Below are 47,288 nucleotides of genomic sequence, written 5' to 3'. Positions count from 1 at the left end.
GCGGACATGGCGATGAAGCTGGAGGCGGCGCGGCAGTTGACGTATGCGGCGGCGGCGAAGTCGCAGCGTGGGGACGGGGATCTGACGTTCTTCGGTGCGGCGGCGAAGTGCTATGCGTCGGATGCGGCGATGGAGATCACGACGGATGCGGTGCAGTTGCTGGGTGGGTACGGGTACACGCGGGACTATCCGGTGGAGCGGATGATGCGGGACGCGAAGATCACCCAGATCTACGAGGGGACCAACCAGGTCCAGCGCATCGTCATGGCCCGCAACCTGCCGTAACACCGCCTGTGAGGCGCACCGACGGCCGGGCCGAGCACCCGGTCCGGCCGTTCGGGGCCGATGCTATGTTCCGGGAATGAGCGAGAAGGAAGAGCAGGACCTGCCCATGAACGACGGGCCCGCCAAGCCGGCGATGCGCGAGGCGCTCGTCGCCGCGGCCTTCGAGCTCTTCCTGGAACGCGGCTTCGAACAGACCACCATCGACGACATCGTCTCGCTGGCCGGGGTCGGCCGACGCTCCTTCTTCCGCTACTTCCCGGCCAAGGAGGACGTGGTCTTCCCGGACCACGAGCGCAGCCTCGCCGAGATGACGGAGTTCCTGGAGTCCGGCACCGGCGAGGAGGACCCGGTCAAGCACGCCTGCGACGCGGCCCGGCTCGTCCTGCGGATGTACGCCGAACAGCCCTCCTTCTCCGTCCAGCGCTACCGCCTCACCCGTAAGGTCCCCGGCCTGCGGGCGTACGAGCTCTCCGTGGTCTGGCGCTACGAGCACACGCTCGCGGCCTACCTGCGCGGCCGGTTCGCCGACCGCCCGGACGGACCGCTGCGCGCCGACGTGACCGCCGCCGCCGTCGTCGCCGCGCACAACCACGCCCTGCGCACCTGGCTGCGCTCGGGCGGCGAGAGCGACTGGGTGGCCGAGGTCGACGCGGCGATGGCCTTCGTCACCGGCACCTGGAACGACCGCCCGGGCGGCGAGAACGGGGAGGCCGCAGAGTCCGGGGCGGACGATGTGGTGGTGCTGGTCGCCAGCCGCCGGGCGCCGCTGTGGAAGATGGTCCAGGGCATCGAGAGCGCGCTCGGCGACGCCCACCGGCTCTGACCGCCGGCTCCGATCAACCGGCTGCCGGCTGCCGGCTGCCGGCTCCGGCCGACGCCGACGCCGACCCGCTCCGGTCGGCACCCGCCGCGGAGGGTGCTCCCACCCGAACGGCGCAACTCCGCTCGTCCGGCGCCCGGCTGACGGGCCGCACGCCGTGCGGGCCGCCCGGCCCCGGGCGAGACTCGGTCGCAGGACGGGGGCCGCGCGCCCCGGGAGCGCGAAGGAGCGGCGATGCCGGGGACGCCCCAGCAGGAGAACGGTGGCCCCACCCTGCGCCAGGTGCTGCTCGGCAAGGGCTACCTCGGCCTGCTGCTGGTCGCCGTCCTGATCGGCGCCCCGGTCTCGCTGGTCGCCTTCGGCTTCGTCGGCCTGGAGCACCAACTCCAGCACTGGGTCTGGGAGAGCCTGCCGGTCACCGCCGGCTTCGACCGCGCCCCCTGGTGGTGGCCGCTGCCCGCGCTGCTGCTGGCCGGCCTGCTGCTCGCCCCCGTGGTCACCCGGCTGCCCGGGCACGGCGGCCACGTGCCGGTGGACGGGCTGGGCGGCCCGCCCACCCCGCCGGGCGCCGTGCCCGGCGTGGTGCTGGCCGCACTCGCCTGCCTGCCGCTCGGCGCGGTGCTCGGCCCGGAGGCGCCGCTGATGGCGATCGGCGGCGGCCTCGCGCTGCTCGCCGTCCGGTCCGCCAGGAGGTCCCAACTCCCCGAGCTGGTTCCGGTGTTGGGAGCGGCCGGGGCGGCGGCCGCGATCTCCACCATCTTCGGCAGCCCGCTGGTGGCGGGCGTGATGATGATCGAGGCGGCCGGGCTGGGCGGCCCGCAGCTGATCGCCCTGATCCTGCCCTGCCTGCTGGCCAGCGGGGTCGGTGCGCTGGTCTTCACCGGCTTCGGCCACTGGACCGGGCTGTCGATCGGCGCGCTCTCGCTGCCGCGGGTGCCCGCGAGCGGCGTCCCGGACCCGGGCGACTTCCTCTGGGGCGTCCCGCTGGCGGTGGTGATCGCCGTGGTCTGCGTGGCCGGGCAGACCCTCGGTCGGCGGGTCAAGGGCTTCACCACGGGCGATCCGGCGGGCCCCCGGCCGGTGCCGACCGCTCGTCAGGCCGCCGTCCGGACGGTGCTGTGCGCGATCGCCGTCGGAGCCTGCCTCGCGGCGTACGCCCTGCTGACCGGTCGCTCACCGGAGGAGGCCGCGCTCTCCGGGCAGGCCACCCTGGGCGCGCTGGCGGCCGACCCGGCGGCCTGGCCGATCGGCGCGCTGCTCGCCCTGGTGCTGTGCAAGACGGTCGGCTGGGGGATCGCCCTGGGCAGCCTGCGCGGCGGCCCGATCTTCCCGGCGATCCTGATCGGTGCCGCGCTCGGGGCGGCCTGCGCGCCGCTGCCCGGCTTCGGCACCGCGCCCGCGCTGGCCGTCGGACTGGCCGCCTCCGGCGCGGCCGTCACCCGGCTTCCGGTCACCAGCACGGTGCTGGCGACGGCGCTGCTGGGCGGCCAGGCCGCCGACGCCATGCCGCTGCTGATCGTCGCCGCGGTGACGGCCTTCGTCACCGGCGAGCTGGTCCGGGGGCGGTCGAGACGCGTCCACGCCGTGCCCGGCCGGGGCAGGTCGGCACCGGCAGACTGACCGGCCCGCCCTCGTCGAGCCCGTGCCCGGTCCCCGTCCAGCCCTTGCCCGCCCTCGTCGAGCCCGTGCCCGGTCCCCGTCCAGCCCTTGCCCGCCCTCGTCCAGCCCGTGCCCGGTCCCCGGACGCAGGCGCCCCGACGTCAACGTTCTGCGGCGCGAAAATCCCTTCGGGGGACGGCAGATGAACAACTGCGGATTCCACGGCCCCCGGTCGGCGGTGTGCGCGATAACGGAGGGACCCCGGCCGACCGGCCGACCGGCAGGCGGGGCACCAGGACCAGCAGCCAGCGAACCGAGGAACCACACCCATGCCGATCAGCGACTACGGCGTGCTCGCCGCCACCGCCGTCGACCGGCGCCGCGAGGGCGCCACCGACACCCCGCACTACCAGATCCACCTGCGCGACGCCGGGGGCACCGACTACCGCGCGGCGGTCAACGTCCTCTCCCAGCAGGCCCCCGCCGACCTGCGCTACCTCGCGGTCGAGGACTTCCGGCACCCCGTCACCGGCCTCCTCCCGCCGGCCGGCAGCGGCTGGAACCCGCTGCCGTCCCGGCCGGGCACGGCGAGCCTGGACTTCGTCCGCGGGCACCTGTTCGACCCCGCGGCGATGCGCGTCCTGCCGCCCGACCTCCCGGGCCCGGACAACGACCTCGCCGACGTGCTCGACCAGCACGTCCAGCGGGCGATCGCCGACCCGGCGGCCGCGGTGTACGTCTTCGGGCAGCGCTTCGGGCCCGAACCCGGCGTCCCGGACAAGGTGTTCGGCTTCCTGCCCGGCAACGGCGTGCACGACGTGCACATGAACCAGGGCAACAGCGGGCGGTTCCGGACGGACGACGGCGTCTACCAGGACGGCGCGCTGCTCATCCACCTGCCGGCGGAGAGCCGGTGGGCGGCGGTGTTCCTGGCCTTCCAGTCGCAGTCCTGGCACACCGACGACCACACCGGGCACACCCTGCCCGCGTCCGTCCCGCACCCCACCCGCCCCCGGACCGGCTCCCGTCAGGCGACCGGCCCCCAGCAGTAGCGTCCGCCGGGCCCGTCGGCGTCCTCAGCCCGCGCTGCGGGACCGGCGGGACTGGGCGAGCAACCAGGTGTAGACCTCGGGGTCGTCGTACGTCCGCGTCCAGGAGTCGTGGCCGACCCCCGGGTAGCGCGTGAACCGCACCGGACCGCCCGCCTCCCGCAGTGCCTCGACCACCCGCTCGGTGTGGGCGACCGGGACGACGTCGTCCTCCCCGCCGTGGAAGGCCCACACCGGGAGGTCGACGAGGCGCGGCGCCGCCTCGCTCAGCCCGGACCCGCAGATCGGCACGGCGGCGGCGAACCGGCGCGGGTACCGGGCGGCGAGCGCCCACGTGCCGGTGCCGCCCATGCTCAGCCCGGTCACGTACCGCCGGTCCGGGTCGATCCGGTACGTCCGCGCCACGTCCTCGACCAGGGCCGCCAGCGCGCTCACCTCCGCGACCCACGAGCTGTGCGCCGGGCACTGCGGGGCCACCACCACGAACGGCAGCTTCGCCCCGTCGGCGATCTGCCGCACCGGCCCGTGCACGGCGAGCGCCGCCAGGTCCTCGCCGCGCTCCATGGCGCCGTGCAGGAACAGCAGCAGCGGCCACGGCCCGGGGCCCTCGTCGTACCCGTCCGGCAGCGACAGGGCGTACCCCAGGTCGTTGCCGTCCTCGTCGACGGCGAACCGGTGGTGCTGGACAGGTGCGGACATCGGTCTCCTCCAAAAACGCCAGGGGTTCCACGGGGCGGACCCACCGCCACCACCCTTGCCGAGCAGCCTCTCCGATTGATGACGCCGCCGTCACGGTTCATGTCGCAAAGACGCCGGGCGGGGCCCGAGCGAGGGCGGTGCGGCGATGCCGAACTCCCGGCGGAGCGCGGAGACGGCGGCGAGGTGGCCGCTCATGCCGTGGACGCCCGGACCGGGCGGGGTGGACGCGGAGCACAGGTAGACGCCGGGCAGCGGGGTCGCGTACGGGTTCCACCGGAGGGTCGGGCGCATGAGCAGTTGGCCGAGGGTCAGGGCCCCGGCCCCGATGTCCCCGCCGACGTAGTTCGGGTTGTACGCCTCGTACTGGACGCCGTTGGTGCTCCGGGCGGCGAGGACCGTGTCGGCGAACCCGGGCGCGTACTTCTCGATCTGTGCCGTGACGGAGCCGGTGGGGTCCGCCGCGTACCCGTTGGGCACGTGCGCGTAGGCCCAGACGGGCCGCTTCCCGGCGCGGACCCGGTCGGGATCGGCGACGCCGGGATCCACCAGCAGCACGAAGGGGTCGCCCGCGTCGACACCGCGGGCGACCCCGGACTCCCGGCGGTAGATCTGCGCCTGCGACCCTCCGAGGTGCACGGTGGCGGCCCGGGCCACGTCGGTGTTCCGCCACGGGATCGCCTCGGACACCAGGAAGTCGACCTTGGCCGCCGCGGGCCCGTACCGGAACCTGCGGAGCCGTCGCCGGTAGGCGGCGGGCAGCCGGTCGCCCGCCACGGCCGAGAACTCCTTCGGCCCGGTGTCGAACATGACGACGCGCGAACCGCGCACCTGCGCCAGGTCGGTGATGCGCGCACCGGTGTGGATCCGCCCGCCGTGGCGCCGGATGTCCTCGGCCAGGCAGTCCGCGATCGCCGAGCTCCCGCCGCGCGGCACCGGCCACCCCGAACTGTGCGCCAGGTGGCCGAGGAAGACCGACACGGCTCCGCCGACGATGCTGGGGAGCCTGCCGACGGCGTGCGCGGCCACCCCGGCGAGGAGGGCGGCCGCCTCGTCGGTCGCGAACCGGCGCGGGGCGAGCGCCGTCCCGTGGGCCAGGGAGCGCCACGCGAGCATCGCCGGAGTCCGCAGGGACGTGGGGACGGAGCGGAAGTCGGAGAGGAAGAGCTCCCCGATCTCGGTGCTGCGGCCGATGAGCGGCGCCATCAGCCGCCGCCAGCCGGCGCCGTCGCGGCCCAGCGCGTCGCAGGTCCGGTCGAGGTCCTGGTACGCCACGGCGGCCCGCCCGTCCGCCAGCGGATGGGCGTAGGACGCTTCCGCCTGGAGCAGGTCGACGCCGCGGGCCGACAGGTCGAACCGGCGGAAGAACGGCGAGACGGCGGCCATCGGATGGACGGCGGAGCAGATGTCGTGCCGTACGTCGCTGTCGAACAGGGCGTGCGTGCGCAGGCCGCCGCCGATCTCGTCCTGGCTCTCGTAGACGTCCACGTGCAGCCCGGCGCGGGCGAGGGTGACGGCCGCCGCCAGGCCGTTCGGCCCGCTGCCCACGACCGCGACGTCGCTGTTCCGTTTCATGGTCGGCCCGCCTCGTTCATGGTCGGTCCGCCGCGCGGGATTCCACGGGCGGAGTGGCTGCCGGGAGCGGGCGCTACCGGCGGCCCTCCGCGTCGAACATTCCTTCCAGCTCCTTCAGGACCGACGGCAGGTAGAAGCCGGTCTCGCCCTCCCATTTTCGCTTCCCGACGCTGTACGCCGCGACGGTCCGGCTGACCGAGACGTTCGGGCGCCGCAGCAGGAGCTCCATGTGGTGTTCGACGACGGCGTTTCCGGCCGGAAAGGCGGTGGCGAGCACGATCGGCTTTTCGGTGATCTGCAAGGCCATGGTGGCGGGGGTGTTGCAGTTTCCCGCGGCGAGCCGCATCGCGAAATCGAGCGTCGCGGGGAAGACGGCGAAGGCGTCGACGCGTTCGCCGATCTCCACGTGCGCGGATTCCGGGAGGGAGGGGTCGGCGTAGTCGTCGGTCCACACGTCGCCGTCCACCAGCCGGCGCAGGGCGTCCAGCGTCACGAAACGCTGTGCGGACCTGGTCACCAGGAGATCGCTCGTGATCCGGGGAAACGACTGGCGCAGCCAGTGCAGCCAGTACGGTGTGAGCGAGGCGTTGATGGATCCGGTCACGACGAACAGGATCCGCTTCTCGCCCAGATCGGGGATCTCCTGATTTCCGGCGCCCGCGGTGTTTCCGGTGTTTTCGGTTTTTCCGGTGTTTGCAGCGCTTCCGGTGTTTTCGGTGTTTTCGGGCATCTCGGCATTCCCCCGGTTCACAGGGCGAGTTCGGGCGAGATCATGATGGGCTTGATCCCGTCGGCACCCTCGGTCGGGACGGACGCCACGATCATGAACTGGTAGTCCCCGGACCCGCTGCTCCTCCTGCACGCGTCCCGTACGGCCCCGGCCATCAGGTTGTACCCGTCGCTGTTCAGCATCCACTCGAACATGGCCCCGTTCGAGGCGAGCGTGCGCACCTGCGACGCCATGTCGAACAGCGCCTTGGGGACCCGGCTCCCCGGGTTCCACAGCACGGCGAGCGGCTTCGCCTCGTTCCGCATGGCCAGGTCGGCCCACGTGGTCCACCCGTCCGCGGGCGTCGCGCGCGTGCGGTAGAAGACGTACAGGTCCTCGATGCCGGGGTTCGGGGCGAAGAAGCGCCACTGCGGCAGGTCGGGGAAGAACGGCAGGCGCATCTTGATCGGCAGCTTGTCGTCGGGCAGGTTCTCGAAGACCGTCAGCACGACGTGCGTCACCAGGGCGGCCTTGACCAGGGACGTGACGGTCCGGCGCCACGCGCTCATGAGTTCTCCAGGATGATCGCCGCCGTCTGCTGCGCCAGGGCGGGCTTGGCGATGATGGACCGGTGGCTGCTCGCCGGGACGACGTGGAAGTCCGCGGCGACCCGCTCGCTGAGCCTGCGCTGCTGCTCGGTGTTGTTGGCGGCCGAGATGACGACGCGCCGCAACGGCCCGGCGGCCACGAAGTCCTGGCCGGCGAGGGGTTCGTGGAGGTACTCCTGGCGCGCCGCCAGCAGCACCTGGGGGCTGGAGATCGAGGCCAGGTACGCCCGTTGGATGTCCGGGCGGTACTCGAGTTCCCGCTCGGTGGGGCTCGTCAGCCAGCGGGTGGTGCCCAGGGCCGAGCCGAGCAGCCGTCGCGCGGTGTCCTGGTTGTAGCGCGCCACCCGCCGCTTCGACCCGCGGTCCTCACCGAGGAGCACGGCGTCGGTCCCGTCGACGATGTGCAGGGCGGTGGCGCGCTCGCGCACGTAGGCGGACTCCGCCGCGACGTTCATGGCGGTGAGGGCGCCGATCGAGTGGCCGCACAGGACGACGTCGCCCTCCGGCGCGAGCTGTTGCAGGAGGAACTCGACCATCTGGGCCGGCCGCAGCCTGCTCTTCGAGCGCCAGTACCCGCTGCGGTGGTAGCGCAGGACCCGGAAGCGCCGGCCGAGCAGCCCGGCCACCCAGTCCCAGGACTCCAACGGCGCGCCCAGGCCGCTTTCGAGGACCGCGACGGGGGCGGTGGGGCCGAGCCCCCCGGCATCGAGCGCGTACTCGATCGCGAGGCCGTCCGGGCCCTGGATCAGGGAGGTCCCCTTGAGTCCGTTGCGCCGGGTGTACTCCTCCTCCAGGCGGATGTACGAGAGGTAGGCGCTGACCACGGCGGCGGCGCCGAAGGTGGCGACCACCTGGCGTTCGAACCTCATCCCCGGCCCCCGTTCCTGGGCAGGCGGTCCACGGCGTAGAGGACCGCCGCGTGGGCCGAGCTGAATCCCCAGAAGAACCGCGGCAGGCCCATCGTCACGGCGATGCCCAGGTGGAAGAGCTTGACGCCGGCCAGGGCCCTGCGGGCGTTCGCCGGCGCCAGCAGGTAGACGACCGGGAACCCGGTCTCCCAGACGATGGTGAACCACGTCATCGAACTGCACAGCAGCGGGCTCTTCTTCAGCCACTTGGCGACCGTGCTGTCCCCGTACTGCTGGGTCTGCAGGACCTGTTCCAGCGCCTCGCCCGACCGCCAGGTGCTGGAGATCGCCTTCGCCGCGCCGGCGGTCACATAGGCGATGAAGGTCTGGGCGTTGACCGCGCGCAGGAAGAGGTCGTCCGACTTCTCGGCCTCGGGGACCAGGGCGGTGAGCACGCGGTAGCCGCAGATCAGGGCGGCCATGTGGTCCGCCCCGTCCCTGCCGAACGAGGTGCGGTACTTGCTCAGGCCGCTGGAGGCCAGCATCAGGCCGGCTCCGGCGATCTGCTGCGCCCGGCTCCTGCGGCCGGTCAGGGTCAGCGCCCCGCCGACGACGCCCATGGCCTTGATGGCGACGGCACCGCCGCGGCTGTCGATCGCCTTGCGGAGGGCCTGCGGGACCACGCTGCGCTCGCGTTTCGAACTCAGGCCCTGCAAAAGGCCGTTGGGCCCGTAGGCGGCCGTCCTGGTCAAGGCTTCGAGGCCGCTGATGATCTCGCCCACCGCGGCCGGGGCCAGCGTCCAGTAATGCGCGTCCTCGCGCGATATGGGGTGGGAAGGCTCGTTGACGATCTTAGTGAATGGCATTCACGCGTCCTCGTGCTCCAGTCGAGCGGGGCCGGAAAGGGGAACCGCGCGTCCCCCTTTCCGGCCCGTCTGCTCACATGGGTGGTGTCACCGGTGGGTCAGTGGTTCAGCAGCCGAGGCAGATCGTGCTGCCCGTCACGACGACCTCGCACACGGCGACGATGGTGGGGGTGGTCATCGCGGGAGCGTTGTGTGCGTTCACGAAACCCTCCTGCGCCTCCGCGAACGAGGCGTTGACGGCATCGGTCACGAACTCGACACGCGATTCGGTGGCGTTCACTCTTTCTCCTTTTGATGGTGGAGACAGCGGCCAACCCACAGAGGACCGACGTCCGCTGCCGGCCGCTGCCGTTCGACCATATGTCGTTCCGGTAACCATCGGAAGACCCTTGATGTGCTCATGGTGTGCACAATGCGAATCGGCGGCGGATAATTTCGAAGAAATTGACCAATTCCATTGTAGGCGGACATTCTTCGAATTCTGTGCAATGCCCCTTTTGTTGCGGAGTCCCCGGATGTTCCTGTATTCGATCACCGATATCGCAGGTCAGGCCTTGATCGGGAATCCGGGCGGGCGGCGGATTCCGCCGAACAGTCCGTATGGCCTCGAATCGCCCCATTTGACTTGACGGCCCCGGGGTCGGTCGGAGGATGCCGGTCGGGCGGCCCGGAGGGTGTATTTGGGTCGGCTTTGCAGGATTGGGACGCCTTGCTATGATCGGCCCAATGTTCAGAAAAGTGTGAAAATGAACGTTTCGATCATCCGAGAGAAGACGGCTCGTCGATTGAAAAAGAAAACCGGCAAGGCGGCGGACGCACCGCTGCTGCAACTCGTCGACGTCACACACGCGTACGGTGACAGCACCGTGCTCGACCGGGTCTCCCTCCGCATTCACCGTGGTGAGTGCGTTTCCCTGGTCGGGGACAACGGATCCGGCAAGAGCACCCTGCTCCGCGTGGCGGCCGGCCGGGAGAGACCCTCCGCAGGATCGGTCGTCTTCGACGGGGAGGAGATCCACGAGGATTCCCTGGACGTGCGCAAGCGGGTCGCGTCGGTGATGGATCCCGGTGCGTTCTATCCGGACCTCACCGTGCGGGAGCACCTGCGGCTCGTGGCGCTGTCGCACGGCATGGGCGGCGGAGCCGATGCCGCGGTCGACGGGGCGCTGGAGTCGCACCGCCTCACGGCGCAGTCCGAACAGTTCCCCTCGGCCCTGTCCTCCGGGCAGACCCAGGCGCTGCTCCTCGCCGCCGCCTTCATCCGGCCGCACGACCTCCTCATCCTGGACGAGCCCGAACAGCGGCTCGACTCCCAGGCCCGTACCGCCCTCGCCCGCCTGATCGCGGAGCACCGCGACCGCGGAACGGCCGTCCTCATGGCCACCCACCACCGGGCCCTGAACGAGGTCGCGGACCAGATCGTCGAAGTCGGCTCGCGTGCGGGGCACTCGGGCCCGTCCGGGGCGGTGCAGGGGGAAGGATGAGCGGTTTGAGCGACAGCGTGGCACCCGCGACCGGGGCGAGGACGCGGGTGCCCGACAGGTCGGGGGACTGCACCGCGGACACCCTGCGGTTCCTGCGCGAAGCCCGGAGCGGCACGCGCCAGGAGAAGCGCAGGAGCGCGTGGTTCATCGCCTACACGGTCCTCCTGGTGGGCGGCTGCTGGGGCATCCCCGCCCTGCTCCAGTGGACGAGTTCGACCCGGGCGGCCGACCGGCCACCCGTGCAGATCGGGGAACAGGCGTCCGCGACGCTCCTGGCGCTGGTCCCGGCGGTGCTGGTCCTCGCCCTGCTGCTCACCGCCCGGGGCGCGATGTGGCGCGGCCCGGTCCTGCTGGACCGGGCCACGACCGGCTTCCTGCTGCCCTCGGCCGTCGACCGGCGGGCCCTGCTCGCGCCGGGGCTGCGGTCCTCGGTGGCGCTGGCCACCGTGGTGAGCGGCGTCGCCGGCGCGGTCGCGGGCTTCCTGCTGCAGGGCCTGGTCCCGCAGTCGTGGATCCTGCTGACCCTCGCGGGCTCCTGGACGGGCGTCTCGGTGGCGCTCACCACGAGCGCGGTCGGCGTCCTGGTCGAGCGCAACGACCGGTGGATGTCCCGCTACGGCCGCGGGGTCTTCGCCGCGGGGTGGCTCCTCGCCGCGGTCGCCGCCGCCGGCGTGTGGACGGCATGGACGCAGGGGCGGACGGGCTGGCTGCAGGACCTCCTGCTCTGGTCGGGCCCGTGGGGGTGGGCGTCCCAACCGCTCCTGTGGGCGCTCGGCCTCGTGGGTACGGCGGGCGCCGTCGGCACGGTGCTGTCGGTCGGCACCCCGGTGGTCGCCCTCGTCCTCGCCTGGCGGGAACTGCCCGCGATCCCGCAGGCCGCCCTCAGGCTGCGCGCGACGGTCGCCGCCCAGATCAGCACGTCCGTCCTCATGCTCGACCTCCGCCAGGCCCGCTCCGGAGTACCGCGGCTCAAGGAGCGGAGCAGCACCCCCCGGCTCCGCCTCCCCATGCCGCGGCACCCGCTGCTGCTGGTCCCGTGGCGCGACCTCACCTGCCTGCTGCGCAACCCCCGCCGCCTGGGGTGGGCCGTCGTCTGGAGCGGGCTCGCCGTCGGACTGACCGCGGCCGCCCCCTCCTTCACCTCGACCGCACAGCAGATCGTCGTCGTGCTGTCCCTGGCCGCCGAATACCTGGCGGCCGCTCAACTCACCGAGCCGGCCCGGCTGGAGAGCGACGACCAGCGGCGCTCCACCAACCTGCCCTGGACGTTCAAGTCGCTCGCCCTCCAGCACTCGGCGGTGCCCGGCGGCCTCCTCCTCGCGCTCACCGGAGCCGGCGCACTGGCGTGCGCGCTCGCCGGCCGGGACACCGCGGGACTCCTCCCGCTCCTCGCCGCCGTACCCGCACTCACCGCGGCCGCGCTGGTCAGCTCCTACCGGGGCGTCGTGCCCATGCACCTGACGATCGGTGTCAACACCCCCATGGGCAACACCGGCCCCGGCCAGGTGGCGGTCTGGTACCTGCGCGGCCCGCTGGCGGTCGGCACCCTCCTGTTCCCGCTCGCCCGCTCCGCGGCCCAGGGCCACCCGTACGCGGTGACACAACTCGCCTGGACCCTGGCCGTCACCGCAGCCGCCCTCTGGTGGGCCCGGCGCACCGCCCACCGCCTCCACACCCGATAGCCCCGACCCCACCAAGGGCCGGCCGACCCGCCGTCACGTCGGATCGACCGGCCCTACGAGGTCGGCCGCCGGTCCTGCGCTTGGTCACGCGCCGGCCCCGCGGTTGGTCACACGACGGCCGGGAAAAGCAAAAGACCCCTGTATCAACAGGGGTCTTGCTGGTGTCCGAGGGGGGACTTGAACCCCCACGCCCGATAAAGGGCACTAGCACCTCAAGCTAGCGCGTCTGCCATTCCGCCACCCGGACCGGGTGTTGTCCTTGCGGCTTCCGTTCTCTCGTCGGCCGCGCTGACAGATGTAACTGTAGCAAAGATCGGCTTGGGGTCCCAAAACGGTTCGGGGCGGGGGAGCGGGGGCGGTGGCGGGGGCAAGAGGGAGTGTGTGGCGGGGGCGTGACCAGGGGGTTTCGGGGGCGCGCAGGGGGTGGATCCGGGTCGGGGGCTGGGGGAGGATGGGCGTACGTGCTCGTACGGCCCGGGTGCAGGTCCTGGGGGTGGCGCGCTGGTGCGTCGGTGCGGGCCAAAGACGAGGAGTGACCGTGAGCGAGCGGAGCGAGTCGGCGGGGCCGAGGGCGACGGCTGAGTCGGAGGTCGCCGGGATCTGTCGCGATCTGATCCGGATCGACACCAGCAACTACGGGGACGGCTCCGGCCCGGGCGAGCGCAAGGCGGCGGAGTACGTCGCCGAGCAACTCGCGGAGTTCGGGGTGGAGCCGCAGATCTTCGAGTCGGCCAAGGGCCGGGCCTCGACGGTGGTGCGGATCGAGGGCGAGGACCGTTCCCGCCCGGGCCTGCTGATCCACGGCCACACCGACGTGGTGCCGGCCAACGCCGCGGACTGGACGTACGACCCGTTCGGGGGCGAGATCGCGGACGGCTGCGTGTGGGGGCGCGGCGCGGTCGACATGAAGGACATGGACGCGATGACCCTCGCGGTGGTCCGCGACCGGCTGCGCACCGGCCGCAAGCCCCCGCGCGACCTGGTGCTGGCGTTCGTCGCGGACGAGGAGGCCGGCGGCACGTACGGGGCGCGGTTCCTGGTGGACAAGCACCCGGAGCTGTTCGAGGGCGTGACCGAGGGCATCGGCGAGGTCGGCGGCTTCTCCTTCACGGTCAACGACCAGGTGCGGCTGTACCTGGTGGAGACGGCCGAGAAGGGCATGCACTGGATGCGCCTCACGGTCGAGGGCCGCGCCGGGCACGGCTCGATGGAGAACGACGACAACGCGATCACCGAGCTGTGCGAGGCGGTCGCCCGGCTCGGCCGGCACAAGTTCCCGCTGCGGATCACCAAGACCGTACGGGCGTTCCTGAACGAGCTGTCGGACGCGCTCGGGGTCGAGCTCGACCCGGAGAACATGGACGAGACCCTGCGGGTGCTCGGCGGCATCGCCAAGATGATCGGCACCACGCTGCGCAACACCGCCCAGCCGACCATGCTCGGTGCCGGCTACAAGGTCAACGTGATCCCCGGCCAGGCCACCGCACACGTGGACGGGCGCTTCCTGCCCGGCTACGAGGAGGAGTTCCTGGCGGAGCTGGACAGCGTGCTGGGCCCGCGCGTGAAGCGGGAGAGCCTGCACTCGGACAAGGCGATCGAGACCACCTTCGACGGCGCGCTGGTCGAGGCGATGCAGACGGCGCTGCGGGCGGAGGACCCGATCGCCCGCGCGGTGCCGTACTGCCTGTCGGGCGGGACGGACGCCAAGTCGTTCCAGGACCTCGGGATCCGCTGCTTCGGCTTCGCGCCGCTGCAGCTGCCGCCGGAGCTGGACTTCGCCGGGATGTTCCACGGCGTGGACGAGCGGGTGCCGGTGGACGGGCTGAAGTTCGGCGTCCGGGTGCTGGACCGGTTCCTCGACGCCTGCTGAGCACCTCGGGTGGACGGCCCGTTCCCGGAGCGCCGGGGGCGGGCCGTCAGCATTGTCCGAGCTAATGATTTGGGACAGGGCGAAGGAGATCAACAGAAACGATCCTGCAAGGAAATGCGGATCGACCGTGTGTGCGGACCATCACCGTTGCGAGTGAATGGCAAATCTGTTCCGTACCCCGTTTGCCACACCCTCGTTCATCCCTGTGCAACCCGCCGAACGGGTTGCGTTGTCCATACAGGAGGAATGATGAAGGTCAAGAAGATCGCCGCTGTTGCCGCCGCCACCGGTGGCCTGGTGATCGCCGCCGCCGGTGTCGCGTCCGCTCACGGCGGTGCCGGCGCCGAGGGTGCGGCCGTTGGCTCCCCGGGTGTCGTCTCCGGCAACCAGGTGCAGATCCCGGTGCACGTCCCGGTCAACCTGTGCGGCAACACCATCAGCGTGATCGGCGTGCTGAACCCGGCGTTCGGCAACCACTGCGCCAACTTCTGAGTCACGCTCCGAGCCGCTGAGGCTCGTTGAGCCGACTCATCCGGCCCCCGGGCGGCGGACGCGCCGCCCGGGGGCCGCTTGTATGCGGGGAGCGGGGAGCGGGGAGCGGGGTGTGGAGAGGTAAACAAGGGGGCAATCGCTCGATCGGGTGAAGTTGGTTCGTTCGGCTCAACCTCCCCGCCGCTCTCTCGTTAACTCCTGTGCAGTCGAAGACCTTGCCGGATATCCGGATATACGGAAATTCCGACTTTCGGACGGTATTTACGTCAAGGTCGTCACGTCGTTCTCGATACGTCAGGGGAAAAGATGAGGAATGTAGCCAAGAAGGGGATCCTCACGGTCGTGGCCACCGGCAGTGTCCTGGCCTCGACCGCCGGCTACGCCTACGCGGGCGCCGAGGCCCAGGGAGGTGCCGCCGGATCGGCGGGTGTCGCCTCCGGGAACTCGGTGCAGGTGCCGGTCGAGGTGCCGATCAACGCCTGCGGCAACACCGTCGACGTGATCGGCGTGCTGAACCCGGCCTACGGCAACCGCTGCGCCAACGCCAGCGGCCACCCGGAGGCCGCGAAGCCGGGCGGCTCCCACGTGGGCTCCGGTTCCCACACCGGCTCCGGCTCCCACGTGGGCTCCGGCTCCCACACCGGCTCCGGGGCCAACGGCGGCACCGACCGGGGCTCCTCCGCCTCGGGCGCGTCCGCCTCCGGCGTCGCCGCCAACTCGCCCGGCGTGGTCTCCGGCAACAGCATCCAGGCCCCCGTGCACGTCCCGGTCAACGCCTGCGGCAACTCCGTCGACGTGGTCGGCGTCGGGAACCCGGCCTTCGGCAACGACTGCGCCAACGTCGCGCAGCCCGCCCCGACCCCGAAGCCGGCCGACGACTGCCCCGAGACGCACAGCCCGTCCATTCCGCCGCAGGTCGGCGGGGAGACTCCGGGCTACCCGCGCAACGGCGGCCCGTCCACCACCCCCGAGGCCGGCGCACACTCGGCCCCCGCCGTCGCGCCGGTCACGAGCGGACAGGTCGCCCCGGTCGCGGCCCGCACCGCCGCCCCGGTCGTCGCCTCCACGCCGAGCGGCGCCGTCGGCAGCCAGCTGGCCTCCACCGGCGCCGGTGACGTCGAACTGCTCGGCGCCGCCGGCCTCGCCCTGCTGCTCGGTGGCGGTGTGCTCTACCGCCGCGCCCGCGCCGGGGCCCGCTGAGCCGTCGGTAGGCCGCACCCCGCCGGCGCCGCACCCCCCGCGGCGCCGCCGGAGCGCGAGGCCGGAGCGTGACGCGCCCGCGGCCGCCTGGAGGTACGGGCGGCCGCGGGCGGGCGGAGATCCGGCGCGAAAACCCGCATCAAGGCCTGACGTGGCGTGGAGCCCCGGCCCGAGAGCCCGGCGTGGGATCCCCACCGCGACGGGCGCGTTCCCGGGCCTGGAGCCCCCCGGGCCCGGAGCCCCCCGGTCCGGCGGCCTTCCGCCCGGCCCTTCCCCGCCGCGGCGGGTGGGCTCACGGGTTCAGGCGCGCTCGCCCGTCACCAGCTCCGGACCTGCCGGATGATCCGCCGCTTCAGCCGGACCGTCCGGCTCCCGTCGGGGAACAGCCTCAGCCGGTCGAGCTCCCAGTGCCCGTACTCGGCGTGCTCGGTGAGCAGTTGGCGTGCCGCATTGCGCGTGGTGCCGCGCGGCATGCGCAGCGACTGGTACTCGTACTCCGGTTGCCGGACCGGCTTCGGTGGGGTCAAAACTCTCCTCCTGAGGATCACCTGCACGCAAGCCTACGACCTGCCTCGGACAGTCGGCCCGGGTATTTCCGGTCGTCCTCCCGGCCGTCCGTCCGACCCGGCGGGACGCCCCGGACCGGCCGGGGTGCGCCGACCCGCCTGACAGTGCATCAGTTCCGTTGTTCCTCCGGACGGGATACCCCGATCCCGGCGCGCGAAGCGGCACCCGATCGGCCCCGCGCGGCCCGGCCGCACGCCCTTCGCGCCGGGCATGCGCGGGGACAGAACCACGCGGATCGGACATCAGGGGGGAAGTTGCGGTGAAATCGCGGGTGTAGGTGACAACCGCTGTGCGTACCGACACCGCGGGGAGATAGCGTCTGCACCATGTCTGATGCCGCGCAGCCAACCATTGCCGAGGTACGCGCCGCCGCCGAGGCGGTCAAGGCCGCCATCGACCGTCATCTGGAAGCGGTGTCGAGCCCCAGCGCAGCGGACGATCCCGCTGTGTCCGCCGCTTACGAGCAGCTCGCGACGGCGGCCATCGCCTACGACCAGATCCTCTACGAGGTCTACGACGAGGTCACCCCCTTCGAGATCCCCGGGGACGAGGGTCCGGGCGGCTACCACGGCCCCGAACAGCCGGAGGCGATCAGCGTGCTGATCCGCCGCGACTACCACGTCGCCGACCCCAAGCGGCTGCGCGCCCAGGCCGAGCGGCTCGACGAGTCGCTGACCCCGGGCGGGGGCGGCACCAGCGGGGTGAACGCCGCGATCGGCGTGCTGTTCGGCGAGTACGAGCCGGACGAGATCGCCGCCCGCAGCGAGGAGTTCGGCCTGGAGGAGGCGGACTCGACGCTCTGGGTCGCGGCGGCGGAGCCGACCGAGCCGGGGGAGTGGCTGCCGGAGCCCTTCGAGCACGCCGACCCGCAGATGCTGATCTGCCGGTTCGACGTGAGCGAGGTCTACGACGACGAGGACCCCGACGACTGAACCGTTCGTCGTGCAGACACCCGGAGGGCGGGCCCCACCTGTAGGGGGCCCGCCCTCCGTGCGTTCCGCTGACCGGCGCGCAGGCTCTAGTACGCCGAGGCGGCGTTCTCGGCGAGGATCGCCCGCAGCCGGGTGGTGCGGGGCTGCGCCGGGCGCTCGGTGACGGCCTGGGCGAGCGCCGGGCCCGCCGCGTGCACCACGGACAGGTGCCGCTCGCCGCGGCCGAAGGCGGTGTAGACCCACTGCCGGGTGAGCGCCGGGCCGGCGTCCTCCGGGAGCACCACGACCGCGCCCGGCCAGCGGCGGCCGAGTGCCTGGTGGACGGTCAGCGCCCAGCCGTGCCGCAGCCGGCCGGCCTGGGCGGGCGGGACCGTCCGGCGCGAGCCGTCCGCGTACGCCAGGTGCAGGCCGGTGGCATCGCCGTCCAGCACCCGGGCCGGGCGGGTGACGCCGGGGGCCGGGGAGTCGACCACCCGGTCGCCCGGGTCGAAGCCGCCGAACCGGCCGGGCCCCGGGTTGAGCCGGGCCTTCGCGGCGGCGTTCAGCGCCCGGGTGCCCGCCGGGCCGCCGTGGCCGGGGGTGAGCAGCACCACCTGCTCGGCGGGGATGCCGAGGGCGCGGGGGATGGAGTCGGTGAGCAGCTGGAGGGCGCGGTGGACGGCTTCGCCGCCGTCCTTCGCGGTCAGGATGACCACCTCCTTGTCCGGCGCATCGACGGGCTGGAGCTCGCCGATGCCGACGCCGGAGACCAGCTCGCCGATCGGGCCGAAGTCCGGGGTGCGGGAGGCGACCGCCGGGCAGACCTTGGCGGCCAGCAGGTCGGCGAAGAACCGGCCGGGGCCGGCCGACCAGAGCTGGCCGGGGTCGCCGCTGAGCACCAGCCGGGTGCCGTCGGCGAGCGACTCCAGGACGGTGGCGGCCAGTTCGACGTCCAGCAGCGGGGCGTCGAGGACGACCAGGACGTCCAGGGCGAGCGTGCCGTCGGAGGAGCGGCCCGGCCCGGCGGCGCCGGAGAGCAGGTCGGCGAGGGTGATCACGGCGGCCGGGGTGTCGGTGAGCGCGGCGAAGGACTCCCGGCCCTGGTCGGTCCAGGTGGCGGCCCAGGCCCGCAGCCCGAGGCCGCCGGCCGCAGCCAGCAGCGCGGCGGGTTCGGCGCGGGCGGCCTCGCCGCCGGTGTGCAGCACCAGGGCGCTGTCGGCGACGGCCTGGATCAGGGCGGTCGCGGAGGAGGACGGCGCGGCCTCGGCGGCAGCCGCCCACGCGGCCGGGCCGGGCGCGGCGGGGGCCTGCGGAGCGTCCTCCGCCGTGGCCTCCGCCGTGGCCTCCGCGGGGGCCACGCCCGAGTCGGAGCCCGCCTCGGAGTCGGAGTCCGGCGTGGAGTCGGCCGCGGACTCGGCGTCCTCCGCCGGACCCTCGGCATCCTCCGCCGCCGCGTCCTCGTCGCCCGGCTCCGGGTCCTCGCCCGGCACGAAGGTCGACATCAGCCGGACCAGCCCGTCCGCGAGGCTCTCCTCGGCCAGCGCGAGCCGCTCCAGGGCGAGCAGCGTCCGGGTCGGCGGCTCCTCGTCCTCGTCGCCGCCCGCCGCGTGTGCCTCGGGGCCGGTCAGCTCCTCCTGGAACGGCATCGCGCGCCCGTCCAGGACGGCGGCCTGGATCGCCGCGGCCGAGTCCGGCAGCCCGTGGCGGTCGAGCCCGGCCGCGATCTCGGCGACCTCGACGGCGGAGTGGCCGCGCAGCGCCGCCTGCTCCAGCAGCCACGGCACCAGCGCCTGGGCGCGGCGCGGGTCGCCGGGGCCGGCGGCGGGGCCGAGCAGACCGCGGGCGAAGCCGTCCGCGTGTTCGGGGCGGACGCCGGGCAGGGACAGCACGGCCCACGGGTCGGAGCGCAGCTGTTCGGCGGCGCCGTCGCCGAACTCGGCCACCGCGGCGGCCGCGAGATCGGCCGGGGCGCCCCCGGCGGTCAGCGCCTCGGCGGTGTCCTTGAGCGCCTGCGCGCGCTGCTGGTCGGGCTGCGCGGAGGCCGGGGCCGGGGCCTTGGCGTCCTTGGCGCCCTCGGGAGCCGGGGGCCGGCCCTCGCCCTCCGGCGGTGCGGCCTGCGGGCCGACGCTGCGGATCCGCTGCGCCAGCTCGGCGATCGCCGCCGCCTTCTCAGCCGGGCTCGCCGTCTCAGCTGTGATCGCCGTCTCAACCGAGCTCGACTTCTCCGCCGGGCTCGCCGACTGTGCCGGGCTCACCGAGACTGCCGAGGTCTCCTCCGGAGCGCCGTTCTCCGTGTCACTCATCGTCCGCTCCAAGGGTCACTCCACTGCGTGTTCAGCTGAACGAGGGGGGCTACAGCTCGCTCCACCCCTGGTCCGGGTAGCGGTGCACCGGTGACGAGATGTCGTCCAGCGCACCACGGATCTCACCCGGAAGCGTAAGCGCCTCCACCGACAGCGCCGCCTGCAGCTGTGCCACCGTACGGGCCCCGACCAGCGCGCTCGCCACTCCGGGCCGGTCCCGGACCCAGGCGAGGGCGACCGCGAGCGGGCTGCTGGCGAGGCCGTCGGCGGCCGTGGCGACGGCGTCGACGATCCGCCGCGAGCGCTCCCCGAGGTACGGCTGGACGAACCCGGACAGGTACGGCGAGGCGCCGCGCGAGTCCTGCGGGACGCCGTGCCGGTACTTGCCGGTGAGCACCCCGCGCCCGAGCGGCGAGGAGGCGAGCAGCCCGACCCCGGCGTCCGCCGCGGCGGGCAGCGCCTCGCGCTCGATGCCGCGCTGGAGCAGCGAGTACTCCAGCTGGGCCCCGGCCAGCGGTGTGCGCCCGTGGTGGGCGCGCTGCCAGGTGGCGGCCTTGGCGAGCTGCCAGCCGCTGAAGTCGCAGACCCCGACGTACCGGGCGCGCCCGGAGGAGACGGCGATGTCGAGGGCGCTGAGCGTCTCCTCGGCGGGCGTCAGGGGGTCGAAGGAGTGGACCTGCCACAGGTCGACGTAGTCGGTGCCGAGCCGGCGCAGCGAGGCGTCGAGGGCGGCGAGGAGGTGGCCGCGGGAGCCGTCGAAGCGGCGGGCGGACTCCGGCACGCTGCCGGCCTTGGTGGCGATGACGAGTTCGGAGCGGGGGACGAGGTTGTCGGTGAGCCGGGAGATCAGGTACTCGGCGCCGCCGTCGGCGTACACGTCGGCGGTGTCGAGCAGGGTCCCGCCGGCGTCGACGAACTCCTTGAGCTGCTCGGCGGCCTCGTGTTCGTCGGTGTCGCGGCCCCAGGTCATGGTGCCGAGGCCGAGCCGGGAGACCTGGAGACCGGTACGGCCGAGGTGACGTTTTTCCATCGGACGGGCCCTCCACTGGCCGGTGGCACCGGGCGCCCCGGTAGCCCTGAGAACGCGCAGGTGGGGAGAGCGCTCCCCACGTCGGCTGAGCGTAGCGGCCGGTGTCCGGGCAGGGGTGGCGACCCGCAGAACGATCACCGGGCCCGGGCGGCGGCGGGTGTGACCCAGACCACCACTACCGGTCAGTAGCATGACCGGCGAGTGCGCGGCTACCCTCGCCACCAACCCTCACCGACTGGAAGGTTCGGCACATGCGACTCGGAATCAACCTCGGCTACTGGGGTCTCGGCATGGACGCCGACAACATCGCCGTGGCCCAGGAGGCGGACCGGCTCGGCTACTCGGTGTGCTGGGCGGCCGAGGCGTACGGCTCGGACGCCGCGACGGTGCTGAGCTTCGTCGCCGCGAAGACCGAGCGGATCGACGTCGGTTCGGCCATCTTCCAGATCCCCGCCCGCACCCCGGCGATGACCGCGATGACCGCGGCGACCCTGGACACCCTGTCCGGCGGCCGCTTCCGGCTCGGCCTCGGCGTCTCCGGCCCGCAGGTCTCCGAGGGCTGGTACGGGGTGAAGTTCGACAAGCCGCTCGCCCGCACCCGCGAGTACGTGGAGATCATCCGCAAGGCGATGTCCCGCGAGCGGCTGGTCCACGAGGGCGCGCACTGGACGCTGCCGCTGCCCGGCGGCCCCGGCAAGCCGATCAAGCTCACCGTGCACCCGGTGCGCGAGCACATCCCGCTGTACATCGCGGCGATCGGCCCGAAGAACCTGGAGCAGACCGGTGAGATCGCCGACGGCTGGCTCGGCATCTTCTTCTCGCCCGAGCACGCCGCGCTCTCCCTCGACCCGCTGAAGGCCGGCCGCGCCAAGGCGGGGCAGGGCCTGGACGGCTTCGACCTGTGCCCGACCGTCACCATCGCGGTCGGCGAGGACATCAAGGCCGGCGTCGACTCCCAGCGCTCCTACGCCGCGCTGTACATCGGCGGCATGGGCAGCAAGGAGAAGAACTTCTACAACCAGCTCGCCCGGCGGATGGGCTACGAGCAGGCCGCCGACGAGATCCAGGAGAAGTACCTGGCCAAGGACTACGCGGGCGCCGCGGCCGCCGTCCCGCACGACCTGATCGACGCCACCTCGCTGATCGGCGACACCGCCCGGATCGCCGACCGGATGCAGGCCTACGCCGACGCGGGCGTCACCACGCTCACCCTGGCCCCGTCCGGCTTCACCCTGGACGAGCGGATCCAGGCGCTGCGCACCGGCGTCGAGGCCCTGGAGCGCGCCGGCCTGGCGTAGCCGTCCGGGGCCGTCGAGCGGCACTACAGCCAGTCGTGCCGCTTGAACACCCGGTGCAGCACTATGCAGACCACGCCCATCAGGGACAGCACCGCCGGGTACCCCCAGGGCTGGTGCAGTTCGGGCATGTCCTCGAAGTTCATCCCGTAGACGCCCGCGATCATCGTCGGCACGGCGGCCAGCGCCGCCCAGGCCGAGATCTTCCGCATGTCGTTGTTCTGCTGCACGCTGACCTGCGCCAGGTTGGCGTTGAGGATGTCGGACAGCAGCCGGTCCATGCCGTCGACCTGGTCGGTCACCCGGGCCAGGTGGTCGGCGACGTCCCGCAGGTAGGGCAGGGTCTCCGGGCGGATGTACGGTTCGCCGCCGCGGGCCAGGCGCAGCGTCGGTTCCAGCAGCGGGCCGGTGGCGCGGCGGACGGTCATCACCTGGCGCTTGTAGCCGTAGATCCGGCCGGCGGTGTCGCGGCCGACCCGGTTGGGGGCGAAGACGTCCGCCTCCAGTTCGTCCAGGTCGGTCTGGAGCCCGGTGGCCACCTCCATGTAGCCGTCGACGATGGTGTCGCAGACCGAGTGCAGCACCGAGCTGGGCCCGTAGCGCAGCAGTTCGGGCTGCTTCTCCAGCCGGGCCCGCAGGCCGGAGAGCGGGGCGTCGGCGCCGTGCCGGACGGTCATCACGAAGTCCGCGCCGAGGAAGACCATCACCTCGCCGATCGTCACCGCGTGGGCGCCGGGGTGGTAGCCGAGCGTCTTGAGGGCGACGAACAGGGAGCCCTGGTACGGCTCGATCTTGGGGCGCTGGTGGGCGCTGACGGCGTCCTCGACGGCCAGCGGGTGCAGGGAGAACTCCCTTCCGACGTGGTCGAGTTCCTCGGCGGTGGGCTCGAACAGGCCTATCCAGACGAAGCCGCCGGGCCCGGCGGCGCGGGCGGCGGCGAGCGCGCCGGCGAGGTCGTCGGGGGCCTCGATCCGGTGGCCGTCGTGGTAGCTGGCGCAGTGGACGATCATCGGGCCATTGTGGCCCGGGCCGGGGCGCCCGGGGCGGAGCCGGGCCAGGACGGCCTCGCGGGCCGGTGCTTGCGGCGGCTCAGGACGTCCCGCACCCCACGCCCGAACTCCGCGCCCGCACCCCACGCCCGAACTCCGCGCCCGCACCCCACCGCCCGCACGCGATGCCCGTACCCCGCACCGCCACTCCACGCCCGCGCCCGGAGGCCGTAGGCTGAGCCCCATGCCCACCCTGCTGCTCGTCCGCCACGGCCGCTCGACCGCGAACACCGCCGGAATCCTGGCCGGTTGGACGCCAGGCGTGGACCTCGACGACACCGGGCGCGCGCAGGCCGCCGCGCTGGCCGGCCGGCTCGCGGGGATCCCGCTGGTGCAGGCCGTCAGCAGCCCGCTGGAGCGCTGTCGGCAGACCCTGGAGCCGCTGCTGGCGGCCCGGCCCGAGCTGGGCCCGCCCGCCGAGGACGAGCGGCTGGGCGAGTGCCACTACGGCGAGTGGACCGGCCGGCCGCTGGCCGAGCTGGCCAAGGAGCCGCTCTGGCGCACCGTGCAGGACCACGCGGCCGCCGCGGCCTTCCCCGGCGGGGAGTCGTTGCGCGAGCTGAGCCACCGGACGGTCGGTGCCGTCCGCGAGTGGAACGAGAAGATCGCCGCCGAGCACGGCGCGGACGCGGTCTGGCTCGCCTGCTCGCACGGGGACGTGATCAAGGCGGTGGTGGCCGACGCCCTCGGCCTGCACCTGGACCACTTCCAGCGGATCAGCGTCGAGCCCTGCTCGGTCACCGCGATCCGCTACACCCCGCAGCGGCCCTTCGTCCTGAGGATGGGCGACACCGGCGACCTCGGCTCGCTCGCGCCCAGGCCCGGCGCGGCCCCGGCCGCCCCGGCGGGCGACGCGGTGGTCGGCGGCACCAGCTGAGACGGCCGCTCCGCCTGACCCGCCTGACCTGCCTGGTACGACCCCGGCCCAGGCCCGACCGGCACCACTCGACCTGACCGGAGCCGTCCGGTCCGGAGCCGCCCCACGTGGGCGGGAGAGCCGCCGCACCCCGCTCCGCAGCGGCCGGCGGCACCGCCTGAGCTGGCCGGTGCCACAGCGGCTCGGCTCCCCTGCGGGGGCCCGGAGGTCGTAGGGTGACTAACGAGCCCCGCCGCGTGGCGAGCCCGCGCCCGGGCCGCCGTACGGCAGCCCGAGCCATGACGTCCGAACGATCCCTGTGATCCCCACGACCGACACGATCCGGAGCGAGAGCGTGCCCCGTCAGGTCTTCTTCTACGACCAGCCCGAACGGTTCGTGGCCGGCACCGTCGGCCAGCCCGGCGCCCGGGCGTTCTACCTGCAAGCCAGCGCCCGGGGCCGGATCACCAGCGTCCTGCTGGAGAAGACCCAGGTGGCGGCGCTCGCCGAGCGGATCGACGAGGTCCTGGACGAGGCGCTGCGGCGCAGCGGCGGCGACGTCTCCATCCCGGCCGCAGCCCCGCAGGACCTGCTCGACACCGCGCCGCTGGACCTGCCGCTGGAGCAGGAGTTCCGGGTCGGCACCATGGCCCTGGCCTGGGACAGCGTGGACGGCTGCCTGGTGGTCGAGGCGCAGGCGCTGATCGAGGTCGAGGAGGACGACGAGGACGAGGACAGCGCCGCGGCGGTCTTCGAGGACGACGACAACGGCCCGGACATGCTGCGGGTGCGGCTGTCCGGCGCGATGGCCCGGGTGTTCGCCAAGCGGGCGCTGGACCTGGTCTCGGCCGGCCGCAAGCCCTGCCCGTTCTGCAACCTCCCGCTCGACCCGGAGGGCCACCTGTGCCCGCGCGCGAACGGCTACCGGCGCTGAACACCGAGACCCCGCCCCAGGCGGACCCGGCAGCCGCCGCCGCCCTCGCCGCCGACGTGCCCACCGCGCTGGAGCTGCTGCGCGAGGGCGAGTTGACGGTGCACGGGCGCCTCACCGAGGCGTCCAACGCCGCGCTGTACTGCACCGCCACGCACGGTTCGCTGAGCGCGCAGGCCGTCTACAAGCCGGTCGCCGGGGAGCGCCCGCTGTGGGACTTCCCGGACGGCACGCTGGCCGGCCGCGAGGTCGCCGCGTACGAGGTGTCGGCCGCGACCGGCTGGGCGCTGGTGCCGCCGACCGTGCTGCGCGACGGGCCGCACGGGCCCGGGATGGTGCAGCTGTGGGTCGAGCCGGATCCGCAGGCCGAGCCGCTGCTGGCCCTCCAGGACCCGCGCGGCCCGGAGCACGGCTGGCTGCCGATCGTGCGGGCCGAGGTCGGCGGGGGACGCACCGCGCTGCTGGTGCACCACGACGACCAGCGGCTGCGCCGGCTCGCCGTGCTGGACGCGGTGCTCAACAACGCCGACCGCAAGGGCGGCCACCTGATCCCGGCCGCCGACGGCCGGGTCTACGGCATCGACCACGGCGTCACCTTCAACACCGAGGGCAAGCTGCGCACCCTGCTCTGGGGCTGGGCCGGCGAGCCGCTGCCCGACGAGGCGCTGGAGGTGCTGACCCGGCTCGCCGAGCGGCTGGACGGCGAGCTGGCCGCGCGCCTCGCCCCGCACCTGACCGCCGCCGAACTGGAGGCGACCCGGGCCCGGGTGGCCGGGCTGCGCCGCACCGGCCGGCACCCGCTGCCCTCCGAGGACTGGCCCCCGATCCCCTGGCCCCCGGTCTAGCAGGCTGATGGTCTGGACCTGTCCGCGAACCGGCAGCACACTGCTCCGATGGACGCGTTACGGACCACCCCCACCCCCCGCACCACGCCGGACCTGCCGCTGCACCGGCTACAGGTCCCGCTGCCGCACCTGCTCCCGTTCGCCATCGGGAGCTTCGACACGATCGGCCCGCTGTCCCGGGCGGGCTTCCCGCACCGGCACTCGTTCTACGAGATCGTCCACGTCACCGGCGGCCGCGGCGCCCACGTCCTGGACCTGGTCCACCGGCCGCTGGCGCCACCGCAGTTGTGCGTGATCACACCCGGCCAGGTGCACTACTGGTCGGACGCGGACGAACTCACCGGCCAGGTCGTCCTGTTCAACGAGGACTTCCTGCTCCGGAACCCGCAGGACCTCGCCGCGCTGCGCACCCTGGCCACCCGCCCCGCGCTCGGGCTCGGCGAACAGGCCGGTCCGATCGGCGCGTTGCTCGCCGACATGGAACACGAGTACCGCTCCAGGCAGCCCGGCTACCAGGGCGTGCTGCGGGCCAGCCTGCACATCCTGATCGTCCGGGCGCTGCGCGCCGGCCGGCCGGGGGAGCGGCCGTCGCCGCCCGGTCGGCCGACCGAACTGGCCTCCGCCTTCACCCGGTTGATCGCCGGCCCGGGCGGGGTGCGGCACTCGGTGGCGTCCAGTGCGCAGGAACTCGGCGTCTCGCCGGGCCACTTGCAGACCCTGGTCAAGCAGGCCACCGGCCGCACCCCGGGCGGGCTGATCCGGCGCCAGCAGACCCTGGAGGCCAAACGGTTGCTGGCCTGCACGGATCTGACGATTCGTCAGGTATCGAAGGAGGCGGGCTTCGCCGACCCGGCCTACTTCTGCCGCTTCTTTCGGCGGGAGACCGGGATGACGCCGGGGGAGTTCCGGGCCCGGGTCGACGGAAATCACCACGATCCCCGGATCGCGTCCATCGCGGCGGCCCCGGACTGCCCGTAACTTTGCTGGTGGCCACCGGTGGCCGGTCCGGCGCGCGCGGACGGGCGGCCGGTTCGGCCCTTGTCATGCCCCCACCATGGCAAGGGCCGCCCCCCACATCCCCCCACCCCCCACCCGAAGGAGAGGGCGCATGCCCACGCCCGACGGCATGATCAGCCGCAAGACCGTCCTGAAGGCAGCCGCCGCGCTCGGCGCCGCCCCGCTGCTGGTCGGCGGCGGCGTCGCGCTGGCCCGCGAGCAGGCCGGCACCGGCCGGCCCCCCGGCCTCACCCCCGAGTGCCACGACGGCGACGACCCCACCATCGAGCAGACCGAGGGCCCCTACTTCAAGCCCAACTCCCCACTGCGCAGCTCCATGGTCAACGACGGCCCCGGCACCCGGCTGACCGTCAGCGGCTACGTCTTCGGCCGTGCCTGCCGACCGATCTCCGGCGTCCTGCTGGACTTCTGGCAGGCCGACGACAACGGCGCCTACGACAACAGCGGGTTCACCTTCCGCGGCCACCAGTTCACCGACGCGAACGGTGCCTTCAAGCTGGACACGATCGTCCCCGGCCTCTACCCGGGCCGCACCCGGCACCTCCACGTCAAGCTCCAGGCGCCCGGCCGCCCGGTGCTCACCACCCAGCTCTACTTCCCCGGCGAGCCGCGCAACAACACGGACACCATCTACGACGCCCGGCTGCTGATGAACGTCCGCCAGAACGGCCCGGGCCGTGAGGGCAGCTACGACTTCGTCCTGGACGTGCCGCAGACCCCGGGCACGCCGAGCCCGACCCCCACCGCCACTCCGACCGGAACCCCGACCGGAACCCCGACCGGAACGCCCACGCCGCCGAGCGGCAGTTGGAGGCCGGGGGCCTCGTACAACGCGGGCGACCGCGTCACCTACTCCGGTGCCTCCTACGTCTGCCTCCAGGCGCACACCGCCATGGTGGGCTGGGAGCCGCCGAACGTGCCGGCCCTCTGGCAGCGGTCGTAGCGGCTCCGGCCGCGTCCCCCGAGGTGCCGGGCGCCCGGTCGGCGGCAGGGTCGACCGGGCGCTCAACCGTGTCCGAAAGCCTGCCCGAAGCCTGTGGAAGGCCTGCCCAACGCCTGCCCGAAGCCTGCCCGAAGCCTGCCCAACGCCCGCCCGAAGCCTGCCGTACGCCTGCCGGAAACAACGCCGGTCCCGTCAAGGCCCGTTCCTTATCAGTCGGGAAGCGGTCCGGCAATGACAGGAAGCGAATCCAGTCGATCTTGTGTACTGGTTAGGCTTTCAAATGTTCGCAAGGTTAAAGTCGGTTCCATGCATGCCTGGCCCGCCTCCGAGGTTCCCGCCCTGCCTGGTCAGGGGCTCCCCCTCCGTATCTTCGACACCGCAGCGGGCACGGTCCGTGAGGTCGTGCCGCAGGACGGCACCGCCCGGATCTACGTCTGCGGCATCACCCCCTACGACGCGACCCACATGGGCCACGCCGCCACCTACAACGCCTTCGACCTGGTGCAGCGCGTGTGGAAGGACGCCGGCCACGACGTCCTGTACGTCCAGAACGTCACCGACGTGGACGACCCGCTGCTGGCCCGGGCGGTCGAGACCGGTCAGGACTGGGTGGCCCTCGCCGAGCGCGAGACGGCCCTGTTCCGCGAGGACATGACCGCCCTGCGGCTGCTCCCGCCGGCCCACTACATCGGCGCCGTCGAGTCGATCCCGTGGATCGTCCCGCTGGTCCAGAAGCTGCTCGCCAGCGGCGCCGCCTACCAGGTGGACGGCGACATCTACTTCTCGGTCGAGTCCGACCCCCGCTTCGGCCAGGTCTCCGGACTCGACCAGGAGGCCATGCGCCCGGTCTTCGCCGAGCGCGGCGGAGACCCGGACCGCCCGGGCAAGCGCCACCCGCTGGACGCCCTGCTCTGGCTCGCCGCCCGCCCGGGCGAGCCCGCCTGGGAGACCGAACTCGGCCACGGCCGCCCCGGCTGGCACATCGAGTGCGTCGCCATCGCACTGCAGTACCTCGGCATGTCCTTCGACATCCAGGGCGGCGGCAGCGACCTCTCCTTCCCGCACCACGAGATGGGCGCCTCGCACGCCCAGGTCGCCACCGGCGCCCACCCGTACGCCAAGGCGTACGTGCACGCCGGCATGGTCGGCCTGGACGGCCACAAGATGTCCAAGTCCCGCGGCAACCTGGTCTTCGTCTCGGCGCTGCGCCGTGAGGGCGTCGACCCGGCGGCGATCCGCCTGGCGCTGCTCTCGCACCACTACCGCGAGGACTGGGAGTGGACCAAGGCGACCCTGGACGAGGCCGTCGAGCGCCTCGCCCGCTGGCGGGCCGCGGTCTCCCGGCCGGACGGCCCGGCCGCCGAGCAGCTGCTCGACGAGGTCCGTACGGCGCTCGCGGACGACCTGGACGCACCCGCCGCGCTGGCCGCCGTCGACCGTTGGGCCGAGCGGCAGGAGGCCGGGGGCGGCACCGACATGGGTGCGCCCGGCCTGGTCAGCCGCACCGTGGACGCCCTGCTCGGCGTCGCGCTCTAGAGCCATCCCTCCACACGCCGAAGGGGCGTCCGGACCGAAGTCCTGACGCCCCTTCGGCGTTGTCCGGGGCGGGCCCCGGGGCGGCGACTACTCCTCGTCGCCGTCCTGGCTCTCCCGGGCCGCGCCCGGGGACTCCGGCTCGGCCGGCCGCTCCGCCGTGGCGTGCCCGGCCACCGGCTTCTCGCCGGTCGGCCCGACGTTCTCCCTGCGGCGCAGGTAGCGCTCGAACTCGCGGGCGATCGCGTCGCCGGAGGCCTCCGGCAGCTCCGCGGTGTCCTGCGCCTCCTCCAACTGCTGGACGTACTCGGCCACCTCGCTGTCCTCGGCGGCCAGCTGGTCCACGCCCAGCTGCCAGGCCCGGGCGTCCTCGCCGAGCTCGCCCGGCGGGATGCGCAGGTCCAGCAGGTCCTCCAGCTTGTTGACCAGGGCCAGCGTCGCCTTGGGGTTCGGCGGCTGCGCGACGTAGTGCGGCACGGCCGCCCAGAGCGTCACGGCCGGGACCCCGGCGTGCGTGCAGGCCTCCTGGAGCACCCCGACGATGCCGGTCGGGCCCTCGTAGCGGCTCTCCTCCAGGTCCAGCCGGCGGGCCAGCTCCGGGTCGGAGGTGACCCCGCTGACCGGCACCGGGCGGCTGTGCGGGGTGTCGCCGAGCAGCGCGCCCAGGATCACCACCAGCTCGATGCCGAGCTCGTGCGCGAAGCCGAGCAGCTCGTTGCAGAACGAGCGCCAGCGCATGCTGGGCTCGATGCCGCGCACCAGGACGACGTCCCGGGTGGTCGGCTCGGTCACCCGGATCACCGAGAGCCTGGTGGTCGGCCAGGTGATCCGGCGGATGCCGCCGTCCAGCCAGACCGTGGGCCGGTTGACCTGGAAGTCGTAGTAGTCCTCCGCGTCCAGGGCGGCGATCACCTTGCCACCCCAGGTGTCGTCGAGATGTGCCAGGGCCGCGGAGGCGGCGTCGCCCGCGTCGTTCCAGCCCTCGAAAGCGCAGACCATCACCGGGTCGATCAACTCGGGAACATCTTCCAGCTCGATCACCCAGCGTCTCCCTCCGGTCGGCGGTCGAACCTGCGCCGCCTCGGCTGGCCTGCCGGGGCGCCGACGGGTCGGCTGCCGACTGTCGAACCTCTCGTCACCCATGGAACGCCTCGCCCCATGGTCCCTACCTGCCCAGCCTACGGGCTTTGATGCGCACCGCGGCCGGGCACCGGGACAGTCTGGGGGAGCGTGCCGCCCCGATCCAGCGGATATCCGGACGGTCCCGGCTGACGGGTCGTCAGTTCGTCCGGGGCGGGCGCGGACGGTGTCCGGGCGGCGACGCGGCGCGACGGCGCGCCCTTCCCGCAGGCGCCGTTCCCGCACGCACGCTTTCCGCGCGCGCCGCTCCCGCACCCGCCGCCGGAACCCCTCAGGCGTCCACCCACCCGCGCCGGTACGCGGCCCAGTGCTCCGGGGTGGCGGCGAAGTCCACGTAGAGCGCGACGCCGAAGTTCCGCCGCCCCGGGTCCTGGCGGCCCAGGCCCAGCCGGACGCCCCGGACGGCGGCCGGCACGGTCTCGGCGTCACCCCGATGGCCGTGCCGGTCGTCCCAGAAGAACGGCAGGCCGATCAGCAGGTCCACCCCGGCCGGGGTGGCCTCCAGCGCCAGTTCGGTCTGCAGGGCGACGTAGCCGCCGTACAGCGGCTCGGTCGGCATGCTGGTGTCGTACGCCATCACGGCGACCTGGTCGACCCGGCGGGCGGTCTCGGTGAAGTACGCCTGGTCCCACCACTTGCCGTGGTCGGTGAGCAGGATCCCGGCGGTGTGCAGGCCGGGCACCGGGTCGAGCTGCGGGGCCGCCACCGAGAGCGCGGCGCCGCGCCCGGCCGTGACCGGGCGGACCTGGTCGAGCAGGGCCAGCCAGCCGGCGCTGCCGGGCCGGATCGGCTCCATGTCGAAGTGCACGCCGTCGAAGCCGAGGTCCAGGACCTGCCGGGCGGAGGCGGTGACCCGGTCCCGGGTGGGGGCGTCCTCCAGGTCCAGGGCGTCCTTCTCCGGCTTGACCTCGTCGCCCAGCCAGCTCTGCACCCGGACGTCCGGCAGCGCCCGGTGCACCGCGTCGGTGAACCAGCGGCCCCGGGGGTGGACGGCGGGCGGCAGCGAGCCGTCGTGTTCCAGCGGGCCGGTGTGCACGTACAGGTCGCGGACGCCGGTGCCGGCCAGCTGCCGCACCAGCGCGGCGACGTCGGCCTCGCCCTTGCGGCCGTCCACCCAGGCGTGGCCGAGCCAGAGCGCGTCCCGGCCGCGGGTGCGGGCCTCGGCGGACGGGTCGCCGGTGTAGTGCAAGCGGATCGCGACGAAGGCCGAGCCGAGCGCGGCCACCGGCACGGCCGCCGCGAGGGCCAGCACCAGCAGCGCCCGGCGCCACCGGGACCAGCTCCGCCAGCGCCTGCGCAACGCCCGGAACGGGGCCGCCAGGGCCCCCGTGACGCGTCGCGCGACGGTCGGGAATCGGCCCACGCGGTTGCTCCCCCCTTGCGGTCGAACGCTCAGGATACGGAATGCGACCGCAGGCCGGGGCGCGGGCCGGATACCCTGGCCACGTGCGGGCCCGAGTAAGCGGGCCCGCAAAGCCGACAGCCGTCGCACCAGGGAGAAGCCCCATGGCCACTGCAGCCAATCCGTCCATCACTCAGCAGAGCCGCGCGAACGCGTTGCGTGAAGCGCTCGCCACCCGGGTGGTGGTCGCCGACGGTGCAATGGGCACCATGCTCCAGGCACAGGATCCGACGCTGGAGGACTTCCAGAACCTGGAGGGCTGCAACGAGGTCCTCAACGTCACCCGGCCCGACATCGTGCGCTCCGTCCACGAGGCCTACTTCGGGGTCGGCGTGGACTGCGTCGAGACCAACACCTTCGGCGCCAACTTCTCCGCACTCGGCGAGTACGAGATCGCGGAGCGCATCTTCGAGCTGTCCGAATCCGGCGCCCGGATCGCCCGCGAGGTGGCCGACGCCCACGCCGCCGACGGCCGCACCCGCTGGGTGCTCGGCTCGATCGGCCCCGGCACCAAGCTGCCCACCCTCGGCCACGCCCCGTACGAGACGCTGCGCGACGGCTTCCAGCAGAACGCGGCCGGCCTGATCGCCGGCGGCGCCGACGCGCTGCTGGTCGAGACCAGCCAGGACCTGCTGCAGACCAAGGCCGCCATCCTGGGCTCCAAGCGCGCCCTCGCCGAGGCCGGGCTGGACCTGCCGGTGCTGGTGCAGGTGACCGTGGAGACCACCGGCACCATGCTGCTCGGCTCCGAGATCGGCGCCGCGCTGACGGCCCTGGAGCCGCTCGGCGTCGACTACATCGGCCTCAACTGCGCCACCGGCCCGGCCGAGATGAGCGAGCACCTGCGCTACCTGGCCAAGAACGCGCGGATCGGCCTGTCCTGCATGCCGAACGCGGGCCTGCCGGTGCTCGGCAAGGACGGCGCCCACTACCCGCTCTCCCCGTCCGAACTGGCCGACGCGCACGACGTGTTCACCCGTGAGTACGGCCTCTCGCTGGTCGGCGGCTGCTGCGGCACCACGCCCGAGCACCTGCGCCAGGTGGTCGAGCGGGTGCAGGGCCGGCCGGTCACCCCGCGCACCCCGCAGCCGGAGTCCTCGGCGTCCTCGCTGTACCAGGCGGTGCCGTTCCGCCAGGACACCTCGTACCTGGCGATCGGCGAGCGCACCAACGCCAACGGCTCGAAGAAGTTCCGCGAGTCGATGCTGGCCGGCGACTGGCAGGCCTGCGTGGAGATCGCCCGCGACCAGATCCGGGACGGCTCGCACCTGCTGGACCTGTGCGTGGACTACGTCGGCCGCGACGGCGTCGCCGACATGAAGGAGATCGCCGGCCGGCTGGCCACCGCCTCCACCCTGCCGATCGTGCTGGACTCCACCGAGCCGCAGGTGCTGCGGGCCGGCCTGGAGGCGCTCGGCGGCCGCGCGGTGCTCAACTCGGTCAACTACGAGGACGGCAACGCCCCGGACTCGCGCTTCGGCCGGATCGCCTCGCTGGCCCGCGAGCACGGCGCCGGCCTGATCGCGCTGACCATCGACGAGGAGGGCCAGGCCCGCACCGCCGACAAGAAGGTCGAGATCGCCGAGCGGCTGATCGCCGAGCTGACCGCCGACTACGGCGTCGACGAGGGCTCGATCCTGGTGGACTGCCTCACCTTCACCCTGGCCACCGGCCAGGAGGAGTCCCGCCGGGACGGCATCGAGACCATCGAGGCGATCCGCGAGCTCAAGCGCCGCCACCCGGCCGTGCAGACCACGCTGGGCCTGTCCAACATCTCCTTCGGTCTCAACCCGGCCGCCCGGGTGGTGCTGAACTCGGTCTTCCTGCACGAGTGCGTGGAGGCCGGCCTGGACTCGGCGATCGTGCACGCCTCCAAGATCCTGCCGATCGCCCGGATCCCCGAGGACCAGCGCGAGGCCGCCCTCGACCTGGTCTACGACCGCCGCCGGGACGGCTACGACCCGCTGCAGCACCTGCTGGAGCTGTTCGACGGCGTCTCCTCGGCCTCGGTCAAGGCGTCCAAGGCGGAGGAGCTGGCCGCGCTGCCGCTGGACGAGCGCCTGCAGCGCCGGATCATCGACGGCGAGCGCAAGGGCCTGGAGGCCGACCTGGACGAGGCGCTGGCCGGGCGGCCCGCGCTGGAGATCATCAACGACACCCTGCTGGCCGGCATGAAGGTGGTCGGCGAGCTGTTCGGCTCCGGCCAGATGCAGCTGCCGTTCGTGCTCCAGTCCGCCGAGGTGATGAAGACCGCGGTGGCCCACCTGGAGCCGTACATGGAGAAGTCCGACAGCGAGGGCAAGGGCACCATCGTGCTGGCCACCGTCAAGGGCGACGTCCACGACATCGGCAAGAACCTGGTGGACATCATCCTGTCCAACAACGGCTACAACGTGGTCAACCTGGGCATCAAGCAGCCGGTCTCGGCGATCCTGGACGCCGCGCAGGAGCACAAGGCGGACGTGATCGGGATGTCCGGCCTGCTGGTGAAGTCCACCGTGATCATGAAGGAGAACCTGGAGGAGCTCAACCAGCGCAAGCTGGCCGCGAGTTACCCGGTGATCCTGGGCGGCGCCGCGCTCACCCGGGCCTACGTCGAGCAGGACCTGCACGAGATCTACGAGGGCGAGGTCCGCTACGCCCGGGACGCCTTCGAGGGCCTGCGGCTGATGGACGCGCTGATCGCGGTCAAGCGCGGCGTGCCCGGCGCGAGCCTGCCGGAGCTCAAGCAGCGCCGGCACGCCCGGGTCGAGGTGGTGGAGGAGCCGGAGGTCAACCTCGGCCAGATCCGCTCGGACGTCACCGTCGACAACACCGTGCCGACCCCGCCGTTCTGGGGCGACCGGATCGTCAAGGGCATCCCGTTCGCCGACTACGCCTCCTGGCTGGACGAGGACGCGCTGTTCAAGGGCCAGTGGGGCCTGAAGGCGGCCCGCAGCGGCGAGGGGCCCTCGTACGAGGAGCTGGTGGAGACCGAGGGCCGGCCGCGGCTGCGGATGTGGCTGGACCGGCTGCAGACCGAGGGCTGGCTGGAGGCGGCCGTGGTCTACGGCTACTACCCGGCCAACTCCAAGGGCGACGACCTGATCGTCTTCCACGAGGACGGCACCGAGCGCACCCGCTTCACCTTCCCCCGCCAGCGGCGCGGGCGCCGGCTCTGCCTGGCCGACTTCTTCCGCCCGGAGGAGTCCGGCGTGCGGGACGTGGTCGGCCTCCAGGTGGTCACCATGGGCAACCGGATCTCGGAGGCGGCGAACGAGCTGTTCGCCGACAACTCCTACCGCGACTACCTGGAGCTGCACGGCCTGTCGGTGCAACTGGCCGAGGCGCTGGCCGAGTTCTGGCACGCCCGGGTCCGCTACGAGCTGGGCTTCTCCGGCGAGGACCCGCAGGACGTCAAGGACATGTTCGCGCTCAAGTACCGGGGCGCCCGCTTCTCGCTCGGCTACGGGGCCTGCCCGGAGCTGGAGGACCGCGCCAAGATCGCCGAGCTGCTGAAGCCCGAGCGGATCGGGGTGGTGCTCTCCGAGGAGTTCCAGCTGCACCCGGAGCAGTCCACCGACGCGATCGTCATCCACCACCCGGAGGCGAAGTACTTCAACGCCCGGTAACCCCGGCGCCTCGTTCCGTTCGCTCTTTTCGGGCGAACCGGGCGTATCCTGGATGATCCTGAACGGGCCGGTCCGCTCACCAGCGGGCCGGCCCGCGCCATCCCCGGGGGGCGCTCGAACGCGCCCGGGGGGTACCGACGGAAGGACTCCCGCCATGACCACCTCCACCGCCGCCCGGATCCTCGACCACGGGGACGGCCGCGGCCTGCAGGCGGTGCTGCTGGACATGGACGGGACGCTGGTGGACACCGAGGACTTCTGGTGGCAGGCCGAGGTCACCCTGTTCGCCGAGCTGGGCCACGCGCTGACCGACGAGGACCGGGCCCAGGTGGTCGGCGGTCCGATGACCCGGGTGATCGACTACCTGGTCGGCACCACCGGGGTGGACCTCGCCCCGGCGGACCTGACGGTGCTGATCAACCAGCGCTTCGTCGACCTGCTCGCGGGCGGCGTGCCGCTCATGCCCGGCGCCGAACGCCTCCTCAACACCCTGGCCGCACACGGGATCCCGGCCGTCCTGGTGACCGCCTCGCACCGGCACGTGGTGGACATCGTGCTGCGCTCGCTGGGCTCCCACCACTTCGCCTTCACGGTCGCCGGGGACGAGGTGCCGCGTACCAAGCCGCACCCGGACCCGTACCTGGAGGCGGCCCGGCGGCTGGGCGCGGACCCGGCCCGCTGCGTGGTGGTCGAGGACGCGCCGACCGGGGTGCGGGCGGCCGAGGCGGCGGGCTGCCCGGTCGTCGCCGTGCCCTCGGTGGCGCCGATCGAGCCGGCCCCGGGGCGGCTGGTGCGCTCCTCGCTGGAGCAGGTCGATCTTGAACTGCTGCGCTCGCTGGTCGCTTCTCGGGTGTGATTGTCATCTCATTGCGAGGGTGCTCTACTCGCCGGTAGGCGGCCGGATCCGGCCGCCGCCGACGGCCGCCCGGGGAGAAAAAGGGCATTGCCTGACAACTCGTCGGGTGTTTCGCGATGCCCTCAACCACCGTGTCCCAAACGTCATCTGCACGGGTATCGGTCGTGCGTGTTCGATATGGCACGCTACTTCAGTTCGTTCCCCTCCCTCGCGCCCTGCCACCGCCGACGACGGGCAACCCCGTCCCGCCCGCGGTCGTACGGGCGCCAGGCCCGCGCACGCCTTCCGCACCGGGAGCGCCCTCGACGCGGGCCGCCGGCCCCGGTCGGACCGCACCCAGAAGGACGCGCCCCGTGAAGACTTCAGCTGAACGCCTGGCAGCACTCGGCTGCGCCGGTCTTGTCGCCGTGACGGCGGCAGGCTGCGGATCGGTCACCGACGCCGTCAAGGGGGACGGCGGCAAGGCGATCGTCATGGGCACCACCCAGCTCACCGGTGTACTGGACCCGGCCGCCGCCTACGACTCCGGCTCCTGGCTGCTGCTGCGCAACACCTTCCAGTCGCTGCTCACCTTCCCGGCCGCCTCCAGCGCCCCCTCCCCGGACGCCGCGCAGTCCTGCGAGTTCACCGCGGGCGACGCCACCCAGTACCACTGCACGATGCGGACCGGCCTGAAGTTCTCCAACGGCCACCCGCTGACCGCGGCCGACGTGGTGTTCTCGATCGAGCGCACCAAGAAGATCAACGACCAGAACGGCGCGGCCCCCCTGCTCTCCTCGATCAGGAGCGTCGAGGCCAAGGGCGACACCGAGGTGATCTTCCACCTCTCCACGCCCGACGCCACCCTGCCGGCCAAGCTGGCCGGCCCGGCCGGCGCCATCCTCGACCACCAGGCCTACCCGGCCGACAAGGTCGTCCCCAACGACAAGCTGATCGGCTCCGGCCCGTACCGCTTCGAGACGGTCGAGGTCATGGGCGGCAACGGCGACACGGCCAAGCAGCTGGGCAAGGTCGTCCTGGTGCCCAACGACAAGTACAGCGGCGAGGCCAAGCTCCGGAACAGCAAGTTCACCATCCGGTACTTCGACAAGCCCGCCGACCTGAAGGTCGCGCTGGACAAGGGCGACGTCGACCTCACCGACAACAGCCTGGACCCGAACACCGCCGCCCAGATGCACTCCGACCAGCAGGGCGGCAAGACCGACCTCCAGGTCGTCGAGGGCGACAGCAACGACACCCGCTCGCTGGTCTTCAACACCAAGGACCCGGTCGCCGGCAACGTCGCCGTCCGCCAGGCCGCCGCCCAGTTGCTCGACCGCAAGTCGCTCGCCCGCGACGTCTTCGCCCGGACCGTCCAGCCGCTGTACGCGATGGTCCCGGCCGGCGTCACCGGCCACACCACGGCCTTCTTCGACCGCTACGGCGACCAGGACAGCGGCAAGGCCAAGAAGATCCTCACCGACGCCAAGGTCCAGCTCCCGGTCAAGCTCACCCTCACCTGGTCGCGCTCGCGGGCCGGCAGCGCCGAGCCCGAGACCCTGAAGAAGCAGCTGGAGGCCGGCGGCCTGTTCCAGGTGACCGTCCAGACCGAGCCGGACTGGGACAAGTACCGCTCCGGCTGGTCCGAGGGCCGCTACCAGGCGTACCTGATCGGCTGGTTCGCCGACTACCCGGACCCGGACAACTACATCGCCCCGCTGCTCATCGACGGCGGCGCCTACCACCACGGCTGGGACGACCCGAGGATCAGCCAGAAGCTGGTGCCGGACGGCCTCAAGCAGGCCGACCGCAGCGCCGCGGTGGCCGGCTACGCCCAGATCCAGCAGATCGTCGCCGAGAACGCGCCGCTCATCCCGCTGTACCAGAACAAGGGCTTCTTCGCGTCGCGTTCGTACATCACCGGCGTCGAGTCGACCATCGACACCACCGGCGTGTTCCGCTTCTGGGAGATCAGCCGCAGCCCCGGCAAGTAGCCGACCGGACGACACCCCTCGACACGGCGGCCCGCCCGCCTTCCCCCCTGGGTGCACGGGGAAGGCGGGCGGGCCGCCGGCACGTTCGGCCGGAAAGGGCCTACAGGGCGCCCGGGCGCACCAGCCCGCTCTCGTACGCGTACACCGCCGCCTGCACCCGGTCGCGCAGCTGGAGCTTGGTCAGCACATGGCCGACGTGCGTCTTCACGGTGGTCTCGCTGACGAACAGTTCGGCCGCGATCTCCGCGTTCGAGAGCCCGCGCGCCACCAGCTTCAGCACCTCCAGCTCACGCTCGGTCAGCGCGCTCAGCGCCTGCGGCGGCGCCTCCTCGCCCGAGGGCAGCTTGGTGGCGTACATGTCCAGCAGCCGGCGGGTGATGCTCGGCGCCAGCATCGCCGCGCCGTCCGCCACCACCCGGATCGCCTGTACCAGTTCCTCCGCCGGGACGTCCTTCAGCAGGAAGCCGCTGGCGCCCGCGCGCAGCGCCTCCACCACGTACTCGTCCAGGTCGAAGGTGGTCAGCACCAGCACCTTGGCCGGGCCGTCCCGCCCGGGGCCGGCGATCCTGCGGGTCGCCTCGACGCCGTCCATCCTGGGCATCCGGATGTCCATCAGCACCACGTCGGGCTGCAGCGCCCGCACCTGGTCCAGCGCCTGCTGACCGTCGCCGGCCTCACCGACCACGACCAGGTCGGACTCGGCCTCCAGGATCATCCGGAAACCGGTGCGCAGCAGCGGCTGGTCGTCGACCAGCAGCACTCGGATCGTCACTAGGACTCCTTGCTCATCTGATCCCCCGTGGGATCGTCTTCGTCAGACGTACGCGACAGCGGCAGCGGGTACGGCGGGGGAGTGCCGCCGAACTCCGGGCAACTGGCCTGGTGGTCGCACCAGTCGCAGAGGCGGTTGCGGGTCGCCGGGAACTCCCCGGTGGCCACCGCGTGGGTGATCCGCTCCCAGAGCGCCCGCAGCTTGCGCTCCACCGCGAGCAGGTCGGCCTCGTCCGGGTCGTAGCTGACCACGTCCCCGCCCCCGCCGAGGTAGACCAGCTGGAGCCGCTTGGGGACGACACCCTTCCAGCGCCACACCACGAGCGCGTAGAACTTCATCTGGAACATCGCCTTGCCCTCGAAGTCCCGCGAGGGCGCCCGGCCGGTCTTGTAGTCCACCAGCCGGACCTCGCCGCTCGGGGCGACGTCCACCCGGTCGATGTAGCCGCGCAGCAGCAGCCCCGACTCCAGGGCCGTCTCCACGTACAGCTCGCGCTCCACCGGGTGCAGCCGGGTCGGGTCCTCCAGCCGGAACCACTGGCCGACCAGCTTCTCGGCGTCCGCCAGCCAGCGGGCGAGCGCCGCGCCGTCCGGATCGTCCGGGAACAGCGAGCCCAGCTCCGGGCGCTCGCCCAGCAGCCGCTCCCACTGCGGGCGCAGCAGGCCCAGCGCCCGCTCCGGCGTCCGCTCGGTCGCGGGGCTGTCGAAGAGCCGCTCCAGCACCGCGTGCACCAGCGTGCCCCTGGTCGCCGCCGCGCTCGGCGGCTCCGGCAGCCGGTCGATCACCCGCAGCCGGTACAGCAGGGGACAGGTCAGGAAGTCCCCCGCCCGGGACGGGGACAGGCCGGTCGGGGGCGCCGCCGGGCGCGCCGGGGCCCCGGCGGCGCTGGTGGTGTCGGTCTGCTGCATGTCTCCGACCCTATTGCCCTTCGCTGTCATCCCGCTGCCACGGTGCTGCCACACCGCGCGGCACAGTGGGTATGAAGCCTGACAGAGGGCCGCACGCCCCCGGAGCGCCGCGATCACGTAGCGTGGCGCACCGGGGCACGACGGGCAGACGACCGAAGGGATCACGGTGAGCGACAGCAGGGGGCAACAGACCTCCGAACAGCCACCGCAGGACGACGGCGGCCGCCCGGCGGGGCGACCGCCCCGGCCGCCCGAGCGCGGCAGCGGCCTCCTGGTGGGCCGCCCCTTCGGCGTGCCCATCTACGTGACCCCCTCCTGGTTCGTCATCGCCGCGCTGATCACCTGGGTGTTCGGCGGCCAGCTCGGCGACGTCCTGCCGGACCTCGGCGCCGCCCGCTACCTGCTCGCGTTCTTCTTCGCGGTGGCCTTCTACGCCTCCGTCCTGGTGCACGAGCTCGCCCACACCCTGGTCGCGCTTCGCTACAGGCTCGGTGTACGGCGGATCCAGCTCCAGTTCTTCGGCGGCGTCTCGGAGATCGAGAACGAGGCCGAGAGCCCGTGGCGCGAGTTCTGGCTGGCCTTCGTCGGCCCGCTGCTCTCGCTGGTGCTCGGCGGCGTGTTCTTCCTCGCGATGCAGGCCGTGGAGCTCTCCACGGTGCCCGGGGTGCTGCTCACCGGGCTGATGGTCTCCAACCTGGTGGTCGCCGCGTTCAACCTGCTGCCCGGCCTGCCGCTGGACGGCGGCCGGATGCTGCGCGCGGTCGTCTGGGCGATCAGCGGCAAGGCGATGACCGGCACGGTCGCCGCCGCCTGGGTCGGCCGGGCGCTGGCCGTCGTGGTGCTGGTCGGCCTGCCGCTGTTCAGCGCCGCCCGCGGGATCGAACGCACCACGACCGACACCCTGGTGGACGCGGTGCTGGCCGCCGTCCTCGCCGCGATCATCTGGAACGGCGCCACCGGGAGCCTGCGCAACGCCCGGCTCAAGGAGGTGCTGCCCGGCCTGCGGCTGCGCGAGCTCGCCCGCCGGACCGTCGAGGTCACCGCCGACACCCCGCTCGGCGAGGCGCTGCGCCGGGCCCGCGAGGCCCAGGCCGGCGCGGTCGTGGTGGTGGACGGCCGGGGCGACCCGATCGGCATCGTGCGCGAGTCCGCCGTCCGCGCGGTGCCCGAGCACCGCCGCCCGTGGGTCGCCGTCGGCCCGCTCGCCCGCGACCTCGAACCCGGCCTGCGGCTGGACGCCGACCTCGGCGGCGAGGGCCTGCTGCGCGCCGTCCAGGCCACCCCGGCCGGGGAGTACCTGGTGGTCGAGGCGGACGGCCGGGTGTTCGGCGTCGCCGCGCTCACCGACATCGAGCAGCGCCTCACCGCCGCCGTCGCCGGCCGGTGATCACTCTGGTCGGGCGGACCGCCCGCTTCCCTTAGGATTGACCGCATGTCCGAACCGACCGGTGCCACCCGCCGACGCGGGCCCTTCCAGGTCGGGGACCAGGTCCAGCTGACCGACCCCAAGGGCCGCCACTACACGTTCACGCTCCAGGCCGGGAACCAGTTCCACACCCACAAGGGTGCGTTCCCGCACGACGAGCTGATCGGCGCCCCCGAGGGCACGGTCGTGCGCACCACGGGGAACGTCCCGTACCTCGCGCTGCGCCCCCTGCTCCCCGACTACGTCCTGTCCATGCCGCGCGGCGCCGCCGTGATCTACCCCAAGGACGCGGGGCAGATCCTGGCCATGGCCGACATCTTCGCCGGCGCGCGCGTCGTCGAGGCCGGTGTCGGCTCGGGCGCGCTCTCCACCTACCTGCTGCGCGCCGTCGGCGACACCGGCATGCTGGCCTCGTACGAGCGCCGGCAGGACTTCGCCGACATCGCCAAGGGCAACGTCGAGCGCTACTTCGGCGGGCCGCACCCGGCGTGGAAGCTCACCGTCGGCGACCTCCAGGACAACCTGGTCGAGGCCGACGTCGACCGCGTCATCCTCGACATGCTCGCCCCCTGGGAGTGCCTGGACGTCGCCTCCAAGGCGCTCGTCCCCGGTGGTCTGATCTGCTGCTACGTGGCCACCACGACGCAGATGTCCAAGACCGTCGAGGCACTGCGCGACCACGGCACCTTCACCGAGCCGCAGGCCTGGGAGACCATGGTCCGCACCTGGCACCTGGAGGGCCTGGCCGTCCGCCCGGACCACCGGATGATCGGCCACACCGGCTTCCTGCTCACCGCCCGGCGCCTCGCCGACGGCGTCGAGCCGCCGCTGCGCCGCCGCCGCCCGGCCAAGGGCGCGTACGGCGAGGACTACGACAACGGGGGCTCGGAGCCGAGCCTCCAGGAGCGCGCCGCGGCCCGTGCCGCCGCCCGCGCCGTCGAGACCGAGCAGACCGAGCAGCCCGACCTGGGCTGACCGGGAGCGCTTCCCAGGGGTGGTACGAGCCTGCTCGTGCCACCCCTCGGCATTCCGGCCGCCGGCGTGTGGGACGATGCTCGCGCACGCAGACCAGCTCCTGGGAGCACTGGAGGGGACGCCTGGTGGAGACCGCGGTCGGGACGACGGCTGGACAGCAGACACCGCGGGGCCGCACCGGGCCCGGGCACGCGCGAACCGCCCCCTGGCACTGGGCCCTGGCCCTGGCCGGCTGCGGCGCGGTGGTGGCCGCGGCCCTCGCCGCCGGCCCCGCCACCGGCACCCCGGTGCCCGTCCACGGCACTCCCAAGGCCCTCGGGGCGAGCGCCGCCCCCGACCCCGCCAAGGCCCAACTCCCGCTCGACTGCGGCCCGTTCCCGGTCGCGACGGCCATCAGCATGCCGGCCGACCTGGGCGACGGACGGCCCGGCACGGTCGTCGCCGCGCACTGCGCGGCCGAGAACGGCACCCCGCCGGACGCCGTCTACCTGCTCGGATTCGGCCCCGGCGACCGCCCGGTGGTGCTGGCCACACTCCTCTCCGAGCGCGAGAACCTCACCCTCGGCCGGCTCGCGCTGCGCTCCGACGGCGCCATCACCGGCCACGCGCAGGGGTATTCGAGCGACGAGGTGCCGCGCTTCCGTCCCGACATCTCACTCGACCTCACCTGGATGCGCAAGGGCGGCGGCTGGGAACGTTCCCAGACCGCCGCCCCGGTCAGCCAGACCTGAGGGGGAGGACGCGTCAGTCCGCGTCCGGCCCGTACACCTCGACCCGGTCGGTGACCCGGCGCACGTGGATGCAGTCGCCGGGGCACTCCTTCGCCGAGTCCACCACGTCCTGAAGGATCGTCAGCGGCACCGGGGCGGTCTGCCCGGGCTGCTGGCGCAGCTCGTCGTCCGGCCCCTTCACGTAGGCGAGGCCGTCGATGTCCAGCTCGAAGACCTCGGGTGCGTACTGCACGCAGATGCCGTCGCCGGTGCACAGATCCTGGTCGATCCACACCTCCAGCTGTTCGGCCGCCGCGGCCGTCTGCTCGGTTACCGACATGGTCCCCTGCCGTTTCTGTCCCGGGTCGCCCCTTTTCCGGGGGCAATCCCGCCATTCGTACAACGATCGGACCCAGGCGCCCGGTCGCGATCGGATATCACTTCGCTCGACGATACATCTGGCCCGCTTTGGGTGGTGAGCGGTGGGTATCCCCTTAGCAGAGGGGAAGCACGCTGGGGCGAAGATCGGACACGCCCGTTCCATCTTTCTTGATCTAGGGGTTTACGGACCCCTGGTCCCAGGTAGGGTCTGGAAGCGTCCAGCTCCCCGGAGGAGGTGAGGACCGTGGCAGCCCACGATGACGACTACAACCGCAGCACCGGCAGGCCCGCTCGTGGTTCCGACGAGGCCGCTCAGGTCTCGTTCCTTGAGCAGGAAATCGCTGTGCTGCGCCGCAAGCTCGCCGACTCGCCGCGCAATTCGAGGATCCTCGAAGAGCGGATCGTCGAGCTCCAGACCAACCTGGCCGGAGTGTCCGCCCAGAACGAACGGCTCGCCTCCACCCTGCGAGAGGCCCGCGACCAGATCGTGGCCCTCAAGGAGGAAGTGGACCGGCTGGCACAGCCCCCGGCAGGGTTCGGCACCTTCCTCGAGGCCAACGAGGACGGCACCGCCGACATCTTCACCGGGGGGCGCAAGCTCCGCGTGAACGTCAGCCCCAACGTCGCCCTCGACGAACTGCGGCGCGGCCAGGAAGTGATGCTCAACGAGGCCCTCAACATCGTGGACGCGATGGCCTTCGAGCGCATCGGCGAGATCGTCACCCTCAAGGAGATCCTCGAGGACGGCGAACGCGCCCTGGTCGTCGGCCACACCGACGAGGAGCGGGTGGTGCGCCTCGCCGAACCGCTGCGCGAGCTCACCGTCCGGGCGGGGGACGCCCTGCTGCTGGAGCCCCGCTCCGGCTACGTGTACGAGGTCGTGCCGAAGTCCGAGGTCGAGGAGTTGGTCCTCGAAGAGGTCCCGGACATCGACTACCGCCAGATCGGCGGACTGAGCAACCAGATCGAGCTGATCCGGGACGCGGTCGAGCTGCCCTACCTGCACGCCGACCTCTTCAAGGAGTACGAGCTGCGCCCGCCCAAGGGCGTGCTGCTCTACGGCCCGCCCGGCTGCGGCAAGACGCTGATCGCCAAGGCGGTCGCCAACTCGCTGGCCAAGAAGGTCGCCGAGGTCACCGGACGCCCCCAGGGGAAGAGCTACTTCCTCAACATCAAGGGCCCCGAACTGCTCAACAAGTACGTGGGCGAGACCGAGCGGCAGATCCGCCTGGTCTTCCAGCGGGCCCGGGAGAAGGCGAGCGAGGGCACGCCCGTCATCGTCTTCTTCGACGAGATGGAGTCGCTGTTCCGCACCCGCGGTTCCGGCGTCAGCTCGGACGTGGAGAACACCATCGTCCCGCAGCTGCTCGCCGAGATCGACGGTGTGGAGGGCCTGGAGAACGTCATCGTCATCGGCGCCTCGAACCGCGAGGACATGATCGACCCGGCGATCCTGCGGCCCGGCCGCCTGGACGTCAAGATCAAGATCGAGCGCCCGGACGCCGAGGCCGCGAAGGACATCTTCTCCAAGTACCTCAAGGAGTCGCTGCCGTTCCACCCGGACGACCTCAAGGAGCACGACGGCTCCCTGGGCACCACGGTGGCCGCGATGATCCAGTCGGTCGTGGAGCGGATGTACTCCGAGACCGAGGAGAACCGCTTCCTGGAGGTCACCTACGCCAACGGTGACAAGGAGGTCCTGTACTTCAAGGACTTCAACTCCGGCGCCATGATCCAGAACATCGTCGACCGCGCGAAGAAGATGGCCATCAAGGACTTCCTCGACCACGGTCAGCGCGGTCTGCGCGTCTCCCACCTGCTCGCCGCCTGCGTGGACGAGTTCAAGGAGAACGAGGACCTGCCGAACACCACCAACCCGGACGACTGGGCCCGCATCTCCGGCAAGAAGGGCGAGCGGATCGTCTTCATCCGCACGCTGGTCACCGGCAAGCAGGGCGCCGAGTCCGGCCGCTCGATCGACACTGTCGCCAACACGGGGCAGTACCTGTAAGCACGCGGTGAGACCGGGCCGCCCGGCGGTCCCCGGAACAGCACGCACCCCGTCCGGCTGTGGCGCCTCGCGGCCCCGCAGCCGGACGGCGCGTCTCGGGGTCCGCCCGTCGGCGCCGGGTTCTAGGCTCGACCCACCGATCGCGGGCAGAACGCCGGCGCCGGTGTTGTTCAGCGGTACGTCGGCGTGCTCCGCCCGTGGGGGGCGGCGCACCGGGCAAGGAGGGCCGCATGACCGTACGGCGCGTGATGGGCATCGAGACCGAGTACGGGATCTCCGTGCCCGGGCACCCCAACGCCAACGCCATGCTCACCTCGTCCCAGATCGTCAACGCGTACGCGGCGGCGATGCACCGGGCGCGGCGGGCCCGCTGGGACTTCGAGGAGGAGAACCCGCTGCGTGACGCCCGGGGCTTCGACCTGGCGCGCGAGGTGGCGGACGCCAGCCAGCTGACCGACGAGGACATCGGCCTGGCCAACGTCATCCTCACCAACGGGGCCCGGTTCTACGTGGACCACGCGCACCCCGAGTACAGCTCGCCCGAGGTCACCAACCCGCGCGACGCCGTGCTCTGGGACAAGGCCGGCGAGCGGATCATGGCCGCCGCCGCGCAGCGCGCGCTGGAACTGCCCAACGGGCAGAACATCCACCTGTACAAGAACAACACCGACAACAAGGGCGCCTCCTACGGCACCCACGAGAACTACCTGATGAAGCGGGCGACGCCGTTCGCCGACATCGTCCGCCACCTCACCCCGTTCTTCGTCTCCCGCCAGGTGGTCACCGGCGCCGGCCGGGTCGGCATCGGCCAGGACGGCTCGACGCACGGCTTCCAGATCAGCCAGCGGGCCGACTACTTCGAGGTCGAGGTCGGCCTGGAGACCACGCTCAAGCGCCCGATCATCAACACCCGGGACGAACCGCACGCCGACGCGGAGAAGTACCGCCGGCTGCACGTGATCATCGGGGACGCCAACCTCTCCGAGATCTCCACCTACCTCAAGCTGGGCACCACCTCACTGGTCCTGTCGATGATCGAGGACTCCTTCATCGCCTCCGACCTCGCCGTCGACCAGCCGGTGCGCACCCTGCACCGGGTCTCCCACGACCCCACGCTCAAGCACCTGATCACCCTGCGCAACGGGCGCAAACTCACCGCCGTCCAGCTCCAGCTGGAGTACTTCGAACTGGCCCGCAAGTACGTCGAGGACCGCTTCGGCACCGACGCGGACGAGCAGACACTGGACGTGCTGGCCCGCTGGGAGGACGTCCTCGGGCGGCTGGAGCGCGATCCGATGTCGCTCTCCAGGCAACTGGACTGGATCGCCAAGCGGGAGATCCTGGAGGGCTACCGCAGCCGGGACGCCCTGGGGTGGGAGAACCCGCGGCTGCACCTGGTCGACCTCCAGTACAGCGACGTACGGCCCGACAAGGGCCTCTACAACCGTCTGGTGGCCCGCGGCCGGTTCGAGCGGCTGGTGACCGAGGCGGAGGTCGAGCGGGCCGTCTCCAAGCCCCCGGAGGACACCCGGGCGTATTTCCGCGGGCGCTGCCTGGAGCAGTACGCGGACCACGTCGCCGCGGCCTCCTGGGACTCGGTGATCTTCGACCTGCCGGGCCGGGACTCGTTGCAGCGGGTGCCCACGCTGGAGCCGCTGCGGGGCACCCGCAACCACGTCAAGGAGCTGCTGGACCGCTGTCGCACCGCGGAGGACCTGCTGCGGGTCCTCTCCGGCGGGTAACTTTTCGATCACCATGGGTGAACGTCCGCCGAATGGGAATCATCCGGGGTGGCAGCGGGTGTTGGACAGGAAGCGCCACCGGCAAACCGGGAGCGGCAGTCGCACCTTGTGTATAGGGTCGGTGCAGCAAGCAACGACCAAACCGTGCCAGAAGAATCGAGCGGGGTGAGGGAAATGGCGAGCAAGGACACCGGCGGCGGCCAGCAGCGGGCGAACCGCTCCTCCGAGGAGGTCGAGGAGCAGGCCGCGGAAACCCAGAATTCCGACGACCTCAAGGAACGCCAGGAAAAGCTGAGCGACGACGTCGACGCGGTGCTG

General features: G+C 72.6%; 42 protein-coding genes and 1 tRNA gene (1 of these 43 cut by a window edge). 26 read left to right on the top strand and 17 right to left on the bottom strand.

Features of this window, described 5'->3' with window-relative positions; translation table 11 throughout:
* From ACFVTF_RS31990 to ACFVTF_RS31975, 4 genes are all read left to right on the top strand, one after another.
* A partial coding sequence (locus ACFVTF_RS31990) for an acyl-CoA dehydrogenase family protein (RefSeq protein ID WP_387817685.1) occupies positions 1 to 285 on the top strand: 285 nt, incomplete at its 5' end.
* Between the two features lie 76 nt (positions 286 to 361).
* Positions 362 to 1,108: a TetR family transcriptional regulator gene (locus ACFVTF_RS31985; protein WP_387817684.1), complete on the top strand. Its 747-nt coding sequence runs from the start codon at positions 362 to 364 to the stop codon at positions 1,106 to 1,108.
* 231 nt (positions 1,109 to 1,339) lie between these two features.
* Positions 1,340 to 2,725, top strand: a complete 1,386-nt coding sequence (locus ACFVTF_RS31980; RefSeq protein ID WP_387817683.1) for a chloride channel protein — start codon at positions 1,340 to 1,342, stop codon at positions 2,723 to 2,725.
* Positions 2,726 to 3,033: 308 nt separating this feature from the next.
* Positions 3,034 to 3,756: a DUF2278 family protein gene (locus ACFVTF_RS31975; RefSeq protein ID WP_387817682.1), complete on the top strand. Its 723-nt coding sequence runs from the start codon at positions 3,034 to 3,036 to the stop codon at positions 3,754 to 3,756.
* 24 nt (positions 3,757 to 3,780) lie between these two features.
* On the opposite strand, the gene ACFVTF_RS31970 is transcribed toward ACFVTF_RS31975, so the two are convergent.
* The 7 genes from ACFVTF_RS31970 to ACFVTF_RS31940 form a co-directional block, all read right to left on the bottom strand.
* Positions 3,781 to 4,452 (bottom strand): prolyl oligopeptidase family serine peptidase, encoded by a 672-nt coding sequence (locus tag ACFVTF_RS31970; protein ID WP_387817681.1) that lies wholly within the window; start codon positions 4,450 to 4,452, stop codon positions 3,781 to 3,783.
* Between the two features lie 90 nt (positions 4,453 to 4,542).
* Positions 4,543 to 6,024, bottom strand: a complete 1,482-nt coding sequence (locus ACFVTF_RS31965) for a phytoene desaturase family protein (RefSeq protein ID WP_387817680.1) — start codon at positions 6,022 to 6,024, stop codon at positions 4,543 to 4,545.
* 73 nt (positions 6,025 to 6,097) lie between these two features.
* Positions 6,098 to 6,754 carry a flavoprotein gene (locus tag ACFVTF_RS31960; protein WP_387817679.1) on the bottom strand — a complete coding sequence of 219 codons (657 nt, stop codon included), beginning with the start codon at positions 6,752 to 6,754 and terminating at the stop codon, positions 6,098 to 6,100.
* Between the two features lie 17 nt (positions 6,755 to 6,771).
* Complete coding sequence (locus ACFVTF_RS31955) at positions 6,772 to 7,302, bottom strand: hypothetical protein (protein ID WP_387817678.1); 531 nt, start codon at positions 7,300 to 7,302, stop codon at positions 6,772 to 6,774.
* A complete protein-coding gene (locus ACFVTF_RS31950) occupies positions 7,299 to 8,210 on the bottom strand; it encodes an alpha/beta fold hydrolase (RefSeq protein WP_387817677.1) in 912 nt (303 codons plus the stop codon). Before ACFVTF_RS31950 ends, ACFVTF_RS31955 begins: the two co-directional genes overlap by 4 nt.
* Positions 8,207 to 9,055: a hypothetical protein gene (locus ACFVTF_RS31945; protein ID WP_387817676.1), complete on the bottom strand. Its 849-nt coding sequence runs from the start codon at positions 9,053 to 9,055 to the stop codon at positions 8,207 to 8,209. The genes ACFVTF_RS31950 and ACFVTF_RS31945 overlap by 4 nt, the downstream gene beginning before the upstream one ends.
* Positions 9,056 to 9,161: 106 nt before the next feature.
* Positions 9,162 to 9,335, bottom strand: coding sequence for a cypemycin family RiPP (locus ACFVTF_RS31940; protein WP_371516331.1), 174 nt, complete (start codon positions 9,333 to 9,335; stop codon positions 9,162 to 9,164).
* A gap of 505 nt (positions 9,336 to 9,840) precedes the next feature.
* On the opposite strand from ACFVTF_RS31940, the gene ACFVTF_RS31935 reads away from it, so the two are divergent.
* Together ACFVTF_RS31935 and ACFVTF_RS31930 are read left to right on the top strand one after the other, a co-directional pair.
* On the top strand, positions 9,841 to 10,539 hold the full coding sequence (locus ACFVTF_RS31935; protein WP_371516330.1) for an ATP-binding cassette domain-containing protein: 699 nt from the start codon (positions 9,841 to 9,843) through the stop codon (positions 10,537 to 10,539).
* A gap of 5 nt (positions 10,540 to 10,544) precedes the next feature.
* Positions 10,545 to 12,221, top strand: a complete 1,677-nt coding sequence (locus tag ACFVTF_RS31930) for a DUF6297 family protein (RefSeq protein WP_387817675.1) — start codon at positions 10,545 to 10,547, stop codon at positions 12,219 to 12,221.
* Between the two features lie 159 nt (positions 12,222 to 12,380).
* Here the strand turns inward: ACFVTF_RS31930 and ACFVTF_RS31925 are convergent.
* Positions 12,381 to 12,468, bottom strand: a tRNA-Leu gene (locus ACFVTF_RS31925).
* Positions 12,469 to 12,759: 291 nt separating this feature from the next.
* Between ACFVTF_RS31925 and ACFVTF_RS31920 the strand changes: the two genes are divergently transcribed.
* From ACFVTF_RS31920 to ACFVTF_RS31910, 3 genes are all read left to right on the top strand, one after another.
* Positions 12,760 to 14,091 carry a M20/M25/M40 family metallo-hydrolase gene (locus tag ACFVTF_RS31920; RefSeq protein ID WP_063346934.1) on the top strand — a complete coding sequence of 444 codons (1,332 nt, stop codon included), beginning with the start codon at positions 12,760 to 12,762 and terminating at the stop codon, positions 14,089 to 14,091.
* A gap of 249 nt (positions 14,092 to 14,340) precedes the next feature.
* The gene (locus ACFVTF_RS31915) at positions 14,341 to 14,583 is read left to right on the top strand and encodes a chaplin (protein WP_371516328.1); all 243 of its coding nucleotides are present in this window, start codon (positions 14,341 to 14,343) and stop codon (positions 14,581 to 14,583) included.
* 306 nt (positions 14,584 to 14,889) lie between these two features.
* Entirely contained in the window at positions 14,890 to 15,783 is an 894-nt protein-coding gene (locus ACFVTF_RS31910; protein ID WP_387817674.1) for a chaplin family protein, read from the top strand.
* A gap of 317 nt (positions 15,784 to 16,100) precedes the next feature.
* Here the strand turns inward: ACFVTF_RS31910 and ACFVTF_RS31905 are convergent, their stop codons facing one another.
* Positions 16,101 to 16,310 carry a DUF5703 family protein gene (locus ACFVTF_RS31905; protein WP_033350848.1) on the bottom strand — a complete coding sequence of 70 codons (210 nt, stop codon included), beginning with the start codon at positions 16,308 to 16,310 and terminating at the stop codon, positions 16,101 to 16,103.
* A gap of 366 nt (positions 16,311 to 16,676) precedes the next feature.
* Here ACFVTF_RS31905 and ACFVTF_RS31900 point away from each other — a divergent pair, with 366 nt between their 5' ends.
* Positions 16,677 to 17,282, top strand: a complete 606-nt coding sequence (locus tag ACFVTF_RS31900; protein WP_063346931.1) for a hypothetical protein — start codon at positions 16,677 to 16,679, stop codon at positions 17,280 to 17,282.
* 86 nt (positions 17,283 to 17,368) lie between these two features.
* Here the strand turns inward: ACFVTF_RS31900 and ACFVTF_RS31895 are convergent, their stop codons facing one another.
* The gene (locus tag ACFVTF_RS31895; protein ID WP_387817673.1) at positions 17,369 to 19,564 is read right to left on the bottom strand and encodes a helix-hairpin-helix domain-containing protein; all 2,196 of its coding nucleotides are present in this window, start codon (positions 19,562 to 19,564) and stop codon (positions 17,369 to 17,371) included.
* Between the two features lie 49 nt (positions 19,565 to 19,613).
* Positions 19,614 to 20,594, bottom strand: coding sequence for an aldo/keto reductase (locus ACFVTF_RS31890; RefSeq protein WP_371516325.1), 981 nt, complete (start codon positions 20,592 to 20,594; stop codon positions 19,614 to 19,616).
* Between the two features lie 251 nt (positions 20,595 to 20,845).
* On the opposite strand from ACFVTF_RS31890, the gene ACFVTF_RS31885 reads away from it, so the two are divergent.
* Entirely contained in the window at positions 20,846 to 21,892 is a 1,047-nt protein-coding gene (locus tag ACFVTF_RS31885) for an LLM class F420-dependent oxidoreductase (RefSeq protein ID WP_371516324.1), read from the top strand.
* A gap of 23 nt (positions 21,893 to 21,915) precedes the next feature.
* Here the strand turns inward: ACFVTF_RS31885 and ACFVTF_RS31880 are convergent, their stop codons facing one another.
* Positions 21,916 to 22,899 (bottom strand): magnesium and cobalt transport protein CorA, encoded by a 984-nt coding sequence (locus tag ACFVTF_RS31880; protein WP_371516323.1) that lies wholly within the window; start codon positions 22,897 to 22,899, stop codon positions 21,916 to 21,918.
* Between the two features lie 223 nt (positions 22,900 to 23,122).
* Between ACFVTF_RS31880 and ACFVTF_RS31875 the strand changes: the two genes are divergently transcribed.
* The 6 genes from ACFVTF_RS31875 to mshC all read left to right on the top strand — a co-directional run bounded on the left by ACFVTF_RS31875 (position 23,123) and on the right by mshC (position 29,066).
* Positions 23,123 to 23,815: a histidine phosphatase family protein gene (locus ACFVTF_RS31875; RefSeq protein WP_371516322.1), complete on the top strand. Its 693-nt coding sequence runs from the start codon at positions 23,123 to 23,125 to the stop codon at positions 23,813 to 23,815.
* A gap of 334 nt (positions 23,816 to 24,149) precedes the next feature.
* Positions 24,150 to 24,728, top strand: coding sequence for a DUF3090 domain-containing protein (locus ACFVTF_RS31870; RefSeq protein WP_387817672.1), 579 nt, complete (start codon positions 24,150 to 24,152; stop codon positions 24,726 to 24,728).
* A gap of 56 nt (positions 24,729 to 24,784) precedes the next feature.
* A complete protein-coding gene (locus ACFVTF_RS31865; protein ID WP_387817692.1) occupies positions 24,785 to 25,570 on the top strand; it encodes an SCO1664 family protein in 786 nt (261 codons plus the stop codon).
* A gap of 48 nt (positions 25,571 to 25,618) precedes the next feature.
* Entirely contained in the window at positions 25,619 to 26,548 is a 930-nt protein-coding gene (locus ACFVTF_RS31860) for an AraC family transcriptional regulator (protein WP_371516320.1), read from the top strand.
* 76 nt (positions 26,549 to 26,624) lie between these two features.
* Positions 26,625 to 27,530, top strand: a complete 906-nt coding sequence (locus ACFVTF_RS31855; RefSeq protein WP_387817671.1) for a carbohydrate-binding protein — start codon at positions 26,625 to 26,627, stop codon at positions 27,528 to 27,530.
* Positions 27,531 to 27,836: 306 nt separating this feature from the next.
* Positions 27,837 to 29,066, top strand: coding sequence for a cysteine--1-D-myo-inosityl 2-amino-2-deoxy-alpha-D-glucopyranoside ligase (gene mshC, locus ACFVTF_RS31850; RefSeq protein ID WP_350878003.1), 1,230 nt, complete (start codon positions 27,837 to 27,839; stop codon positions 29,064 to 29,066).
* Positions 29,067 to 29,153: 87 nt separating this feature from the next.
* Here mshC and ACFVTF_RS31845 read toward each other — a convergent pair whose 3' ends face one another.
* Entirely contained in the window at positions 29,154 to 30,104 is a 951-nt protein-coding gene (locus ACFVTF_RS31845; RefSeq protein WP_350878002.1) for a PAC2 family protein, read from the bottom strand.
* A 370-nt stretch (positions 30,105 to 30,474) separates the two neighbouring features.
* Positions 30,475 to 31,566, bottom strand: coding sequence for a hypothetical protein (locus ACFVTF_RS31840; protein WP_387817670.1), 1,092 nt, complete (start codon positions 31,564 to 31,566; stop codon positions 30,475 to 30,477).
* A 143-nt stretch (positions 31,567 to 31,709) separates the two neighbouring features.
* On the opposite strand from ACFVTF_RS31840, the gene metH reads away from it, so the two are divergent.
* The 3 genes from metH (at position 31,710) to ACFVTF_RS31825 (ending at position 38,045) form a co-directional block, all read left to right on the top strand.
* Positions 31,710 to 35,216 carry a methionine synthase gene (metH, locus tag ACFVTF_RS31835; RefSeq protein WP_387817669.1) on the top strand — a complete coding sequence of 1,169 codons (3,507 nt, stop codon included), beginning with the start codon at positions 31,710 to 31,712 and terminating at the stop codon, positions 35,214 to 35,216.
* A gap of 154 nt (positions 35,217 to 35,370) precedes the next feature.
* Complete coding sequence (locus ACFVTF_RS31830; protein ID WP_363583916.1) at positions 35,371 to 36,072, top strand: HAD family phosphatase; 702 nt, start codon at positions 35,371 to 35,373, stop codon at positions 36,070 to 36,072.
* A 353-nt stretch (positions 36,073 to 36,425) separates the two neighbouring features.
* Complete coding sequence (locus tag ACFVTF_RS31825) at positions 36,426 to 38,045, top strand: ABC transporter substrate-binding protein (RefSeq protein ID WP_387817668.1); 1,620 nt, start codon at positions 36,426 to 36,428, stop codon at positions 38,043 to 38,045.
* A 100-nt stretch (positions 38,046 to 38,145) separates the two neighbouring features.
* On the opposite strand, the gene ACFVTF_RS31820 is transcribed toward ACFVTF_RS31825, so the two are convergent.
* Both ACFVTF_RS31820 and ACFVTF_RS31815 read right to left on the bottom strand, forming a co-directional pair.
* Entirely contained in the window at positions 38,146 to 38,817 is a 672-nt protein-coding gene (locus ACFVTF_RS31820; RefSeq protein WP_063346919.1) for a response regulator transcription factor, read from the bottom strand.
* On the bottom strand, positions 38,817 to 39,725 hold the full coding sequence (locus ACFVTF_RS31815; RefSeq protein WP_063346918.1) for a RecB family exonuclease: 909 nt from the start codon (positions 39,723 to 39,725) through the stop codon (positions 38,817 to 38,819). The genes ACFVTF_RS31820 and ACFVTF_RS31815 overlap by 1 nt, the downstream gene beginning before the upstream one ends.
* A 160-nt stretch (positions 39,726 to 39,885) precedes the next feature.
* Between ACFVTF_RS31815 and ACFVTF_RS31810 the strand changes: the two genes are divergently transcribed.
* The 3 genes from ACFVTF_RS31810 to ACFVTF_RS31800 all read left to right on the top strand — a co-directional run bounded on the left by ACFVTF_RS31810 (position 39,886) and on the right by ACFVTF_RS31800 (position 42,857).
* Positions 39,886 to 41,112: a site-2 protease family protein gene (locus ACFVTF_RS31810; RefSeq protein ID WP_387817691.1), complete on the top strand. Its 1,227-nt coding sequence runs from the start codon at positions 39,886 to 39,888 to the stop codon at positions 41,110 to 41,112.
* A gap of 45 nt (positions 41,113 to 41,157) precedes the next feature.
* Complete coding sequence (locus tag ACFVTF_RS31805; RefSeq protein ID WP_371516313.1) at positions 41,158 to 42,126, top strand: tRNA (adenine-N1)-methyltransferase; 969 nt, start codon at positions 41,158 to 41,160, stop codon at positions 42,124 to 42,126.
* 125 nt (positions 42,127 to 42,251) lie between these two features.
* The gene (locus ACFVTF_RS31800; RefSeq protein ID WP_371516312.1) at positions 42,252 to 42,857 is read left to right on the top strand and encodes a hypothetical protein; all 606 of its coding nucleotides are present in this window, start codon (positions 42,252 to 42,254) and stop codon (positions 42,855 to 42,857) included.
* A gap of 13 nt (positions 42,858 to 42,870) precedes the next feature.
* On the opposite strand, the gene ACFVTF_RS31795 is transcribed toward ACFVTF_RS31800, so the two are convergent.
* Entirely contained in the window at positions 42,871 to 43,176 is a 306-nt protein-coding gene (locus ACFVTF_RS31795) for a ferredoxin (RefSeq protein ID WP_350877992.1), read from the bottom strand.
* 285 nt (positions 43,177 to 43,461) lie between these two features.
* On the opposite strand from ACFVTF_RS31795, the gene arc reads away from it, so the two are divergent.
* The 3 genes from arc to ACFVTF_RS31780 form a co-directional block, all read left to right on the top strand.
* Complete coding sequence (gene arc, locus ACFVTF_RS31790) at positions 43,462 to 45,228, top strand: proteasome ATPase (protein WP_363583904.1); 1,767 nt, start codon at positions 43,462 to 43,464, stop codon at positions 45,226 to 45,228.
* Positions 45,229 to 45,458: 230 nt separating this feature from the next.
* Positions 45,459 to 46,970 carry a depupylase/deamidase Dop gene (gene dop / locus ACFVTF_RS31785; RefSeq protein ID WP_208869055.1) on the top strand — a complete coding sequence of 504 codons (1,512 nt, stop codon included), beginning with the start codon at positions 45,459 to 45,461 and terminating at the stop codon, positions 46,968 to 46,970.
* A gap of 174 nt (positions 46,971 to 47,144) precedes the next feature.
* Positions 47,145 to 47,288, top strand: the 5' portion of a protein-coding gene (locus ACFVTF_RS31780) for a ubiquitin-like protein Pup (RefSeq protein ID WP_031069167.1). The gene runs 75 nt beyond the window's last position; 144 of the gene's 219 nt are visible here — the first part of the coding sequence; its start codon is at positions 47,145 to 47,147; its stop codon lies off the right edge, out of view.

The organism is Kitasatospora sp. NPDC057940 (genome assembly GCF_042887425.1).
Classification (GTDB): Bacteria; Actinomycetota; Actinomycetes; order Streptomycetales; family Streptomycetaceae; genus Kitasatospora.
Note: the sequence above shows the minus strand (reverse complement) of the source record. Positions and strands in the feature narration are given on the sequence as shown.

Excerpts from the sequence above, each read along its gene's own strand:
- ACFVTF_RS31985 (WP_387817684.1), top strand. The coding sequence starts at position 362 with ATGAGCGAGAAGGAAGAGCAGGACCTGCCCATGAACGACGGGCCCGCC.
- ACFVTF_RS31980 (WP_387817683.1), top strand. The coding sequence starts at position 1,340 with ATGCCGGGGACGCCCCAGCAGGAGAACGGTGGCCCCACCCTGCGCCAG.
- ACFVTF_RS31975 (WP_387817682.1), top strand. The coding sequence starts at position 3,034 with ATGCCGATCAGCGACTACGGCGTGCTCGCCGCCACCGCCGTCGACCGG.
- ACFVTF_RS31970 (WP_387817681.1), bottom strand. The coding sequence starts at position 4,452 with ATGTCCGCACCTGTCCAGCACCACCGGTTCGCCGTCGACGAGGACGGC.
- ACFVTF_RS31965 (WP_387817680.1), bottom strand. The coding sequence starts at position 6,024 with ATGAAACGGAACAGCGACGTCGCGGTCGTGGGCAGCGGGCCGAACGGC.
- ACFVTF_RS31960 (WP_387817679.1), bottom strand. The coding sequence starts at position 6,754 with ATGCCCGAAAACACCGAAAACACCGGAAGCGCTGCAAACACCGGAAAA.
- ACFVTF_RS31955 (WP_387817678.1), bottom strand. The coding sequence starts at position 7,302 with ATGAGCGCGTGGCGCCGGACCGTCACGTCCCTGGTCAAGGCCGCCCTG.
- ACFVTF_RS31950 (WP_387817677.1), bottom strand. The coding sequence starts at position 8,210 with ATGAGGTTCGAACGCCAGGTGGTCGCCACCTTCGGCGCCGCCGCCGTG.
- ACFVTF_RS31945 (WP_387817676.1), bottom strand. The coding sequence starts at position 9,055 with ATGCCATTCACTAAGATCGTCAACGAGCCTTCCCACCCCATATCGCGC.
- ACFVTF_RS31915 (WP_371516328.1), top strand. The coding sequence starts at position 14,341 with ATGAAGGTCAAGAAGATCGCCGCTGTTGCCGCCGCCACCGGTGGCCTG.
- ACFVTF_RS31910 (WP_387817674.1), top strand. The coding sequence starts at position 14,890 with ATGAGGAATGTAGCCAAGAAGGGGATCCTCACGGTCGTGGCCACCGGC.
- ACFVTF_RS31900 (WP_063346931.1), top strand. The coding sequence starts at position 16,677 with ATGTCTGATGCCGCGCAGCCAACCATTGCCGAGGTACGCGCCGCCGCC.
- ACFVTF_RS31895 (WP_387817673.1), bottom strand. The coding sequence starts at position 19,564 with ATGAGTGACACGGAGAACGGCGCTCCGGAGGAGACCTCGGCAGTCTCG.
- ACFVTF_RS31890 (WP_371516325.1), bottom strand. The coding sequence starts at position 20,594 with ATGGAAAAACGTCACCTCGGCCGTACCGGTCTCCAGGTCTCCCGGCTC.
- ACFVTF_RS31885 (WP_371516324.1), top strand. The coding sequence starts at position 20,846 with ATGCGACTCGGAATCAACCTCGGCTACTGGGGTCTCGGCATGGACGCC.
- ACFVTF_RS31880 (WP_371516323.1), bottom strand. The coding sequence starts at position 22,899 with ATGATCGTCCACTGCGCCAGCTACCACGACGGCCACCGGATCGAGGCC.
- ACFVTF_RS31875 (WP_371516322.1), top strand. The coding sequence starts at position 23,123 with ATGCCCACCCTGCTGCTCGTCCGCCACGGCCGCTCGACCGCGAACACC.
- ACFVTF_RS31860 (WP_371516320.1), top strand. The coding sequence starts at position 25,619 with ATGGACGCGTTACGGACCACCCCCACCCCCCGCACCACGCCGGACCTG.
- ACFVTF_RS31855 (WP_387817671.1), top strand. The coding sequence starts at position 26,625 with ATGGCAAGGGCCGCCCCCCACATCCCCCCACCCCCCACCCGAAGGAGA.
- mshC (WP_350878003.1), top strand. The coding sequence starts at position 27,837 with ATGCATGCCTGGCCCGCCTCCGAGGTTCCCGCCCTGCCTGGTCAGGGG.
- metH (WP_387817669.1), top strand. The coding sequence starts at position 31,710 with ATGGCCACTGCAGCCAATCCGTCCATCACTCAGCAGAGCCGCGCGAAC.
- ACFVTF_RS31830 (WP_363583916.1), top strand. The coding sequence starts at position 35,371 with ATGACCACCTCCACCGCCGCCCGGATCCTCGACCACGGGGACGGCCGC.
- ACFVTF_RS31815 (WP_063346918.1), bottom strand. The coding sequence starts at position 39,725 with ATGCAGCAGACCGACACCACCAGCGCCGCCGGGGCCCCGGCGCGCCCG.
- ACFVTF_RS31805 (WP_371516313.1), top strand. The coding sequence starts at position 41,158 with ATGTCCGAACCGACCGGTGCCACCCGCCGACGCGGGCCCTTCCAGGTC.
- ACFVTF_RS31795 (WP_350877992.1), bottom strand. The coding sequence starts at position 43,176 with ATGTCGGTAACCGAGCAGACGGCCGCGGCGGCCGAACAGCTGGAGGTG.
- dop (WP_208869055.1), top strand. The coding sequence starts at position 45,459 with ATGACCGTACGGCGCGTGATGGGCATCGAGACCGAGTACGGGATCTCC.